Raw genomic sequence first — 57671 nt, forward strand, 5'->3', positions numbered from 1 at the left:
GCGGACAGAGACAGCTCGTAGGCCCGGTAAGGCGCAGCCGCCACCGGGCATTAAGCCGGCAACAGAGCCGGATGCCCATTGCCGGGCGGCGCTGCGCTTGCCCGGCCTACATTGTTACGGAGCGGTGAGAGACAACCCCTAGGCCCGGTAAGGCGCAGCCGCCACCGGGCATGTAAAGGTGTCTCCGGCCACCATCCTTCCTGTTTTATCCCCACACAAGGATAATCACCCACCTATCCCCACCAGGGGATAATCTTGACATTATCCCCTGCAGGGTATAAAACCAAGTTTATCCCGATAGGGGGATAAATGATGGTGAGGAACAAGGCGATGAATTCCCCGCAGATATACAGTCCCGTGCAGCTGGCCAATTATCTGAAGCTGCTGCGCCAGCAGAACCACTGGACCCAGGATGCGCTGGCCAGGCGGATCGGCATTAAGCAGGCCACACTGTCCAATTTTGAAAATCACCCCGACAAAACCACCTTAACCACGCTGTTTAAGATCCTCCAGTCGCTAGGGGTGGTGATGACGCTGAACGCCAAAGCCACAGAGACGGCGCCGGCTCCCGATAACAACACGGACCTTGACTGGTAATGGCGACGCTTACCACCTGGATGAACAATGTGCGCGTGGGCACCTTAACCCGCCAGGCTAACGGGGCGCACAGTTTTCGCTATGACGAAGAGTGGCTGCGCAGCCCGCGCGCCAGACCGCTCTCCCTCTCGCTGCCGCTGCAGTATGGCAATATCACCGCCGACGCGGTGTATCACTATTTTGATAACCTGCTACCCGACAGCCCGCAGGTCCGCGATCGGATCGTCAGGCGCTATCAGGCGCGCTCGAAGCAGCCGTTCGATCTGCTGGCCGAAGTGGGACGGGATAGCGTAGGGGCGGTGACTCTGCTACCGCCGGGGGAAGAGGCGCACCTCGAGGGGTTGCGCTGGCAGACGCTGGACGAGGCGCAGCTCACCGCTTTGCTGACCGCCTACCAGTCGGATATCCCTCTCGGGATGATTACCGGCCAGGATGATTTCCGTATCTCGGTGGCCGGCGCCCAGGAGAAAACGGCGCTGCTGCGGATGGGCGGGCACTGGTGTATTCCGCAGGGCACCACGCCGACCACGCATATCATTAAACTGCCCATCGGCGAGATAAAGCAGCCTAATGCGACGCTGGATCTGCGTGAAAGCGTGGATAACGAGTTTCTGTGCCTGGCGCTGGCCAGGGAACTGGGCCTGGCGGTGCCGGAGGCAGAGATTATCACCACGCCGCGGATCCGCGCGCTGGCGGTGACCCGCTTTGACCGGCGCTGGGCGCAGGAGGGACGGGTGCTGCTGCGTCTGCCGCAGGAGGATCTGTGTCAGGCCTTTGGCATCCCGTCGTCGATGAAATATGAATCTGACGGCGGGCCGGGTATTGCGGCAATCATGGCCTTTCTGCTGGGCTCCAGTGAAGCCCTGAAAGATCGCGCAGACTTTATGAAATTCATGGTCTTTCAGTGGCTGGTTGGGGCAACGGACGGGCATGCGAAGAACTTCTCGCTCTTTTTGCTGCCCGGTGGCAGCTACCGTCTAACGCCGTTCTACGACATCATTTCGGCGTTTCCGGTGCTGGGAGGTACGGGACTGCATCTGCGCGACCTGAAGCTGTCGATGGGGCTCAATGCCACAAAAGGGCGGAAAACAGAGATTAACGCCATCTATCCGCGTCATTTTCTGGCAACCGCCAAAGCGGTGAACTTTCCTGGGGAGCTGATGCTGGCGATCCTCCAGGAGTTTGCCGGGCATGTGCCGCAGGCAATCGAAAGCGCTCGCCGGACGCTGCCGGCGGACTTTTCCACCCACGTCTGGCGGGCCATTACGGAAAATATGCTGAAGCTGCACGCCCGCCTGCAGCAAGGGCTGCAGGCGTTATAGCGAAGCCGGCTGGCGGTTAGCTCTGCGGTTGCCCCCAGCGGCTGCGCAGATAGTTGACCGCCTGCCGGGTTTGCGGCTGATTGAGATTGTTTTCGCGGAACAGGATCGTGCCCTGGATCTGCGGCAGAGTTTCATTGAGGTCGAGCTGCTTTTTCAGCTCCGGCACGCCGCCATCCACCGTCCAGTCAGGCTCATTTTTGGACGGCTCACCCACTTTGTACAGCGCCACGCCGATATACAGCCGGGTATGCGTCGGCTTAACCACCTCGGCCCACCAGTTGGCCAGCACATCATAGCGCGCGGCATCGCGGGCAAACGGCCAGTAGATCTGCGGGGCGATGTAGTCGAGCAGTCCCTGCTGCACCCAGCTGCGGGTATCGGCATAGGACTCATCATAGGCGGCCGCGCCACGGGTATCCGACCCCGCCGGATCGTGCGAGCGGTTGCGCCACACCCCGGCCGGGCTCACGCCAAACTCGACGTTCGGATTGAGCTTTTTGATAGTAGTGGAAACCTGGGCAATGAGCTGCTGGGTGTTATGCCGGCGCCAGTCGCCCTTCGAGGCGTAACCCTGTCCGTAACGGCGGAAGGTTTCATTGTCGTTAAGCGGGGAAGAGGCGGTTTCGGTGTAGAAATAGTCGTCGAACTGCACGCCGTCAATCGGGTAGTTCTGCACCACTTCAGCGACGATGCTGGTGATCCAGTCCCGTGCTTCGGGAATGCCCGGATCGAGGACAAAGCGATCGCTGGCGGTGCGGATCCAGTTACGGTGCAGGACGAACACGCTGGCCGGCACCTGCGTGAGGGTGTTATTCAGCTCGGCAACGGTCGACGGTTTGGTGTTGACCGAGACACGATAGGGGTTAAACCATGCGTGAACCTTCATACCGCGCTTGTGTGCTTCATCCAGCATAAACTGCAGCGGATCGTAGCCGGGGTATTCGCCGATTTTGCCGGTCAGCATATCGGACCACGGCAGAATGTCCGACCGCCAGAGCGCCGTGCCGTCGGGTTTCACCTGGAAAAAGACGGTGTTGATACCCAGGCGCTGCAGGTTATCGAGTTTGGCGATCAGCGCCAGCTTCTGCTGCGTGATGCGGCTTTCCGGCGTGCTGGCGATAATCGACCCGACCGGCGGCCAGTCAAGGCGCGACACGGTGGTGAGCCACACGCCGCGTACCGGCTCCCGGTGCGTCTGGCTGGCTTTGACGGCGGTAGTGTTCGGTGCCGTGACAAGGGATTTAGGGGCCTTACTGGTGCAGCTGAACAGCATGCCCACGGCAATGACGGCCGCACCGGCCAGCGCCACTTTGCTGGCTAAGGGGAATCGACGAGAATGGCTGATGATGAACTCCCGTGTAATCAGATCGTCGCGTGTAGCGGCTATTCTCTTACGATTCGTGGGTCAGAGCAATTCCTTCATCCGTCGGTTCGCCATCGCCTAGTCATAATGTAAGGTATAGGTCGCGACGGCCGACACCTGACCGGCGGTGATCCGGGGACGGGTCTGGTAGTAGCGGGCCGTGAGCGGCAGGATAAACCGGCCCGCACTCGCGCTGCCCAGCGTCATCTCATGATTCAGGGAAACCGGCTGGCGATGGTAAAGCAGTTGCACACCAATACCCTGCGCCCGATCGTCCGTGGCGTCATTGCGCAGAACGCCATGCCCCCGGGCGGTGAGGGGCTCCGCGCCGTCAACACGCAGGGAAATAGTCACAGCGCTGTTGCAATCCAGTTGCAGCGCGAAAGGCGTGTCGCCGGTGGTTTTGCCGACGCCGCCGAAGTGGTCAAGCATCGCGGCGGGCAGCTTAATCAGCGCTGGCGTGGCGTCATTCACGGAACATCCCGCGGTGTTGACCCTGCCGCTTAAGTCTAACGCGGCCAGCGGGGTATGCTCTGCCATTAAAAAGTGCTCGCTGTGATACTCAAGCTCGCCCGGTGTCGCCGCGGGACCGGTTTTAATAAGCTCAATCGTCAGGCGGAAATAGCCCAGTTTCCACACCGCATCAGGCAATATGGCCGGATTGTTCACCCGTTGGCTAAACGGCGAGGGCGTCGGCCGGTCAGGGAAGCCGCCATAACCGCCGATAGCGCGCAGCGATACGCGAACGCCAATGCCGGCGAGGTTGGTTTGATAAACCGTCGGTCGCGTCGCTCCCCCGGACAGCAAACTGTTCAGCTGTAGCGGCGACAGCCCATGCGGGTCGTCCGCGCAGCGGATCCACTGTTCGCCGCCGTCGCTAAGGCGATCCCAGGCGAAACTTTTGTGATACAGCGGGGTGCCCGGTCTGGCGTCAGCCGGCACGGTGAGTTGCCCTACGTTCAGCCGAAGGGTGGTGGCCTGGCCGCGGACAAACACCGGCGTACAGGCCCATCCGCTGGCGGGGGGTAACAGGGCGAGTAACAGCGTCAGGGTGGCCCGACGCAGGAGAGTTAAAAAGGACATGTTAACGTCTGCTGTAAAATGAGTGGATGGGGTGTCTGCGCCAGCGTCGGGGTGAGATCGTAGCGGGCAGTACAGTGCTGCTGAGGGCCTGGCCCCCATTGTGCATACAGGGTGCCTTTCGGCGCCAGGCCGGCGAGGTACACCTGACCCTCGCTGGCAACGATGCTACTGGTGTCTTTGGCGCGCACTTCGCTGCCAAAGGGCAGCGGTTGTCCCTGCGACTGCAGCGTAAACAGCGCCTTATAACCAACGTGGGTGTGAAAACGCGCCAGCACCACCGCGTCCTTAGTGGGAACCCGCGTCACGGTGCTGTTGGCCAGATCCACATTCTCCGGCAGCGAGTGGCTGTCGAGGGCGACGTCGTTGCGGTGATAGGCGGTAGCGAAGGGCAGCACGGCATATCCATCGCGATTGGTGGCGATGGTTCTCTGGTTGGCGAGGGTCACACCGCCGGCGCCACCGGCGTCAATCAGAACGACAGCGCCATTCATTTCCGGCGTAAAGACCACCCCGTGGCGGTGAATCAGGATACCTCCGCTGGCGCCGTAGTTCAGGCGAGTGGCCTGTGAGTCACGGCTGTAGCCGAGATTCAGATCGCCTCTTCCACTGCTGTAGCCGGCCGTCAGGCTGCCGCTGTGCCCGTTTTGCTGATCGAGGGTTTGGCTGACGGCGTAGCTGAGCGCGTGGTTATCCAGCATGGTGCCATTGAGACTGACCATCTGACTGTCGGCGCTGTGGCGGGAGGAGGTCAGGGTATAGCCGGCATAGCTCCCCGGTAGCAGGTGGTTCAGCGCTACTGAAAGTGACAATGTCACCACTTTATCGGAGTGCGGCTCGTCATTCTCCTCGTCACCGTCGCTACTGTGTGCATCGCTGTAGCTGAGCGACCACGCGATACCGTGAACCTGGCTGCTGATCCCCATATTGGCGGTACGCTGCGGGGCGCCCTCTGACCAGTAGCTGTCCTGGTCGAGGCTCAGATAGAGGGTGATATCGTACGGCAGGCTCTGGCTGGCGGTGATTTGCAGGGTCGCTTTTTTGTTGTCGTTATCCCGCGAGTCGGCGTCGGGATCCGGGCTGGAATACGCCTCGCTCAGCGTGGCATAGCGCTGATGCGAATAACGCCAGCCGGTGAAGGTGAATTGCGTGCCAAGACGATCAAAACCTTTGCTGTACTGGAGCTGCCAGGCCCGGCCATCGATCGGATCCTGCTGGTGCTGGTCGCAGGCGTTTAACAGCTGCAGCGAGAGCGCCCCGGCATCACCCAGCCCCTGTCCCGCGCCGAACGAGAGGTTATGATATTGCGCCGCGCTCTGCAGTCCGCCAAACAGCGTCAGGTTGTGGGCGAACCCGCGCATCAGCGACAACTGCATCATCAGCGGACGCTGGCTGGCATCGTCGCTATGATAGCGCCCGGCGACCAGGTTGTATTTCAGGCTGCCTTCGCGTTGCATGCTGGTGACCGATGCATACGGCTGGGTGAAGCGGCGGATTTCGCCATCCGACTCTTTGACGGCAACCTCAAGATTGCCGCTACTGGCGGTGGGATAAAGATCGTCAATCACGAACGCGCCAGGGGTGACGTAGGTTTGATACAGCACGTAGCCATTTTGCCGAACCGTGACCTGGGCGTTAGTTCTGGCTATCCCACGGATGGTCGGGGCAAAACCTTTCTGCGAGTCCGGGAGCATCGCATCACTGGAGGCGAGGGCAATTCCCTGAAACTGTACCGCGTCGAACACATCGCCCGACGTAAAGGTATCCCCGAGCGTCAGTTCACTCCGCCAGCGCGTCAGATCGCGCTCAAGCCAGGCGCCGCTGGTGGTCCAGTGGGGCTTATCGTCGCTGTTGGCGGTCAGGCTGTTGCTGGCGCGCAGGCGCCAGGCGCCGGCGTTCACGCCACTTTTCAACATCAGATAGTTATCGCGCTCAGTGTTGCCCTCGCGGGTTCGCTGGCTGGCGCCTGAATAGCGGTAATTGCTCTGAAAGGCGCTGATACCTTCATCCCACAGCGCAGAAGGAACATTATCCCTCGCCTGGCGCGTCATCAGCGCCTGGGGAAGGGTCATTGCCAGCCGCTGATGGGCAAAATCGAAATTGACCGTACTGCCCGGCAACAGCGTGGCGAGTTCGGGACATGAGCGGGAGGTTGCGCCGGACGCCTGGGATAGCACGGCCGGATTAACACCGGCCTGCAGCAGATCTTCCGGCTTAAGGCAGGGCGTCAGCTGCCCGCGGTCATTCTGGCGAAACGTGATGATCTTACGGGCATCCAGGGTGACGCCGTTGACCTGCCAGCTGACCGGATAGTCGCCAGGCGGCTGGCTCGTTTGCTGATTGAAGCGCTGCAGATCCACCGCCGGCAAATGGTCGTTTTTTTCCAGCAGATCCATATTAAAGGTCGCCTGGGCGTGCAAGGGCGCGCTCTGTCCGCCCAGCAGGATGGAGAGGCTGACGACGGTAACGGTATGAGCCGGGCCGTGGCGCATCGCGACATCAGGCTTTTAGTGCGCCGAAACGGGAGCGCTAAACGTCTGCACAGCGCCAAAATCATCCAAAATGCGCCAGCTCACCTGGCGGGTGCAGGCCTCGCCGGGCAGGGCGTACTCTTCACGGCTGTGAGGGGCAATCACGCTGTGCTCAAGCGGTGTTTTCTGGTTCTGGCCCGCGCAGGTGAGCGTGGTGATAGTCACATAATAGGGGGAGGCATTCTCCGCCTGCAGGTGGTTGCCACTGACGTGCCAGCGCAGGTGCTGCGCCGCGTCGAGCGCCGAGCCCGGGAGTCCTGCCGGGCGATAAATGAGCTTAAGTTGATTCTTAATAGCAAATTGCAGAATGTTCTCGCCAGCCGGCGCGGTATTGGCAGGAATCACTTTGATATTCAGGGTGAACAAACTTTCCCGATCGTTTGGCAGTTGCGCCGAGGTTAATAACACGCGCAGATCGTTGCTGTCTCCAGCATCCAGACGGAACAATGGCGGGGTGACGATAAACGGTGATTTATTATTATCAGCCAGATCGTCTACCCAGCTCTGAATAAGTACCGGATCGTGAGGATTGGTGTTTTTTACCGTGATGTCGGCCTCATGACTTTGTTCATTATAAATGACACGCGTGCCGGCAATGGCAACCCCGGCAGCAGACGCCAGGAGCGGACAAAAGAGAAGGCTCAGGAAAAAAGCCATTTTATAACACTGCATAATTGAGGATCCGGTCACGAGGAATGAAAATAAGGGCAGGGGATGCTGCCCTGGTAAAAGCGGCAATCAGCACATTCTATTCATATACAATATCAATATTGGCCGTGGCATTAATATTGCCGGCGGTGACATCCAGGGAGGAATCGCTCTTCAGATCGGCAATAAAATTAAAGGCAATATCACCGTTTTCGTCGGCTTGCGAAACCGCCGTTTTGCTCTGTTTGTCAAAGGTCAACTGAGTGCCTTCCGTTGAGCCGTCAGGGGAAGAGAAGACTTCAATGCCCACCCCTTTGGCGGTATCCGCGGCATCGGAGAGCGCCAGCACGGCGGCGCTGGTGCCGTTAGCATTGGTGTCCGGGGTACCCTCCAGGCTAATGCTGATATTCTGCGCCAGCGGGCAGCCGGTCAGGTTGATGGTAAACGGTGTTTCTGCGGTTTTCGCTTCATGTGATTTCAGCGCCGACATATCGACGTTGCCAAAATCGACATTCACATCGCCACCGTTGTTGGCGATCTGGCACGACTCGTTAATAATTTTACCGGTGAAATTCAGTGTGCCCGCCGCGCGGGCGGGGGTCACAGTAGCCAGACTGAAGGCCAGCAGTGAACCCACAACCAGCAGGGTGCCTTTTTCTTTCATACTCAAACCTTATTAAATAATCACAAGTTAATTAAATCGTTTAACATTTTTAATGCATGTTTTTTATTTCTGTTCACAAAAAACGGTAAGCATCACTAATGTATACTGCCGTCGGGGGCGGGATTATACGGAGAACGTCGTAAAGGCCCATGGATAAGGTGTGTTAAGCTGTAACAATCTTTATTTTTTGGTGTAAGTATAATCTCATTTAATATTGTAATTGGGTTCTATATACAGAATGTATTATTTCCCGGGAACGCCTGTTTTGGCAAAGTTCTGGCAAAAAGTTGCTGTTATTCCCGGCAGTTGACCGGAGAGGGCAGAATAATCGTTTACGCTGCCGCTATTTTGCCGTAGCGTGAAGATCGCGGCAGGAAGCCGCAGGTTGGATGGCACAGAACGATTCTGTGCCGCGCAGTGTCACTCGCTATCAAGGAAGATTGCTATGTCTCCGCTCCGTCTCGCTCTAATATGTCTGTGTCTGGCACCGCTGGCGTCGTCTGCTGCGCTCTCCGGTCAGGTTCATTTTTCGGGACGTGTCATCAATCCGGCCTGTCTTATCGCGCCGCAGCGCAATCGTATCGATGTTTCGTGCCAGCACCGTTCACCGGAACAGGTCGCCTTGACAGACAACCCCCCTCGCTATGCCATGCCGGATGATCGCGGTGAGGTCAGTCTCCACTGGCGAAATGCACAGCACAGTGAAGCGGATGTCATTATTCGCTATCGCTAAGGTAAGAAAAACGCGGTGAAGGGTAAGCGGATGCAGGACGTAAAGGGTAACGCGGTGGGCGGTTTCAGCGCGCGTCAGCAGTGACTACTGGGGTGACGCGCACGTAGAGTACATTTCATGAAAACAATCCTTGCCGTCGTCCGACAGCAGAGTATCGCCTCAGTCGGGTTCCCAGGCGAGGATATCACCGGGCTGACATTCCAGCGCCTCGCAGATGCGGGACAGGGTATCAAAACGGATGCCTTTGACTTTTCCCGACTTGAGCAGCGACAGGTTCTGTTCGGTAATGCCTACAAAGGCCGCCAGCGCCCTGGACGTCATCTTTTTTTCCACCAGCAGTTTGTCCAGATTCACCACCACAGCCATCGTTAAATAAACTCCTTATTCTCTTCTTCAGCACGGATCCCGTGGAGCATGGCGTGAAATGTCACAAACAGCAAGCTTCCTGTCAGAAGCAGCACCCCGTCGCTGAGCAGAAACACCACCTGATAATAAGGCTGCGGCCACCAGGCGAGCAGCGGGATCAGAAAGCGGCACACCGGCAACAGGATCCCCATGCCCACCATGGCCAGAGCGATGTAACGAACGCTGTGCGCCAGGGAGAGGCTGAGCACGCTGCGCTGGCGGACGCTACGGGTTACCTTCATGCCCTGCCAGATAGCGAACGCGAACAGCCCGGCCGGAAGATACAGCAGGGCCAGCAGCAGCAAACGTCTCGCCATCCCCGGCGCCTGGGCCGGGTTGTCGGTTAACGGCACTTCAGCAAAGTGCAGCAGGGTGGAAAGAAAATATCGTTCGCCGGTAAAGAAAATCCACAGCGGCACGATCAGGGCGAGCATAAAAAAGAGGGGCAGTATGCCGCTAATAATAGCCAGACTCAGCCGGGTTCTGGATTGCTTCACAATTTACCTTCCTGATTGATGAGAATAATTAAAGCACCAGCCGCGCCAAGCATGACATAAGGGCCACGGCGAAGACAACGCTCATCGCCCGGACGCCGCGACGACGGCTGGCAAACCACGGACGGGTCCAGACGCGGTAGAGGCTGAGGGTGATGAACGACGCCTGGATGGTCCAGGTCAGCATCCGAAACAGGTAGCCCATTTTGCCGAGATTCTGCAGGGTCTGGAAAACCTCGGCGAGATAAATACCCCCGGTCGCCAGCAAAACATAATTGAGCAGGCGTATTTTTCGCTGCGCCAGCCAGTCGCCGGAAATAAACAGGATCACCGACAACAGCGTTAACAGCGCCCAGAGGATGTCAATTCCGTTCATTACGCGCCTCCTGTTCATCAGGGGTGGCAGCCAGTAAGAGCTTGATGGCAGGTCCGATCACCGGCCAGGCGGTATCGGAGAGGATCACTACCGCGGTCTGTCGCTGTCGGTCGAAGGCCATCATTGCCGCAAAGCCGCCACTCTGCCCGTCATGCCAGACGATCTCCCGTCCGCGGACGCGGGTAGTGAACCAGGCATAACCCACCCGGGAATCGGGATCATCGGTGGCGAACAGGGAGTGCATACCTTCACTGCCCGCCAGGTTTCCTGCCAGCAGCGCCTGGGCATATTTCGCCATATCGACAATCGTGGCGCGGACGCCGCCGGCGGGGGCGAAGGCGTCCATCACCCATGGCTGCTGAGGGAAACCAGGGGCTGACCAGCCCATGGTAAACGTCGGCGAGGCTGGAGTATTGTGCCGGGCCACTTCCGCGCCCTGCATTCCGGCGGGGGTAAAGACCCGTTGCGCCATCAGTGTGGCAAAATCGCGATGGGACGCCCGCTCCAGCGCCAGTCCGAGCAGGGCAAACCCGGCGTTGGAATAATCAAACCATTTCGTCGGCTGCAGGGTGGCCTGGTTCATCATCGCGATCAGCGCGGGTCGATCGTAGCGCCAGGGATTCTGCCGCCGGGCAATATCGCTCAGAATAGCCAGCCGCTGCCCAACCGACGCGGTGAGCGGTGGCAGTCCTGAACGGTGAGAAACCAGTTGCTCCAGGGTAACATCCCGCACCGGGCTGACAATCTCCGGGACCAGCGCCGACACCGGCGTCTGCGCGGTGACTTCGCCGCGGCGAATAGCCTCCAGCAGCAGGCTGGCGGTCATGGTTTTGCTCAGGCTGGCGATCTCATACTGTGTCGTATACTCGCTCCCCCACAGACCGTAGCGCACCCCCTGAGGCGTAATCAGCGCTGCGGCGACCTGTCCGCGGGCGCCATTAAGCAGGGGCGTTAATATCGAGACCAGCTGTTTATCCCCCGTCGTCCGGGAGCTGGGGGGATGAAAGCCGGGCTGCAGGGCGATCCCCGCCGCCACGATGACGGTAAAAACCAGCACGGCGGCAATGATCTGTCTGTCCCGGCGATAGCGGTTCCAGCGCATGTTTTCTCCTTAACGCGGTACGACATCCAGGTGAGGGAATACCGCTTCTCCCTGGTGTTAAAGTGAGCGCAGGTTAGCCTGGTGTTTATCGTTTTACAATAAATTTTTATCGTTTTATGATTAACATTATGAGGAGTAAAGCAGACACTCCCGGCGCGGTGTGGAGAACGCGGGGGGCAATAGAGGCCAGGGAATAAAGTGCGCTGACGAAGAGAGGTACTCGCCAGCGAGAAATGTCGGCTATGCCGGGAGAAGAAAACTTAGCGGATCCGCGACTGCTCGTCGTCGCGTAGCGTCAGCACCTCAAATCCGTTGGCGGTGACGGCCACGGTGTGCTCCCATTGCGCGGAGAGTTTTTTATCGCGGGTGACGACAGTCCAGCCATCTTTTTTGGTTTTGATGCGGCTGTCGCCCTGGTTCACCATCGGCTCAATGGTGAACACCATTCCTTCGCGCAACACGGCGCCTTCCCCGGGGCGGCCGTAATGCAGCACCTGCGGTTCCTCATGCATTTCCTGGCCGACGCCGTGACCGCAATATTCTCTGACCACGCTGTAGCCATGGTCCTCGACCCAGCGCTGAATAGCGTGACCAATATCGCCCAGCGTCGCGCCAGGTTTCACCACCTCAATGCCTTTCCACATCGCTTCATAGGTGGTCTTTACCAGCCGGCGGGCCAGCGGGGAGACGTCGCCTATCAGGTACATCTTGCTGGAGTCGGCAATCATGCCCGCTTTCTCCAGGGTGATATCGACGTTAACAATCATCCCGGCGCGCAGATGTTCGGTCGCTTTGGGGATCCCGTGGCACACCACATCGTTAATGGAGGTGTTCAACACATAGGGAAAATCGTATTGCCCCTTGCTGGCCGGGCGGGCATGCAGTTGGTTGACGATAAAATCTTCCACTCGATCGTTAATCGCCATCGTCGTTACGCCGGGAACGATAAAGGTATCCAGCATATCAAACACCGACGCCAGCAGCTGGCCGGCATGGCGCTGACGTGCGAGTTCATCGGCGGTTTTAATGATTATTGATGGCATTGATTACCTCCAGCAGACGGTCAGAGCCGGATTTCAGCATCAGCAGTTTGATCTGCTGGTGGTTAAGCTCGGGGTAGAGCTCGCTCATCATGCCCAGACGGATCCAGTATTCCGCCTGGGCATTGACGGAGCGGGACATAGCTTTGCTGGCATCACGAATATCATCGTGCAATAGATCGGAGATTTTGACGATTCCCATAGAGACAGTCCATATATGATTCGTATATGCATCGTATACAGACCGGCACGGGATGTCATGGGCATTTTGTGTCGTGACCGGGGGGGAGGCGAGAGGCCCACGCAAAAAAGCCCGACCAGCGGGCTTATTTTCAGCATTTTTTTCGGGTTAATCATTCGCGCCATTCACCATGGCGAAAATACCCATTAGATTATCGGTATGCAGAATGAAAATAACATGACGGCGGCGAAGCGCGGCGCATCAATATATTTAATGCAGGTGTTAATTTTGCGTATGAATATTCTCCCGTCAGGCCGGGAATCCGGGGGAGTTACAGCGCGTCAGTGAGTTTATCCACCACCACTTTACCCGCATTATCGAACTGCGTAATGCGAAAGCTGTCGCTCCAGGAGCGGCGGGTGGTGAAACGGTCGAACAGGGATACCCGACCTTTACGCTGACCATCTTTACTCAAAATAACCCATTCAGTCACCGCAGAATAATGCTGGCTATTGTCATGACGGCTCTGTTGTTCAACAAGCTGGTCTTCTTTTTCCACTTTTAAATAATCACGCAACATATTTAACCTCCATAGAAAGTATTATTAACATTACTCCTTTTATTTATTCTTTCAATCAAACTTTTTAATCAATAAAAGTAACTATTAGTGGGCGACCTAAGTGCAAAAATCGTCAGATTGTCATTACCCGGCGCAGTGGATTCCACTACGCTTAACAGAGCTGTCTGGCGCGCTATCTGCGGTTGCCAGGGCCAGAAAGGCGGCAACAAAACGTCTTAACCTTGTATTCATCATGGGCGTTGTTCTGCTATATCTAGTGCGTTTTGCCACGACCGAGCCACAGAGAGCGCTGTACCATGAGTAACGATCACCTGACGGATATCGCCTATCGTCACTTTATTGAAAGTGTTAAAGATTATGCAATATACATGCTGAGCACTGACGGTACGGTCATCAGCTGGAACGAAGGTGCCCGCCGGGCAAAAGGGTACCTGAGCGACGAGATCATCGGTTGCTACTTCGGTCTCTTCTATAGCGAAGCTGAGCAACTCTCCGGTGTACCGGCGAAAAACCTGGAAATCGCCCTGCGTAGCGGGCAGTTCGAAGGGGAAGGCTGGCGTTACCGCAAAGACGGCTCCCGATTCTGGGCGCATGTCATGATCGATACCATCCGCGATGAGCAGAACACCCTGCTGGGTTTTGCCAAAATCACCCGCGATATCAGTGAACAAAAAGCGATTAATGACCGCATCGCATGGATGGCGCGCTACGATGCGCTGACTGGTTTACCTAACCGGGTGGAGTTCTTTGAGCGGGTGGAAAAGCTGATCACCGGTAATGATGCCCGCCGCTTTGCCATTTTCACCATCGATTTAGACAAGTTTAAAGAGATTAATGACCTGCAGGGCCATCTGATTGGTGACCAGCTGCTGCAGCGTGTGGCAGGCGCCGTGCTGAAAACGCTGCAGAAGGAGGAGATGGTCGCGCGCTTTGGCGGCGATGAGTTTGTGGCCGTTAAACCTTTTGCCGATGAGGGTGAAGTGGATGCCTTTGCTGCGCGCCTCTGGCACTGCTTCAGCGGTAAGCAGACGTTTGCCGCGACGGAAGTGGTTCTCTCCGCCAGCATTGGCATCTCGGTCTACCCGGAGGATGGTACGGATATTAACACGGTACTGAGCAATTCCGATCTGGCCATGTATCGGGCAAAGAGCAGTCTCGACCACAAGATTTGCTGGTACGAGCGTGAAATGGATGACAAGACGCGGCAGCGCAATATGATGGCCGCCGACATCCGGCGCGGTATTCACGCAGGAGAATTTTCGCTCCACTATCAGGCTATCCGCAACATCAAAGATCGCCGGATCACCGGTTACGAGGCGCTGCTGCGCTGGCAGCATCCGCAGCTGGGGCCGATCCCGCCTGACGTGTTTATTCCCATCGCCGAAGAGAGCGGCGCCATCGTGCCCTTAGGTTACTGGGTGCTCGAGCAGGTGTGTAACGAATCGCTGGAAAAGGGTCTCAACAGAAAAGTTTCGGTCAATATCTCGCCGGTGCAGTTGCGTCACCGCAGCTTTATCGAAAAAGTCCGCGAGATCCTGATGCGTACCGCCTATCCGGTCAGCCTGCTTGAGTTTGAAGTGACGGAGACGGCGTTCATCATCAATAAGCAGCTGGCCTTTAGCGTCCTGCATCATCTGCAAAAAATGGGGATCAGCATCGCGCTCGATGACTTCGGTACCGGCTACTCCTCCCTGAGCATGCTGCGCGATTTCCATTTCGACGTGATTAAACTCGACCGCAGCTTTATGCTTGATGTGGAGAGTAATCCCCAGGTCCGCTCATTCGTGCGGGCCATCATTTCGCTGGGAAATTCAATTAATACGCCGCTTATCGCCGAGGGTGTGGAAACCGCCGGGCAACTGCAGATCCTCGAAGAGGAAGGGTGTGACGAGATGCAAGGCTTTCTGTTCGGCGAGCCGGTGGATATTAAACACCTGCCTCCGTCGTCCTGATACGCCCACCGGCTGCGGGTGGGCGTAGCGTCATTACTGATGCGCCAGCGGAGCCTGCCCGGAAAGATGCAGCAGAGCCGACTGCAGCGAGACGTCAAACATCTGACCGTGCGTCATACCAGGGTAGCGCCAGAAAGCCACCGTCAGGCCTTTGTCGGCCAGCTGCTGCTGGGTTTGTCGCAACACACTCAGGGAAGCCACGTGGCCGGTGGGTTCCCGGGCAGCTTTGCCATCACCTTCCAGCAGATACAGCGATTTCCCGGAGAAGGCGGTAGCGCTTAAGGCTTCGCTGCCCTTCAGCGGAGATTCCTGCGCCTGGCCCAGCGACGGGCTGGCCGAATAATAGAGATGAAACAGCGAGGTCTTCCGCCACGCGTCGAGCACAAACAGCCCGCCGTAGGAGTGGCCCCAGATCGCGCGCTGGTGGGGATCTATTTTCAGGTGAGCTTCCGTTTGCGGCACCATTGTTTCGGTCAGCAACTGACGAAACAGGTCATTACCTCCGGTTTTTCGCGGCGGCAGCGCGGGTTTCCCGACTTGCGGTTTGAAGGCCTTTAGCGGAGGAGTGTAATCCCAGGCCCGGGCGGCGGTATCGAAGGGCAGCGTTGTCTGGTAACCGATAGCGACGATCACCGGCGGGGAGCCGGCGGAGAGCTGCTGCAGAAGGGCGTCGTTAAGCTTATCCATCACCGCGTTACCATCCAGCATATACAGCACAGGATAGCCGGCGGCGGGCGGGGCTTTGTCCGGCACGGCAGTCCACACCCGGTAGTGGCGTTCGCCATCGGCGGAGTCATACTGACGTTGCGTAAAATGATAGTACGCTGACCCTTTATCGGCGATGTTTGGCCCCAGCGGCTGAAGATCCGGTCGGGCGGTGCTACCGCTACTGTAGAAGAGCACGCCAACCGCCAGCGTCAGCAGCCCGCGCGCCCGGATGCTCCCTGAATTCCGCTTCACCTTGTCTAACCCCCTGTATTCTTTGAGCTGTCATTTTGTTGGGCTGACACGGTAACACAGCTTGTTTGATAATGGTTCTCATTTCTTTTGTGCGCTTTGGATCTGCGTGGGATACCGGACGGGGCTGGTGGGGGGGGGGCGAAGCGAAAACGCAGGATACATGGCCGCCTGTCGGCGGCCATCAGGACAGGGTCAGGGATCGCCGTTGATGCTACGCAACAGCCTTTTTACCAGCGGGATGAGCGCAATAAGCACCAGCGCAATGACCACGATCAGTAACAGCGTCAGCCCTTTATGATGACTGATAAGCACCCACAGCATCGCCAGCGTCATGAGATGATCCTTGCATTAACAGCGTTAACCACCGCCAAGGTGAATGAAATTTAACAGAATGGTGATGACCACCCAGGCCAGCAGCAGAAAGCGTCGTTTATCGCGTCGAGCTTCCAGCGCAGCGAAATAATTAGCGCTGTACCAGGTTGATATAATAATAGCCAGCGTGATGATGACCTGCCAGACCACTTCGCTAAAGCCCGTCACGATGCTTATCGCGCGAAAGCAAAGCACAATCGCGATGCCGTTAAGCGCGTTACACATCAACCATCCCCACAGGCTTGAGGGACGGCTAAAGAAATATCCAAGTCGTAAAACCAATGTCGTATACACCTTGCCAAAATAATCGCGCTGTAAAATGCAGTTTAATGCCCGACGAGGTATTGATATAAATCAAAATTAATGGAATAGCGCAGTAATCACTGGCATGCAGCGATCGCAGCATGGCAATGGAAAGGCGTAGAGAATGGTGGGTAAAAAACGAAATCACTTGTTTTTATTGGTGTTTTTTAAAATTTATTGAGGCAGCGAAATATTCTCCATGGCCCATTTAACAATATGACGGTAATTTCCATTGTTATTATTTTATGTAGCTCTATCACCAGCTAAATTAAAACCTATTCACTATTCACCGCTGGCCGCTTGCGGGAGTGGTCTGAAACAGCCGGAGCCAAGGCTCCGGCTGGCGTCATACCTAATGAGGCAAGGCATTATGTTGCAGAATTTTCAGGAAGTCATTTTTGTCTGAAATTAATGACAGCGCGTTAGCGATCAGTTCATCGCTAAATATCGAGGCAATTTCTTTGAGCACATCAATATGCTCTTTTTCTTTCGCGATGACGCCGATGGCAATAAACATCACGTTGCTGCGATCCCAGATAACGCCATCAGGGAACTGAAAGATCTCAATGCCGGTTTTGAGAATGATATCCGTCGCGGATTTCGGCAAATGTGGCAAGGTGATGCCATTCCCCAAAAAAGTGGAAACCTGATGTTCACGCTCCAGCAGAAAGTGAACGCACTCCTGATTCACATATCCTTTGGCTTTACACTCCGCGCCAATCATAGCGATCACTTCCGCTTTATTACTGGCCTTGCAGCCGATATGCAGATTATCCAGCGTGATGTTATCGATCATAGCCAACCTCCCTGGTGAGACGCGTAGATTTTTTACCCTCATGATTCGCTGACAGCTCTTCTTCTAACTGCTCGAGCGATTTATTGGAGGTCTCCGGTAGGGCGAAGACCACGAACAGAATCGCTAAGTAGTTGATGGCTGCGAAGATGAAGAAGACCGGCCCAAGGCCCAGTTTCGCCTGCAGCAGCGGGAACAGGTAGCTGACCACCGCGTTCATGATCCACATGAAAAATACCGAGATCCCCATCGACAGCCCGCGGAATTTCAACGGGAACAGCTCAGCTAATACCACCCAGGTAATAAAGCCCATGGAACCCTGCATCACACCGACGAACAGCGCGCCCAGCAGCCAGATGGCGGTGGCTTTCAGATCGCCCACCAGGGTGTAATCGACAGCGGCGATAATCAGGTGCAGCGTGGCCATAATGGCAAAGCCGTAGATAATGATCGTCTTACGTTTGAAACGGTCGACAAGGAACAGCACGCCAAAGAGCATACCGCCGACGGAGAAGACACCGTTCAGCACGTTACAGATCAGCGAGGTACGTTCTGAGAAGCCGGCGGCACTCAGAATTTCCGTGCCGTAGTACATAATGACGTTAACCCCAGTAGTTTGCTGCAACGCGGCCCAGGTAATACCGACCAGCAAAATTTTGAGGATCCATGGCGTTTTGAGGATAGTCGTGAAGGTGCCCTGAGCGCTGTACTTATTGCCGGCTTCAATTTTGATCAGGGTGGAGATGTCGTCATACTCCTTCTGCGCGCGTTCCGCCGGGCGGATCTGTTTGAGAATATGCAGCGCTTCCTCGTGGCGATTTTTGCTGATCAGCCAGCGCGGGCTTTCCGGCGCGCGCCACATGCCAACAAACAGGCAGACAGCGGGAATGGCCTGTACCAGCAGCATATAGCGCCAGACGTCCGGCAGATGGCCCCAGATGATGCCAATGATCGCGTTGATGGCAAACGCCGCCAACTGGCCAATGACGATGGCGACTTCATTCAGGCCGGTCAGCTTACCGCGCATCTCGGTAGGCGCCACTTCCGAAATAAAAGTGGGGGCAGTGACCGACGCGCCGCCGACGGCGTAGCCCAGCAGGGCGCGGGCAATCAGCAGGGTGGTGATATCGGGGGCTGCGGCGGAAAGCAGGGCGCCGATAAGAAAAATAAAGGAGAGGAAGAGTAAATATTTTCGCCGGCCGAAGAAGTCGGCAAACTTGCCGCCAAACACGCTGCCCAGCGCGGCGCCGATCAGCAGGACGCTCATCACCAGCCCTTCGGTAGTCGGGGTCAGCGCCATATACTGCTTCAGTGAGGAAAAGGCGCCGTTGATAACGCCGGTGTCGTAACCGAAAAGCAGGCCGCCGAAGGTGGCCACTAAGGTGATCTGATGAAGTCGTTTTCTCTGTTGCTGGTTCAGGTTTGTTATAAATGACATGGTAGTCCCTTTATTTTATTGAACGACACAAGATAAAAATACATCTCCCCAGTCAGGATTTATTACGCCTGTGTTGTCGTATCTAACTGAACTAAATGATTTTTCTTCTTTGTGTAATTGCTCAGCACATGGCAGGGTACGCTCAGCAATGGCGGTCAAAGAGGTTTACGGCTTGGTGTTGACATGGATGTAGTCGATATCCGTTCTCCTTTTCGGGTTAGCGGTCTTCAGTGCGTCGGCAGCGCCGACGTCTGCCGGTGGACAGCGCCCTGGTGTGGCACGTTGCTGTCGTTGCGGCGATTTATCGTGATAAGAATATGGCACAAAGAAATGGAATGAGAATGCTACAAGATCACATTATGAAAATTTAATTTCAAATTGGTGTTGCAGAATGGTAAATGCATGAAGCCAATCACAAAGGATGGAGGGAGCATATCCCCATGAAAACCAGGTTAAATTTACAGGCCGGTAATAATGATGTTGTTTTCAGTAGGTTAATGTAAATCAAAGAATACAACGCAGATCACATTTTTACGCCATAATATCCTGGAATAGAATTTATATTTCATTACTTTGATCAGGGTAAAACGAGGATGGCGGCCTTCTGGCAACGGTCTGGAGGGGAAGAAAGCCCGTGGGGGAGGTTATAGGATGAATGTGTGGCCGGCGGGAACGCTGGGTAAAAATGCAGAGAAGGGGGATCCTCTGCATTTTACCCATCACGAAAAAGATCAGTGCAGTGCGGGCCAGTAGCCTTCGTTGGCGACGATCAGTTCATCGAGGATGGCTTTCGCCACCGCGGCGCTGGGCACCGTTTTCGATAGCGTAATGGCCTGCCACAGTTTCTGGTAACTACCCTCAACCCAGGCGTCAACCACCAGCTTTTCGACCGCCACCTGCTGCTCCATCAACCCTTTCTGGAACGACGGGATTTTCCCCATCGCCAGCGGCTCCGGGCCATTGACGCCCACCAGGCAGGGGACTTCCACCATCGCCGTCTCATCAAAGTTGGCGATCGCCCCGTTGTTCTCAACGATCAACAGCATCCGCTCCTGGGTGTTAAAAGCGATGGCGCAGGCGAGGTCGACGATAAAGGTGGCATGGGCCCCGGCATGAAAATGCGCGCCTTCCGCCGTGCCCCGACGGGTAATCTCCCGGGCCATATCGAAGACCTCTTTTTCACGTCCGGCCATCACCTCGTTCGCCCGCGTAAAGTCTGGATCGGCGTGCGCCACCTCATAGTCAGGATAGAGGTAGTATTTCAGATAGGTGTTAGGCAGTGTCGACGGATCGAGGGCAAACACATCCTTCACCTTTTTAAAGGTTTCGATCCAGCTTGGCGCTTTATGCTGAAAATCTTCTTTTGGACTGCTGTATCCCTGTTCCGCCACGTGACGCTTCAGCGCCGGCATCAGATCGTTACCGGCTTTATCGGTGATACGGGTCCACCAGCCGAAATGGTTCAGGCCATAGTAGCGGACGTTCAGCGCCTTGCGCGACGGCAGGCCGAGGATGTCGGCAAACAGCCCCTCGATAGCCACCGGCATATCGCAGATGTTGATGATGCGCGCGTCGGGTCGCAGGCGACGGGTGGCTTCCGCGACGATGGCCGCCGGATTGGAATAGTTGAGCATCCAGGCGTTCGGAGCGTATTGCTGCATATAATCGACCAGCTCCAGCACCCCGGCAATGGAGCGCATGCCGTAGGCAATCCCACCCGGACCGCAGGTCTCCTGTCCCGGCACGCCATATTTTAATGGGATCTTTTCATCCTTTTCCCGCATTTCATACAGACCGACGCGAATATGCGCCATCACAAAATCGACGTCAGTGAAGGCCGCCTGCGGATCGGTGGTATAGCTGAACTTCACCTGCGGGAAGCGTTCTGCCACCAAAATAGCGCAGGCGTCGCCGATCGTTTTCTGACGCTGGTGATGGTTGTCGTACAGACGGATCTCCCGCAGGGGAAAGCGCGACATATTTTCCAGCAACATCATCACAATCCCAGGGGTATAAGTACTGCCGCCGCCGGCAATCGTGACCACAAAGTTATCTTTCATTTACCACCTCGTTATTCAGTAACACCCAGACTGGCGTTGACCGCCGTTCGAATTTTGTTAACCCCCAGGCCATAGATCACCTGGACATGGTTGCCTTTAATCAGCACGCTGCTCCCGCCGCTCTCTTTCAACAGCGACTGCTGGATGAGGGCGGGGTCGCGCACATCGACCCGCAGACGGGTAAAACAGTTTTCCACTACGCAGACATTCTCTTTTCCGCCCAGTCCCGCAATCACCAGCGTACCTTTATCGGCAATCTCGCTTGCCTGGCCCGTCTGCTCGGAAGGCTCCGCATCGGCAGCCGCTTCACGGCCAGGGGTGAGCATCCGCAGACGGGTAATACAGAAGGTGCCGACCAGGTACATGGTGGCGGTCTCCAGCAGGCCGAGGGCGACAAATACCGGCCAGCGCGTCACGCTGGCGCCAGCAGGGAGGTTATAGACGACAAAATCGATAAGACCGTTGGTGGCGCAGACCCGCACGTGAAGCAGCCAGGCCAGCATCTGGAACAAACCGTCCAGCAGGGAGTAGATAAGCCACAGCAGCGGGGCGGTGAAGATAAAGAGAAACTCAAAAGGTTCGGTGATCCCCACCAGAACGGAGGTCACAATTAAGGGGATCAGCGTGACTTTAAGCCGCTGCTTATTCTCCGGTTTCGCCGTACGGTAGAAGGCGAGCGCCATGCCGGCGGTGCCGAAGATCTTCACCATCCCGTAGGTTAAAAACCGGGCGGAATCACTCAGCGCCCCGATGGGATGACGGGCGATTTCGGCAAGGAAAATAGGCTTGGCGCCAATAACCGTTTGACCATCAATCAGCAGCTGTCCGCCGATGGAGGTAAAGACAAACGGCGACCAGATCAGATGATGCAGCCCGGTGGGGATCAGGAACCGGTTGAGAAAACCGTACAGGAAGACCCCGATGGCGCCAAAGGATTTCATAAAGCCGGTCAGCGCCGAAATGCCCAGCTCAACCACCGGCCAGAGATAGACGGTGGCGATAGCAAACAGGCCAACCAGCGGTAGCATCACGATCAGCACCAGCTTACTGTTGCCGTAGATCGACAGCGCGCCGCGAAACTCAATGCCGACCACGCGGTTGTGGACAAAGGCGACGGCGCAGCCAAGGATAATCCCAAGGAACACGCCCATATCAATGACCTGAAAACCAAAGATAAAGGTTTGTCCACTGCCGTACAGTTGCGCGTTGGTGGCACCGGACGCCAGGCGATGGGTCAGGGTCAGCCAGCTATTGTTCGCCGCCAGATACACCAGCCAGGTCATCGCCGCCACGAAGGCCGCTTCGGCTTTGCGGGTTTTCGCCAGGCCGCTGGCCAGCCCAAGGCAGAACAGAAACCCGAGATGGTTCATCAGCGCCCAGAGCATGCTGGAGACGAATTTCCCCAACAGGTAGAGCGCGCTGCTTTCATCCACCCACAGCCGGTTGGTGGTCATGCTGAACAGGGCGATCAACAGGCCGATAGCCGGCAGATATAGCACCGGCCCGATCATTGCTTTGGAAAAGTCCTGAAGCTTTTTCACGCCAATCATGGTTGTCCTCTCGTCTTCGCAGACCTGATGAATAGGCTTTTCAGACTAGGAGCAGACCACCGGGATCCCGAGCAGGAAAAGGGCCATCTGTGATGAAAGTCATATATATTGTTGCTGGACAGATATATAAATATGGCGAGATTTATAGATGAGTTAGTGTTGAAATTTTCGCTGCAATGTAAAAATAATCTTTTATTTACATTAAATTATCCGATTATCTGTTTGACGAGCGCCACCTTAGCGAGACATCTAAAAGTGATTTATAAAAAGATTGCCACTGAACTGAAGGCCCGCATCAACAGCGACGACTATGCCGTGGGCGATATGCTGCCCAGCGAAAAAGCGCTCGCTGCGGAGCTGCAGGTCTCGGTGATGACGCTGCGCAAAGCGCTGGCGCTACTGGAGGAGGAAAAGCTGATCGCGCGGCGGCACGGCAGCGGAACCTGCATTGTGCGTAAAAGTAACTATCACGGCGGAGAACTGGAGGGCTTTAACTACCAGATGCAGGTGGTAGGCGTCACCAACTACCGTAACAAAGTCATTGAATTCACGCTGCTTGATGCTCCTCCGGCCATCGCCCAGCAGTTAAAGATCCAGCCGGGGGAAAAAGTTTACTACGTCAGGCGGCTGCGGCTGATTGATGAGGTCCCGATCCTCGTGGAAAACAGCTATATTCCATTCGCCACCTTTCCCTGGCTCAGCGTGGGTAACCTCGAGCAGTCTAAATTCAACTATTTCAAAAAAGAGTGTCATATCACCATCATCGAGAGCCACCGCAGCTATACGCCGGTGCTGGCGACCCGCGAGCAGGCCGAGCTGCTGCAGGTGGCGCCAAACAGCCTCCTGCTGCGGGTGCAGTCGGTGAGTTATGCGCAAAACCGGGCGATCGTCGATTTCTCAGAGATCTACCAGAACACCAGTAAGTACAACGTGAAGCACATTACCCGCCGCTAGCGGATTCAGGTCAGCCATCCCCTGGCGATCAGCTCCATTCCCAGCGCCAGCAGGAACAGCAGAAAGCCCTGACGAAAGCGTCGCGGGCTGAGACGCGAGCGGATCCACTGTCCCAGCCACATGCCGAGTAGCGCGGGCAACAGCGCCAGCCCCGACAGCAGCAGCGAATCAGCATGCCAGCCATCGTGCAGGGAGAGGCCGGCCGCCATCGCCAGGGTGGAGAGGGTAAACGACAACCCCAGAGCCTGCACCAGTTCGTCTCGACGAAAGCCCAGCGTCTGCAGCCAGGGAACGGCCGGAATAACAAATACCCCGGTCGCCCCGGTGATAACGCCGGTCAGACCGCCCATGAGCGGCGACAGCCACTTCTCCACGCGGGCGGAAACCTGCAACGCCGGGCCACAGAGCGCATACCCGGCATAGGCTATCAACACGGTGCCAAGCGCCAGCGCTGAGCACCGAGGATTGAGGCTGATCAGCAGTGACGACCCCGCCAGCGTTCCCATAATAATCCCGGTCATCATAAGCCAGAGGCGGCGCACAATCTGCGCCAGCGCGGGGCCAGCCAGCAACTGCCAGAGATTGGTTAACAGCGAGGGAAGTACCAGCAGCGCCGCTGCGGCCTGCGGCGGCATCAGCAGACCAAGCAGGCCCATCGCCACGGTGGGTAATCCCATGCCGGTCACCCCTTTGACCAGTCCGGCGGCGATAAAGATCAGCAGTAAATAAAAGATGTGGAGATCGAACATCATGGCTCACTTTTCAGGATAGAAAGGGACATTGAAACCACTGGTCGCTAAAGCCACAATGCGGTATGTTGCCCTAAGACTACGGGAAAACCGAAGGGTGGGGAGGGTGTGATGCGGATGGATCTGGCCGATCTGCGACTGTTTATCGCCATCGTGGATAGCGGCAGTATTACCGGTGGGGCCGCCATGGCCCATCTCGCCCTGGCCTCCGCCAGCGAAAGAGTGCGCAAGCTGGAGGCAGAGGTCGGTGTTCCCCTGTTGCAGCGTCATGCTCGCGGCGTGACGCTGACTGAGGCCGGGGAGGTACTGGCGCGCCATGCACGCCCGCTTCTTGCGCAGCAGCAGCGTCTGCGCCAGGCGATGAGCGCCTTCGCCCGCGGTCAGCAGGGGACGCTGCGGCTGTTCGCCAACACCTCGGCGATGTCGGCTTTTCTGCCGGGCAAGCTCGCCGCCTGGATGGCAGCGCATCCGGCGGTGCAAATCGACACCGAAGAGCGCACCAGCGCGGATATCGTCAGCAGCATTCTGGCGGGTGTGGCGCAGGCTGGAGTGGTGTCCGATGCGGTCGACCCAGGGCCGCTGCATCTGGATCCTGTCGCCGATGATCCCCTGGTGCTGATTGTGCCGCCGACTCACCCTCTGGCCGGCGCGAATGAAGTGGCGTTTGCGGCGGTCATCAACGAGCCGCTGGTCGCCCTCTACCAGACCAGCGCACTGCAGCAGCATATTGAACAACATGCCGCCGGGCTCGGCCAGGGGCTAAACGTCCGGGTCCGGATGAGCCATTTTGAAGGGCTTTGCGAGATGGTGGCTCACGGCGCCGGCGGGGCGATCCTGCCCCGCGTCATTGCCGAACGCTACCAGCAGCGCTACCGGTTTGCCGTCATCGCGCTGCAGGATCGCTGGGCACAGCGCCGCCTGTGTCTGTGTTATCAGGATGATGCCCGGCTGATGCCAGCGATGCGCCGTTTGCTGGCGTGGCTCCGACAGCCGTGAGACCATGAGTGACAGCGTCACTTTTTATGGCGGTTATTGCTACTGACATCCGTGTCAGAGATGCGATAGTAGACGTCCGACATTTATTAACACGCGAATCAGGACAGACAAGATGAGTACATTACCAAAGGTCGCGGTGCTGGGACTCGGCGCCATGGGACATGCTTTTGCCAGCAATCTGCTGAAGAAAGGCTTTACCGTCGCTGGCTGGAACCGTTCGCCAGCACGCGGCGAAGATTTACAGGCGCAGGGATTATCCCTGCATACCACGCCGCAGCAGGCGGTCGCTGATGCCGAGGTGATCATCAGTATGCTCGCCGACGGTCAGGCTACCCTCGAGGTACTGGCGCAAATAGCGCCTGCCTGTCAGCCGCAGGCGATCTATTGCCAGATGGGCACCATCGGCCTGCCGGAGACGCAGGAGGCTATCGCCTTGCTGCGGGCGCTTCAGCCGGCGATGACCTTCGTCGATGCCCCGGTTTCAGGGACCAAAGCCCCGGCGGAGAAGGCGCAGATCCTGGTGCTCGCCAGCGGAGATCGTGAAAAGTGTGCCGCTGCCGAACAGGTGTTTGCGGCTATCTCCCGCGGGACGCAGTGGTTTGGCGAGGCCGGCAACAGCCAGAAAATGAAGCTGGTCCTCAATGCCTGGCTGATTTCGATGATGCAGGGCATCGCGGAAAGCGCCCGGCTGGCGAAGACGCTGGGCTTTACCCCCGACCAGCTCTGGAGCGCTCTGGAAGGCGGCCCGCTGGCCGCACCGTATGTCAAAGTCAAACTGGACGCCATCGCCAGCGAGCAATTCGCGCCGCAGATGCAACTGGCGCATGCGCTGAAAGATGCCCGGCTGGCGCTATCCCTGGCCGAGCCGCACACCATGCCGGGGCTGGATAACATTGCCGAACTGTGGCAGCAGGCGGCGGACGCGGGATATGCCGGAGAGGATTTGTCAGCGGTATATCAGTGGCTGTCGACGTCGGCGAAAGCGTAGTACCGCATCCTCAGGAAAAAGTGGCCGTGGTGGCCACTTATCCAGAGAAGAGTTATTTCCCGGAGAGAGCCGGGCGAGTGTCGATCCCTTCGTCAATGCGCTTGATCATATAGGGAAAGAACGGATTGGAAGACTGACGCATCAGCGAGTCCAGACCCACAACCAGCACCGAACGCTCGCCGCGAGCAGCAAACGTGCCGAGGCTGATCCCATATTGATTCAGCGGATGGGGATAGCGCCCGTACAGCGAATCGCTTAACGGGAAGGGGAGCGCGACATGAGAAAGGGAGTATACGTCCGGCAGGTAGCGCATTCCCTGCAGCTTTTCCACTGTGGTGTCTGTTTTCCCGGCAGGTGTTGTGCGGATTTCCATATCGGTACTGGCTGAATTCGCGTTAGTGATGATCGTGGTCTGATAAGCGCGTGGCGGCGCGGGCAGCAACCGCGCCAGCGCGGTGTAAGACGTCCGGCGTAATAATGAATTAAACCTGACGGCATGATTCAAATCGAAGAGGACAATTTCACTGCCATTTTCCGGCAAACGGTTATACAGCGCCGTCACGATCGCCCGCGTACTGACCGTTGAATCCACAACGGACTGAAAGGTCAATACCGGCGGTAAGCTGTTAAGTCTGTGATTTCTCGAGTCAGTCACTATCTGCTTTTGCAGCGCTTTGGTCAGCAGGAAGGACTGCCGGGCGGCGTTCGTCGGGAACGAGTTATATTTGAACGGATTAAACTCGGGCATGATGTTTAACCATGCGGCTTTCGAGAAGGCGGGAAGAAACGCGGGCCAGCCAGCGAGGCCGGAAAAACGCGCGAAGCTGGTAATACCGATCATCGGAGAAATCAGGATCACCCGCTGGGGTTTTGCCAGTTCGGCATTATCCAGCGCGTCCAGCGAATATTTCATTGCCAGCGCGCCGCCGTTGGAAAATCCGACGATATGCAGGGGCACATCATTACCCGTCAGTCGTTTCGCTTCTCTCACCGCAAGGCGCGTGGCGGCAAGCCAGTCCTGCCAGTCCACATCGGTCAGCCCGGCGGGAACCGTCCCATGGCCCGGTAATCTGATACCGATGGCGACATAACCCTGTTGCCGGTAATTTTCTGCAATATGCCGCAGGCTGTAGGGGGTATCTGTCAGACCATGTAGCAACACCACGGCGCCTTTCGGTTTGCCATCCGGCATCATGATATATGACCGATTCCAGTTGGTTGGAAACGAGTCCGGATAGATGGGGCTGTGACTATAGTAACGATTCAGTTCGGTTTGCTGCTCAGCGTCCAGCTTATCGGTAACCTGGCGTTTTACCTCACTGAAGAGCGCATTCTCTTTGTTGATGTAATCGTTCCAGTCAGCATTGTCGATTTCATCCGCGTCCATCTCATGCGGAACCCAGGTATGCCAGAGCTGCAGCTCGGGTCCGCGCTGAATGTCATAAAGGCGTAGTCCCAGAGCGCCAACGATCAACAGCAGCAGGGACAACACGATACGTTTTAACCAGGTTACCCATTTCAACGCGTAGCTTCCTTTCTTAATGACATGTTTTCTGAGTATAAATAAACATGGTCAGGGAGATTTACTTTTTTACGCAGGACGGGGCGTGAAGCGCGCTGAGCGGTTCTATGGCATTGGGTTTAGCGATGCAAGACCAGTGGAGGGATCCATCAATGGCCAAAGGCGCTTACTGGCTGACGGCTTCAGCGGGACAGCGTCGAACATTCGCCCTTTATGTCATCTCTTAATAAACAAAAATTCCAGCGCCGTCCGTCACTGCGCAACTCGGTGATGCTGAGCGGGTGAACGTCGATACGTGCAAATGAGTGAAGTGGGGCGCCGAGAACGTTGAGGAGCATGGCACGGATAGTGGAGGCCGACGCAATTACACCGTGTCGGCCTGGAATATCGACGTGTTTTGCCAGCCAACGGCCACAGCGCGCCAGCAACTGAGCACGTGACTCTCCGCCCGGCGGCGGATCGCCCTCCAGCCAGGCCAGGAAAGCGTCGGCGTCTTGCGTCATCACCTCACGTACTGGCCGACCGGCCCAGATGCCGTAGTCGGGTTCCGCCAGCTCCATCACCGGGGTACCCTGTAAAGAGAGCGCTGCGGCAGTTTGTCGGGCGGCGGTCTCCGGGGAGATCCAGACGCGGTGACAACGGGCGACACGGCTTTGTAACTGACGCGCCCGCTGCCATTCCCGCGCCTCCAGAGGGTCATCACAGGGGAAATGTGAACCTCGGGACGCTGCCGTTTCTCCCTGACAAATCAACGTTAGCGACGCTCTCATGATGTTAACCGCGGCGGAAGGCTGGGCGCTGCACACCTGTCGCCGGCGTGCGTTCGGCTAAGGCACCGAACGCCACACCGATGACGCTCCAGAGCACCAGGTGCGTGCCGAAGGAGCTGATACGGAAACGCCATAGCAGGTCCGCCGGGAAGTGTTCGGGCACTTCGTTCACTGTCGGCATCAGGGCACAAACCACGAGCATCAGCGCCACCGCGAACAGCGTTGCCCACATCATCGCATTTCCTCTACCGAGGCGCGGTATTAGCTGATGTGATAACCACGCGGCCGCGATGACGATGCCGATGGAAAGCAACATCATGACGAAGTACAGTTCGGTACGATAGCCGATGGTCTCCGGGTTACCGACCGCGGGCGGATTGGGTGGGTATTTCAGACCAGGCATCAGGCTCATGACCAGAAAGCCGACCAGCGCCAGGCCTAACGCTAACAGACGCGGGTTCGATGGTCCGAAGCGCTGATAGCTAAAGGCCCAACTCAGCGCCAGACCGCCGCCCAGCGCTGCGCCGAACAGCACCATGCCGGCCATTAGCCCGATCCCGGACTGGGTTTGACGGCTAAACACCTCTTCTTCACCGCCGTCAGCCGACGCGCTGTGTTGGTGTGAATGAGCGGCCAGACTTTCTTCAATCCCGATAGCGCGATCGACCTGCGGCTCGCCGAAATGGTGTGCAAAGGCAAATGCCACCAGTCCAGCCAGAATGCCTGCTATCATCCCCTTGAATAATAGTTTCCCAATCATGTCCGCCTCCTCAGTGGCAGGGAAAACCCAGTAGATGGCGTGCGTCGTGGAAGAATTCATGCACCTGGGTGCCGGAAAACATCGACGTCGCACCTTGTTCCGCACCGACGAAATAGATCGCTAACAGTGCCAGCAGGGTGGTAAACAGTGCCCAGGGCAACAGCGCCGCGACCGGTATCGGAGTGGCCGGGGTGTTGGTGGTAAGGGTGATATCGCTCATGATGTGACTCCGTTGTTAATTTGGCTGATGGAAGATTGTGCCGGGCTCACCGTGACCGGAACGCCGAGTGGAAGCGAGTGGTGGTTATGCGCCGGCGGACAGCTGGCATTGGCCAGGACGATCGGCTGACCATGCGGCGTGTTGATATACGCCAGTCGCCATTCCTGGGCCCGTCGGGCAATGTCATCCGGTGCTGTCAGGTGGAGGGCGGTGATCATGTTCTCCATTGCTGTCGCCCACTGGCGATAGTAGGCATCGTTCACACTTTCGCCGGGTTGCGCCGGAGCCGCCTTGATCGCTTCGCTGAACGTCCGTACCCATTCTGCCCACGGGAACAGCCCCGCCCGGTGCAGATGGACGATCAGGGAGAAGGCTTTCGCCTGCCAGGGCTTATCAAAAACCGGCCCCTCCTCGTCGCGGGGTAACCCGACGGCGGCGTAATCATGCTGTGTCGCAATGCTCATGCTTCCTCCAGATAGTCGTCCCACAGATCGATGTACACGTTGTCCGGGCGCGGCGTGCCCCACAGTTCCAGCGCGGTGAAGCTGACGCTGTAGACGTGCTGAGGATGTTCGCCCAGACCGTGCGCCGCGGTGTCCGGCGTGATGAACACGCCATGATCGGTCTCAATACGGCCGATTTTCCCGCGCACGTAACGCGGCAGGCGGGTGTGGGTGGTTGGGTTGATGTTTTTTGCCCGAACCCGGTCTCCGGCCTTAAAGCGGGGAGCAATATCGTGACTGACGCGCGCGGAGGCGCCGGTACTGACAACCATCGCCACGATGTCCTGCGTCAGCACCGGCGTGCCCGGAGCGCAGGGGGCAGGGGTCGAGCCACCCCAGAGTTCATCGGCGGTGATCACCCCTTTTTCCAGCAGCAGCGTTTCAAATGCGTGCAACCAGTGCTCGTAGTAGCTCGCCTCCAGGTAGTGGGCTGGATCCATGCGTTCAATGGCGTGGCGGAATTCATCCACATTGAAATGTCCGCCGACGAACAGCGAGGCGAACAGCGGAAATACCCGGCGCTCCCATTCATGATGGAAATACGGCTCATTTTCCTCGTTGAGGATCGGCCCGAGGCCGTGCATACCGCCCAGATCATGTATCCCGTTCATGGTTTTCTCCTCTTATTATGGCGCGGCGACCAGGCCGGTGCCGATCATGGAATCGCGGGTGACCAGTTCGATCAGCTGCGCTTCGCTCCAGCCGTCGGTACCCGCCGGACGTTCTGGCAGGACCAGATAGCGCAGTTCCGCGCTGCTGTCCCAGACGCGCACCTCTTTACTTTCTGGAATGTTTACCCCGAATTCGGCCAGAACGCCGCGCGGGTCGATAACGATACGCGAACGATAGGGGGCCGATTTGTACCACACCGGTGGCAGACCCAGCACCGGCCAGGGGTAGCAGGAACATAATGTACAGACGGTCACGTTGTGCACGTCCGGCGTGTTCTCCACTACCTGCATGTCTTCACCCTGCACGCCGGAGAAACCCAGCTCGGCGATGGCGGCTGTGGCGTCCGCCAGCAGCCGACGTTTATACTCCGGATCACTCCACGCTTTAGCGACCACCTGCGCGCCGTTACGGGGGCCGACCTTGTGCTCATAAGTGTCAATCAGTTCATCCAGTGCCGCCGGGTCAATCAGTCCTTTCTCCTGTAGCAGGGATTCCAGCGCCCGGACGCGTAGCTCGATGTCCGCCGGCGGTTCAGTATGGTCGTGGTCGTGTTGATGGCTCATTTTATGGTTCCCGATGGTTAAGGGTTAAAACATCCGCCAGTCGCCGGAAGCTTCAAATGCGGCGGCGGCCTGATAAAGGGTGCTTTCGGCGAAGTGGCGTCCTACCAACATCATTCCTACCGGTAAGCCGTCGACCAGCCCACAAGGGAGAGTCATTGCCGGATGGCCGGTAATATCCTGCGGCGCGGTATTGCCGATCATTTCAAATGCGCGGGAGATGTATTCGGTAATGGAGCAGTCAGGTTCCGGTAATGGCTGAGCGACAAGCGGTACAGTGGGCATCACCAGCAGGTCGAAGTCCGCCAGCGCCCGGTCATAGCCCGCACGCGCGCGACGCGCGATATTCTGCGCCTTGGCATAGTAGCGGCCATGGTAGCGTTCCAGCCCGTACTGGCCGACGAACATGCATATCTTCAGCGATGGGGAAAGCGCATCGGCGTTGTCACGCCACTGGGCGTGCTTGTCCAGCAGCGCTACGTCATATTGTCCTTTCCAGTTAAAGCCCATGCCGTTGCCATGCATCATCTGCGCGGTCAGCCCCTCGCAGCCGATAGGGGACCAGAGCGCCCCCGCCAGGCTATGCTCCGGTACCGAAATCTCGCCGACCGTCGCGCCCAATTCCTGCAGACGGGCGACGGCAGCGCGAACTTTCTCCGCGACTCGCGCATCCAGGTTCGGCAACTGAAAACCTTCGGCCATAATGCCGATCTTTAAGCCACGGACTCCCTTACCGAGCGCCTCGGTATAGGCTTCCACTTTGGGAGCATACTGACGTGGGTCCAATCCGTCCGCGCCGGCAATGACCTCAAGGACTAAGGCATTGTCTTTTACGCTGCGGGTCATCGGCCCGGTATGGTCGAAAGTGGCTTCGATCGGCATGATGCCGGTATAAGGCACCAGACCGTGGGTCGGTTTCAGGCCATAGAGGCCACACCATGCGGCGGGAATACGCGCAGAGCCCCCTTGATCGCCACCCATGGCCAAATCGACTTCCCCGGAAGCGACCAAAGCGGCGCTGCCAGAAGATGAGCCACCGGCCGAGTAGCCGTGGCGCAACGGGTTATGCACGGGCGCCGGATCGGAGGTATGGCTGCCTCCCGACAAGCAGAAGTGCTCGCAGGTGGCTTTGCCGAGAATAGTCGCGCCGGCATCCAGCAGTCGGGTGGCAACGGTGGCGTCGTAGAGGGGGACGAAGCCTTCCAGCGTCGAGGCGCCGTTCATCATTGGTACGCCAGCCAGCGCGATGTTGTCCTTGAGCACCACGGTGCGGCCGGCCAGTTTACCGGTTGCTGCACCTGTCACCTCGGTCTTGTAATACCAGGCATTAAGCGGGTTTTCGTCGCCTTCAGGACGATAGCCGGCGGCGCGTGGGTAGTGCACCGCGGGGATCTCGTCGGGCAGGGCGTCGATGAGATCATAGGCGTCGAAATTGGCCTGCATCAGCGCCAGATATTCTTCGGCTTGCGCAGGCGTCAATCGTATGTTTAGCCGACTGGCGAGCGCTTGCAGTTGTTCAATGGTAGGACGTTCAATAGCCATGGAGTTCCCTTTGTATGGTGTTTGCCAATGCAACCTGCCTTCAACATAAGCCCGAAATGTCATCACTACATGGTTGTGCAGGTCAGTCATTTGGCTGAGACGGACACCCGCCTGTTGCGCGGATGTCCGTCCTCGGTTAAGACGGTTTATCTGTTTTCGGCCAGTGAATGCCGACGCTTTTCATCCCTTTGGTGACGTCCATGTCAGGATGCGCGAGTACCACATCCCGGTATGAAGGGCTGCCGATGACGGCGGGTTTGAACTGGGTCAGGAATGCGGTAACCTCTTCACGGATATCCTGCGGAACGTTGAAGTTCTCGTAGCATTCATCAATTGCCTCGAATACGGCTTTCCAGTGCACTTCGGTCAGACCCATTCCGCGGTGCGCGGTTACCATATCTCGTCCCCGGTAGACCGTGTTGCCGCCCCAGTGCTTGCACAGAAAATCGACAAAGTTGATATGCTCTTTCTGGAACGACGATTCGGATACGTGCGCCCAGATATGGCCGATATCGGGATGCTTCATACAGGTCTTCAACACTTCTCCTGCGAAAGCGTAAACGGCGTCATAACCACCGAGACGTTCATAAAGTGTGGGTTTTTGCTGCTGATCGGTCATGATGGATTTCTCCGTTGCGGGTGAGTAGTGAGTCTGGGGATGTCTCTGTGCCGATTCGCATCAGAACAGTTTCATCACGCGCAGGGTGGTATGTAGATCTTCCTTAAAACCGCCATCGACGTTGAGGTCGCGCTGGAGCAGACCCTGTACCTGCACCGTGGGGGTGACGAATTTCGATAATTCCAGCCTGACCTGATCGACGCGCGTCGCCTGTCCGTTCTCGATACCGTCAAGCTGCTGTTTGCCGCCCCAGTATTGGGAATAACCGGCGGCCAGGGTCCAGCTCTTATCGGCGGGCGGCGTCCAGGTCACCCAGCCCTGAAACTGATAGGTGTTGTCCTGCTTGAGTCGACCGGTGCCGATGCCCGAGGCGTCGTCGTTGACGCCATACCACATCACGTCCGTGGAAAGTTGGGTGGCGAAACCGTTACCCAGCTGCTGCACGCCGCCGAGCTGAAGGTCGAACTTCCAGCGATTTTCACCGACGTTTAGCGTGCGTCCGGCGTCGTAGGAGCCCGCGGGGAGGTACAGGTAAGGCACAATGGCAAAGGTTGTGCTGGGGTTGTTGACCAGCCAGACCGGCGCGGCAAGGATGGGATCGCCCAGGCCGCTGGCTGAATCAAGTCGAACGCCGTTTAGTGAGCCATTGTAAAGGCGTCCGTAAGGCAGCAGCACTTGCGGCGCAACCGTAAAGCCACCGACGTCCATGTAGTGAACGTAACGAAAGATGCTGACGAAGGAGTCGAGCCCGGTCTCTTGCTTAAGTTCACCGCCCCCGGTGGGGGTGAAGCTATCTCTCGTCGCGTAGGTGAAATATCCCAGAACGGCATCGGTGCCGGCGGGGGCGGGAATGAGGTCCTGCGAATTGAGATCGACCGCATGGGCCGGGCCGGTTGCCAGCCACAGTGTGCAGGCGGCCAGGCTGGTGCGAAACGTAGCGTTACTGAAAGTCATGACGTTCCCCCTCTTGTCTGATGTCGTGTTATGTCCGGAGCACGGTGTGGCCGGAAGACCTTACGCTTACTGATACTAGGGAGAAATTTGCGGCGTACTTGCTTCAGCAGGACAGTCGTTTGGCTGGAAGGGACATTCGGTTGCGGGCCTGCCCCTCGTCGTGTGATGGTCCGCCATAGTGCAGACGCCGCACGTTTAGGGTGCGGTTCCACGTTTTGTCGTTCCGCTATTCGACGCCCTATATGCCAGCAGAAAAGGGGGGGGCGCGGATTTTCAGTGATAGCTCCCGGTAACTTAGCGCCGATCGGCGTAACTGAAAGAGGGTGTATTAGCTCGTTGGCATGATAGTTGCTGTCTGCGGAAACGTTTCTGTCGTTTTGGCGGAATACCCGGCGCGAGGTGAATGATGATGAATAGCATGCAGTCTGCGGGCAGTCTCCACTATTCAACCGTTGGCGTTACCGAGTCGCGCCGCTTCGAGTACTGGAACGACGTAGTGTTACGCCACTGTATTCCAGCCGCCAGCGCCCCTCTGGCTGGGGTCGACTTTGATGCACGGCTGACGGTACGTGGAGTGGGTCTGGTGGATATGTGTTCACTGTCCGCGCCGCTACACAGCTGGGATCGCACGGCACGTTATTTGCGCCAGGGCCCCGACGACGATCTGTGGTTGGGGTATATGCAGGATGGATACGGTCAGCTTGAACAGGGGGGACGCAAGGCGACGCTGGCAGCGGACAGTCTGGTGCTCTACGATGCCGCCCAGACATTCCGCTTCAGTCTTGGCGGGCGCGATAATCATCTGGTGCGGATCCCCCGCCATTTGCTGAGCTGTCATTTACCTGGGGTCGAACACCTCACCGCGATGGTGCTCGACGACCGCCGCCCGGGCGTGATCCCATTGCGCGAAATGCTGCGTCAGGCGGCAGCGATGCCCGCCTGTCTGAACACAGCGGATATCTCTGGCCGCTTCTCCCAGACGTTGCTGGATCTACTGGTACTGAGCCTGGAGCTACAGGACCTGAACAACGTTGGTGTTGAGCGCGATCTGTATTCCCGGATGATGAACTACATCCGGCGGCAACTTGTCGATCCCGATTTGAACATCGAAAGCCTGGCACGGGCGCACCACGTTTCCGTTCGCACCGTCACGCGTGCTTTCGCCCGCCATAAAAAAACGCCGATGGCAGTGATTTGGCAGGAGAGGCTGCAGGCGAGCCGAGAGGCTATCGAACGCGGACGAGTCAGTAGCGTGTCCCAGGCGGCGCTGGATTTCGGCTTCTCTGATTTCTCTCATTTCAGCCATGCCTTCCGCAAAGCCTTCGGCATTTCTCCTCGTTCTCTGCTGCCGAAGAAGCAGTAAACTCGCCTGAGGACGTCATTCTCAGGTGTAACAACAGGCTAAACGATGCCGGTAAAACGGTCAGTGTAACCAGCGTGGCAACCAGTAGTCCCCCGATAATCGCATAGGCCATCGGTCCCCAGAATACCTGATGAGAGATGGGGATCATTCCCAGAATGGCGGCACAGGCAGTCAGGCAGATGGGGCGCGCACGATGCTCTGCGGCCGCAATAATAGCGGCATCGCTTGCCATTCCCTGAGCAAGATTGCTGTCAACCTCGCTAATCAGTATGACGGCGTTACGAATGATCATGCCAGCGAGCGCAATCACGCCAAGAAGAGCGACAAATCCCATTGGTGTTCCGCCAGGCAACATAGCCAGCACGATACCCGGTAAACCAAACGGGGCCATCAGTATAGCCAACGCCATACGGGAATAGTTGCGCAACTGGAGCATCAACAGCAAGAGCATGATGACCAGTGTCACCGGCAGAATCGCATAGACCGAACTATTACCTTTTTCAGACTCAGCAACCGCGCCCCCTTCTTCAATGCTGTAGCCTTCAGGCAGTTCCGCGCGCAACCTGTCTACCGCAGGTCGCAACGCTGCGGATACTGCTTCGGCGCGAAGTCCCGGGGCGAGGTCAGTTTGCACGGTGATGAAAGGCAAACGCTGTCGACGCCAGATAACCGGATCATCCACGCCCCAGACTGGCGTGGCAAAGGCGCTGAGGGGGATTTGTTTACCGTCATTCCCCTGAATAGTCAGCGAAGAGAAGGTGGCAAGGTTAAGACGCTCATTGTCCCTGGCCCGGAGCACCACATCGACAAGGCGGTCATTATCGCGAACCGACGTGACTATACTGCCGGACCAGACGGTATTGAGCATCCGGGCCAGACTTTCTGACGACACGCCCGCAGCCCGGGCTGCGGTCTGATTGACCTTGAGGGTAATGACTCTCTCCGGTTCGCCTGCCGTCTGATTAACCTCGCGAGAGGAGGGGGACCGGCCAATGACATCGCTCAGGCGGTTCGCGATCGACCTGACTTTCAGATAATCTGGCCCACTCACCCGGTATTTCACTGGCCAGCCGACGGGGGGCCCAAGTTCCAGGGGTGATACGCGCGTGATGATGTCGCTAAAGCCCGTAGCCAGTATCCTGTTTAACTGTCGATGAAGACGATCCCGCGCTTTAAGATCTTTAGCCACCACCACTATCTGGGCGATATTTTCATTTGCCAGAAGCACATCCATAGGCAGGTAAAAACGGATCGCTCCCGACCCAACGTATGTCGAAAAGCGCTCAACGTTGCGGTTGCCTGCCAGGGCCTTCTCCAGCTTTTCAGCCGTATTTTGTGTTTCCGACTGCGAGGCATTTGCCGGTAGCGTCAGGCTTACCAGCAATTCTGGCCTGTCGGAGGCGGGGAAAAACTCCCCCTGCATAAAGGTTGTTCCGTAAACGGACAGACCAAGCGCAATGAGAGCAAGACACACGGTGGCGAAGCGGTGACGCAACGCCTTGCGCAGTAGCCACTGGTATCCGCGGGCCATCCGTCCAGGACCTTTCGCCTTCTGTCTGATGTTGTCAGATAACAGCCACGTCCCGGTTAACGGTGAAAACAGGATCGCGACAACCCATGAGCACAGCAGGGCGATGAGCACCACGGCAAACAGGGAAAAGCAATATTCACCGGCGCTGGACGCAGCAAATCCCACGGGAATAAACCCGGCAATCATCACAAGGGTGCCCGTCAGCATCGGAAATGCGGTCGTTTTAAAAGCCCGGGTCGCCGCCTGCCGGCGGGAATCCCCGGCTTCCAGACCAGAGACCATGGTTTCCACGGTGATCATGGCGTCATCGACCAGCAGACCCAGCGCGATAATCAATGCGCCGAGAGAAATACGCTGCAGACCTATTCCTGCCAGCATCATTCCCGTAAAGGTCATGGCCAGAACCAGTGGGATGGCCGCAGCCACTACCAGTCCGGCTCGTAAACCCAGAGAGACAAACGAAACGGCCAGGACGATCGCCACGGCTTCGATAAGCACCCGGATAAACCCGCTTACGGCGTCGCTGACCACCGCTGATTGATCGGCAACCTTGACCATCTCAATACCGTGCGGCAGCGTGACGCTGATGGCCTGCATTTTTGCATTCAGCGCGGCGCCGAAACGCAGCATATTACCGGTCGGCGCCATCGAGATAGCCAGCCCGATGGCGGGTTTGCCGTTGACCCGGTAAACCGGCTGGGGAGGCTCGGCGTTTTCCCGACTAACGGTGGCAATATCCGTCAGAGGAAGGTAACGATCGTTAATATGCAGCGTGACGGCACGTAAGCTCGCTTCAGAAGTCAGTTCCCCGCTGACCTTTATCGCCATATTTTCCTGTCCGGTGCGGATCATACCTGCCGGGACAACCGCATTTTGTGCTCTGAGGGCATCCGCTACCTGCTGGATGTTCAACCCCATACCTGCCAGACGCGCTGGAGAAAAAGAGAGGACTATCTGTTCCTGCTGCTCACCCAGCAGGCTGGTTTTTCCGATATCCGGTAACGACATGAGCTCCCGGCGGATTGTCTCAACACGGTCCCGGACCTCCCGCAGGGTATAGCCCTCAGGTATAAAGCCATAGATCGTACCGTACGTGTCATCAAACTCGTCGTCGACGGCGGGGCCCTGAACGCCTTCTGGCAAAGAGGGGGCAATATCCTGCATTTTCTTACGTACCTGATACCAGATATCCGGCACCTTTTGCGGCGGGGTATCGTCACGAAGATTGACATGAATAACGGAGCTCCCGGCGCGGGTCTCACTTTCGAGATAATCAAGCCAGGGGGTTTCCTGCAGCTTTTTTTCCAGCGTATCGGTCAGCAGTCGGGTGGTATCCGTTACGGATGCCCCGGGCCATTGCGCAGAAACAACGGCCGTTTTAATCGTAAACGCCGGATCTTCGTTACGTGGCAGGTTCTCATAACAGAACGCGCCCATAGCAATGATCAGCAGCATGAAGAAACTGACCATCTGCTGATGATTTAGCGCCCAGGAGGACAGGTTAAATTTCTCATGCAATACGGGTTTCATGATTCGCACTCCCCGGCAATCACCGGCTCGCCGGAGCGTAATTTACTCACGCCGGCGGTAATCACCCGGTCGCCTGGGTCAAGGCCGCCGGAGATAATGACCGAGGTGGCGGTATAGTATGCTGGCACCACCACGCGAAGCTGCGCTTGCGACTGTGGGTTAATCACATAAACCGCCGGTTTGTCGTCGACGCGGCTCAGCGCTGAAGCGGGAAGGGCGTATCCATGCGGACCCGTTGCGGGTAACGTGACGGTGACGCTGGCGCCCAGCGCCATTGCCAGCGGTGGGTTTTGCAGGGTAGCCCTGACGCGCCATGTGCGGGTCTGAGGATCGGCCTGCGGGCTAATATCTCTTACCGCGGCGGACGCTTGCACCGACGGGTCGCTGAGGAGGGAAACTCGCAAGCCAGCCTGTTCCTGTGGCGGGATCGCCTCGGGTTTAGCGATATCAAACACCACATCGCGGGCTTCACCGGTCGCCAGCGTCAATACCGACTGACCACCATTGACCACCTGACCCGCAGAGGCGCTTACTTCGGTGATCACGCCGCTTCGCGGCGCAATCAGACGCGTCCAGCCAAGGCTTTCCCGGGCATTACGCAACGCGGACTCGCTGTTTTTTAAACGCGCGCGGGCGACAAGCCAGTCTGCGCGGGCGGTATCGAGCTGCGTGCGGGCAATCGCGCCTGTTGGCATAAGCTTTTGCATTCGGTTGACGTTAAGTGCAGCAACCTGAGCAGAGGCTTTGGCTCCTTCATAATCAGCCTGTGCGCCATCGAGCTGATTCTGACTGGTTGTATTTTCAAGCGTGGCCAGCAGTTGCCCTGCATTGACCCGATCGCCAATATCGACGCTACGCGTCACTATCCGGCCGCCGGTACGAAAGCTCAGAATCGTTTCATCGTGCGCATGGATCTCTCCGGTTCTTTCCAGCGCGGGAAGGGTTTGCGCTGAGCCAACAACAACGTAGCGCACCGTTCGCACAGGATCAGTCGTATTACCCTGGTTGTCCCCGCATCCGGGCAGCAGAAAAATCACTACCGAAAGAATGGTCAGGGGGAGAAAGTGCAGCCAGGAAAGGGTGCGCGCCACGTCGTACAAATGGTGCAGACTGTGGCGGAGGGAGAGTAAAAATTCATCTGACATAACGCCGCTCCATAAAGGTGATGGCGTTATTAAATGCGCGCTTAGTCGAGAAAGATTCGACGTTTCGTCAAGGTATTATCAAGAGCCGCTATTTTCCATCTCAGACGACGTCCAGGGTAACAAAAGGGTGACTGCGACTCCGCCGGTTTCAGGTAACGACGCGCTGATACTGCCACCATGGGCCTGACAAATCGCGCGAGCGATCGACAAACCGAGACCGCTGCCGCCGGAGTGGCGGGCACGCGACTGCTCCTCCCGGCTAAAACGGTTGAACATTTCCGGCAGGAACTGGGAGGATACCCCCGGACCGTCATCGCGAAATTCGAGGCAATATTGCCCGCTGGCGTAGTGCAGCGTGACATCAAGATAACCGCCATCACGCCCGTAACGGAGGGCATTTTCCATAAGAATGGTGAAAACCTGGCCCATACGGAACGTATCGCCTTTGAAGGGACACGCCTGAGAATGATGAAGCCTGATTGTAAAACGATGTGCATCAGCCTGGGGCATGATCCATGTCGCCCGTTCTTTAAGCAGCTCATCCAGACGAAAGGGTTCGTTTTCCAGCACCAAATTCCCGGCATCAGACAGCGAGAGCAGATGAAGTTCATCGGTCAGGCGATTCAGGTGCTGAAGCTGTTTCATTACCATTGCCAGTTGTTCCGGGCTGGCATCAAACACACCATCCAGCATGCCCTGCAAACGTCCGATAGCGGCAGTCAGGGGGGAGCGAAGCTCATGCGCCATGGCCACATGAGAGGTACGTAACTCTTTTTCATAGCGGGCCAGTTTTCCCGTCATGGCATTAAAGTCACTGGCAAAGCTGACCATTTCAGCCGGCGCATTCCTGATGAGCTCAGCCTGGCGGCCAAATTGCCCTTCGGCGACGTCCTTTGCCGCATCACGCAGTCGGCTGAATTGCAGCGCCAGTGGCCTGGCGTATCGCAATCCCATCACCACAATAAAAGGGATCATGACCAGGACCAGTAACGCCACGGTGACCCAGTCCGCCGAGGCGATGGATGGGGTTGAATAACTCAACCCCCACCAGGTATCGACGATTTGATGGAAGCGCGCCGGGTTCGCCTGCGGGTTCTGGCTGAGCGCAAGAAACTCTTGTCGGACCGATGCCGGCATTCTGCCTATGTTCCAGTAATTCTGCACCGCATAACGTAGCCACATACAGGTCGCAATGACAATTACGCTTCCGATGGCCAGCGCTAATATACGTGCGCAAATCCAGCGCCACAGGGAGGAGTAGCGGGTTTTTGTCATGGTTGTCTGAACCTGTAGCCTACGCCGCGAACGTTAACCAGCACGCCGGAAATACCCGCCGCCTCGAGTTTTTTACGCAGGTTATAAATATGGGTATCCACCACGCGCTCCAGGGCTTCACTTTCCGGCAAACAGTGCTCAAGTAAATGCTGGCGGGAAAAAGGACGTGAAGGAGAGCGCATAAGCGTGGTCAGTAGTGAAAATTCGGTTGGGGTCAGATCCAACGTGCGCGGTGTGGTGTCCCCGTCGACAATGCTCGCCACGATGGCCGTAACATTCACTTCAAGCGATTGCCAGCGAAGGATCTCTTCCTTTGTTTCTGTTTGATTGCTGCGGCGCAGTACCGCCTGCACCCGAGCCACAACTTCTCCCGGATGGTAAGGCTTAACAACATAATCATCAGCGCCATAGCGCAAGGCGCCAATACGATCGGGTGTATCTCCCATGGCGGTGACCATGATCACCGGAACATCATTTTTACGGCGCAGGCCAGCCAGGACTTCGGTGCCGTTAAGCCCCGGAAGCATCACATCCAGCAGGATCAGATCGGGTTTCCACCGGTGCGCCATATCCAGCCCGGAAAGACCGTCTCCGGTAATGACGACATCGTAATTTTCACGGCGTAAATAGGCTTCGAGCACGCCAGCCGCATCGGCGTCATCTTCAATAATCAGCACTCTTCTGGACAACATCCATTCACCTTGACCGTTTCTTAACACTATCCCGACGATTCATTGATTTTGCCAAATCATACTGCGCCAACATTTTGTGGCGGCTCCTGCCTCAGGAGAAGCCGGCGTCTGTGAGGAGAACAGTATGATAGCGATAAAAAAAGCCCTGTATATGACCGTACCGCTTTTGACGGCCATGACATCCTGCGTACAAGCAAATGATGACACTTCCTCCGGCACCTTCACCATTGGGCTGGGAGGCCACTACACTCCGCGATATTCAGGTTCAGACAAGCAGGTATGGCAGGTGGTTCCTGTACTTCAGGGGCGTAACGGCGCATTTTTTATTGATACGCAGAAAGGGGTGGGATATGACCTGCAGAACGCCAGCGGCTGGTACTTCGAACATACGCTGGGATACGATCTGGGAAGGGCGGATAAAAACGCCAGCTGGCGGGCAGGGGCAAATAATCTGAAAGGGATGGGAGACATTGACGCCTCCCTGAACACGGCCCTTGCCGTCGGCTGGCAGGCGCTTTCGTGGCTCAGTGTTGAAGGTAAAGCGACGCTGCCTTTAACGGACAGCCAGGGGGTAAGCTACCAGGCATCCTTGACGTTGCTCCCTGTACAAACTGACCATGACACGGTCGCCTTTCAGACGGCGGCCCTGTTTGGCGACAACCGTTACCTGAATACCTGGTATGGGGTGGATCCGCAGCAGAGCCAGCGCTCAGGTTATAGCCGCTATTCAGCACCGGGGGGATTTTATGGCATAGACAACAGTCTGACCTGGAGTCACCAGTTTGATGCCCACTGGGGCACGCTCCTGAGCGCTGACTATACCTGGCTTGGGGAGCATGCAAATGAGAGCCCGATCGTGTTACGACGTAACGAGGCGGCACTGACAGCAGCTGTCATCTGGACATTTTAGGGCGGAGAAAGCGCGGCGTGCGGTTTGCCGGGAAAGGTTAACATTGAGTGAGTCGGCATTGTTTGGCAGATACGGAACCAGAAGCAAGACATGATGTTAACGGCGCCGGAAGGCCGGGTGCGGTCCGCGTGTCCTTGTTGGTGGCTTAACCGCAACATGTTAATGTAACTTTTATATTCACAGAGGATATGAAGTTTTTTACCAGACAGAGTAGGAATGCACTGTCGGGACAAATAGCATTTCTGGGAGCAATCTTGCTTAAAACTGCATCTGAATTTGAAGAGTCCAAACGCTTGCCGGCCCGGCATGGTGCGCCCTGGGAGTACCAAGAGTTTCTTGAACTTGTCAACGGAATTAAATGTGGGCTCACTACGACTCAACTTGCAACGTTCCATCAGCGCACCCCTGGTAGCATCACCGCAGCAGCAATGCGTTTGATCCCATCACCTGACAAACCGGAAAACCATATTCACGCGGTTGACGTACTTTTCCGCTACATGCGTGAGAAGGAAGACGTCGATCCTCATTCACTGGTTCTAGCCATTTGTCCGGCACCTGCTATCCGTAAGAATGCAATTTCTGCCCGAAACTTAACATTGCAACCAGCACCTGATGGCCAGCAATTTGTAAATGTAGCCGGCAACTTACAAGTGCCAAATAAAGAGCGTGGGCTTAATGTTTACACAGAGTTTCTGGCCGATAACGCCACTGATGCTGATGTACTGATGCTCGTCAGTGCAGCCGTGGCAAATATACCCAAAGAGCGTGATCGATACGCACTTGAAATGCGCCTAGGTGTAGATGATCAGCCACACACACTGGCTGAAATTGGAGAGGAAATGGGCGTTTCCCGGGAGAGAGTACGTCAAATTCAGGAACGTGGATTTAGGCGTTTAGCTGCTCGCGCACGTTATGAGGGCACATATGGCTCAGCACTGAAAAAACTGATCGAGCCAGCTTCTGCCTCCTCCGATGAACTGGCACTATGGCTGTTTAATACAGTTCGTTTTGACTTCGTCATTCCACTTAGGCTGGCTGCGAAGTTCATTCTTCGTACCGCCGGCTTTACCGTTCAGAAAGTAACTGAAGTAGTGGCATTATTGCCCGCTATAGAGCGGTCATACAAGGCGCAATTGCGTAAGCAGAACCGCAACCGTGCAGTGATGGAAAGAACCGAATCTGTCATTACCGGTTGGTTGAATGACAGTGAATGGCCAGAGACCATCGCTCCGCCACCGTCCATTGGGCAGCTTTCAAACCAGCGTCTGGTCAACGATTCAGACATCGCCGGTGATTTCTACTCTGAGAAACTCGATCGTATGGTGCAATACGAATCCGGACTCGAGCTTGAAGTATTGACGTTACTGGAACGTAGTGAGCTGATCACCTATTACCAAGAACAGCCAGCTGTAATTCCCTATACCTTCAGGGGCAGAAACCGCCTTTACTACCCGGATCTGTTTGTTGCTACGGCAGACGGCCGTGGATTGCTTATAGAGATAAAACCGACAGACAGAATGGCTTTAAGCATCAACCGGGTCAAATCAAATGCAGGGCGAGCATGGGCGCACGCCCGTGGATGGGGTTGGTTAGTCATGAGCCTTCGACATACGTTTCGCCAGGTCGAGGATTATCAAATTCCTGCCTCTATTGTTGCGTTGCTTAATAAAGAACTAAAAGAGCATGGTGTTATTACCTGGAGCAATCTTATCGATTTACGCACACGGTACGGTCTGAGGCGATTCGATATTACTGCCTATGTAATTCAATCAGAAGCCGAATTTGACGAGACTTATAGTATGAAGCCAAAAAGCTAATCTTGTGCTACCACATCTCTAGCTAAGGGGATACAGCAGCGGCATAGAGGTTTCCGTGTCCATCAGGATCCATTGCCGTTTGCAGCCAGATATAACCAACTAGTTTACTGAATTCACGACATTTACCACTCAATTACCATGGACATGAATAGAATGTACTCTGTACCTAATGCAAGATCTCAAATCAATCCAAGATCACTTCATGAACTGCTTAATTTGGGCAATGCCGGATGGTGCCAGACATCTTGAAAAGCCCCCTTTAAGGAGGCTAAGCGACGATTCATACAGGTACTGTTCTTAGCTTTGAGGTCCACAGAGTCAATATCGCTGAGAAAATAAGTATTCCTGCACTCAACGCAAATGTACTTTGAAAACCAAACTGATCAAACAAAATCCCGCCCACTGTAGACCCCAGTGCGATTGAAAACTGAACTGTTGCTACCATAAGACCGCCCCCTGATTCTGTATCTGACGCAGTGGCACTGGCAACCCAGCTCCACCATCCTACCGGTGCAGCTGTTGATAACACGCCCCAAAGTCCCAACAAAACACAGACGGTAGGAATATTGTTACCCATAGGGATCAGGATGACAGCGACTGAAGCCATGACAAGTGGTATCCCAACCAGTGTCTGATAAAGGCGATTTTTGATCACAAAACCAATCGCTGTCGTTCCGGCAAGTCCAGCTACCCCAATCAGTAACAATATTAGCGTTACTGCATCAGAATTAACTTTCGTGACATTCTCCAGAAACGGTCGGATGTAGGTAAACAGAGTAAACTGCCCCATGAAAAAGATACCGGCGGCACACATACCAACCGCGACATTCTTTTTTCGTAAAAGCGAGGTAACAGATGACCCGGTTTTACCAGATTTGCCGGGCTCCATAGAAGGAAGGCTTATCCATTGCCATACAAACGTAATTATTGCGACAGGTACTAAACACAGAAAAGCTCCACGCCAGCTTATGGCAGCCGTAAGATAACTTCCAAGTGGGGCTGCCACTACGGTTGCCAGGGCGTTTCCTCCATTGAACACGGCCAGGGCACGCGGTACCTTACTAATGTGCACCAGTCTTACTGCTGTAGCGACTGACATTGACCAGAATCCTCGAATGACAACACCAATCATAGCTCTCCCCAGCATATAGATAAGATAATTAGGGGCGAGTGCGACTAACACGGCAGATAATCCCATCAGAGCTGTCAACGCCAGTAAAAGAAACTTTCTGTTCAGTGTTCCGGCTAGTCTGCGTATGCTAAGACTTGTAAATACGGCAAAAACACCTGAGATTGTCATTCCCTGACCAGCTGTACCTTCCGTTATCCCTAAATCATGGGCAAGTGGAGTTAACAGACTGACAGGCATGAACTCTGAAGCGATCAGAGCAAACACGCAGAGTGAAATAGCGAATACACCATTCCAGTTAGAATTATCTGAAGTATCATTCAAAGATGTTTGTTCTATTTTTGAATGCTTTTTTGTCATCGTCAGTACCTTTAAAACGGGCATTGGAAAAAACGGGGCCACCGGCCCCAAAAAGAGGGTTAAAATTAAAAAGAGAGGATTAATATGAACATCACAACGTCAGTGGACTTATGAATCTGGAAAGTGTTACATATTCCTGATATCACATCGTCGACGCATCTATAACATAGCGATATCGGGCTTTCTTATTAAACACGTTATCCCATGCTTCATTAATTTGCTCTGCCTTGATTATCTGGATGGTGGGTAATATTTTATTTTCAGAACAGTAATTTACAACTTCCTGAGTTTCTTTCATGCCGCCAATCATTGACGCATTGAAATTAACTCTTGATGCTGCAAGACCAAGCGCATTGAGTGTAATCTGAAAACCTTCTGGCATGCCGATCTGTGTGAAAGTTCCGTATGGCTTCACAACTGATGCGTAGGCTGCGACGTCGAACTGATAAGGGATCGTGGAAATCATATAATCCAGACTTCCCTGATAAGCCTTCAATTTGTCAGAACTATCGACCACAATTACTTCTTTGGCCCCGAAGGAAAGAATATCGTCAACTTTCGATGGCGTAGTTGTGAATGCATATACCTCCGCTCCTTTAGACACGGCAAGCTTTATGGCCATATGGCCCAGACCACCAATTCCGGCCACTCCAACTTTCATTCCCTTGACGATACCAGCCTTCATGAGCGGTGAATAAGTGGTAATGCCTGCACAAAGCAGGGGTGCAGCTTCCTGGAAGGTAATGTTTTCAGGAATATGAACAGCAAAATGATCGCGCACCACGATGTTTGTGGAATACCCTCCCTGTGAAATTCCCGTGGGAGAATCGCTTTCAGGGAAACCATAAGTGAAGACAGTAGCTGGACTGTATTGCTCCGTGTTCTCAAGCTGCATCAGCTCTGAGTCTGGAAGAGTGCTGTTGACCATACATCCAACGCCTGCTCGATCACCGATCTTGAACCGGGTGACATTCTTTCCAACCGCCGCCACAATGCCTACGATTTCATGCCCTGGAACCTGAGGATATTTTTGGACCCCCCAGTGTCCTTTCATCTGATGGATATCAGAGTGGCAAATACTTGCATATTTAGTCTCAATCAAAATATCGTTGTCACCAACTGCTCGGCGTTCAAAGGACCAGGGCGAGAGTTTTCCGGAAGTGTCAAACGCTGCATAACCGCGAGTTCTCACTCTGGAACCATTTACATCAGCGGCAAGTGAACCAATTGGACTGCTCAGCAACACACTGGCTCCTATGACAACCCCAGAACGAACAACAAATTCGCGACGAGTCAGATTTTTTTCTTCATCCATCATTACACTCCTGCTCATATTTTTGACCGGGTTTGCTTTCCGCTTCTGAAAGGAAGCCGAATGTATGCTAATAATGGTTAATCCCGGCAAGTTAAATTTTCCTGGAGGCCAGGAAAACGCCAGCGTACTTTCAGATAAATTCATCTGTTAAGTGAGCAGATAACAATTTACAGGCTTGAGGTAACATAAAATACACAAATACTTCAAATTACTTGCCTGATCCTCTGAGGATTGCATTGGTAGATCAAGTCTGTGGTGCGGTGACAATGAAGGTACAGTCTTTCGCTAATACGATGATGAGTCGGGCATCCGACTCTACTTCTTTTCTCAATGCAGATAATAAATTGATTATTATGATATTGCGGTATTCCAGCTCACCACCGTCATAGATTTAGCCTGCGAAAATCGCAGGCTATACTTATTAAAGCGCCATCTTCAATAAGGCCTCAGCCTCTCTGGCCGTAATTTTTCCATGCTCACCCAAGGCAATGTGACCATGTTCTTTTAACTTACGAATAACTTCTGCAATGGCTTCATCCCCTAAATCATAATCAGAGAGTCTGGTTTTAACCCCCAGTTGTTCAAAAAAAGCGACCGTGGCATTGATAGCCTCATCGGCCATTTTTTCGGTATCAGATGCGGGAATATTCCAGACCCGAGCACCGTACTGAGCCAGCTTCTCAGATTTTTCATTTTTGCAGTAGCGCCACAGGGCAGGCATCACAATCGCCAGAGTGCGGGCGTGGTCAATGCCATACAAGGCTGTAATTTCCTGACCAATTAAGTGAGAAGCCCAGTCTGTCGGTACACCGGCACTTAACATCCCATTCAGGGCCATTGTAGCCGCCCACATGATATTCGCTCTGGCGTCGTAGTCTTGAGGATTTTTAAGGGCTGTCGGGCCTTCTTCTTTCAGCGTATTGAGCAATCCTTCCGCCAGGCGGTCCTGCACCTTCGCGTTTACCGGGTAAGTGATATATTGTTCAAGTATATGGACAAAGGCATCCACAACCCCGTTTGCGGTTTGCCGCTCAGGCAGCGTGTAGGTAATTTCCGGTTCAAGCACGGAGAACTGCGGCATAACGCACGGAGATGCAAAAAAGAGTTTATCCTGCGTGGTGGCACGATTAATCACAGCCGTGTTATTCATCTCGGACCCCGTCGCTGCAAGCGTCAGTACGCATCCAAAAGGCAAAGCCTGTTTCACTACGCTGCCATAGCTGGTGATAATTTCCCACGGATCATTTTCATAAAGAGCGGCCGCGGCGATGAATTTTGTACCATCGATGACTGAACCACCGCCAACGGCCAGGAGAAAATCAATTTTTTCCGCTTTGACAATCTCGACCGCTTTCATCAGGGTTTCGTAATGTGGATTGGGTTCAACCCCACCAAATTCAAAAACAAGGGTGTTTTTAAGGGATCCTTTTACGCGTTGCAGAATGCCGTGTTTTATTACGCTGCCTCCGCCATAGACGATCATGACCTTTTTATCCTGCGGGACTTCCTGCGCAAGTGCAGGGATTTGGTCATGCCCAAACAGAATTTTTACCGGGTTGTGATAGATGAAATCTTGCATAACTGTTACCTCAGGATCAGAGCCACAAACGCGTTATCAGTGTGATGACACGCTCACTATTGATGATGTGAAGGTAACATTTGATATAAAATTTATTAATCAGCATTTATTTCACTTACTTGTGAAAAATATTTGATAATTAATCATTGGCTGGTACGCTGGCTTCTCCCTTGGAGGAGGTGAGTGTGGATGAACTGAAAGTTTTTTTAAGCGTGGCCAGACTCAAGAGCTTTACTAAAGCGGCAGCAGAGATCGGTGTGACGCCCTCAGCTGTCAGCCATACAGTAAAATCCCTGGAAGAAAGGCTTGGGATCAGGTTGCTGGCCAGAACCACCCGCAGTATCTCCACCACAGAAGCGGGTGAAAGGCTGATCAACGAAATTGGCCCCTTGATGGAGCAGGTTGATGACGCAATAAGTCGGCTGAGTGAGCTTCGTGAAAAGCCCACTGGCATCATTCGCCTTACGGGTTCAGATGATGTTATCCAGTACCTGATCCGCCCGGTGCTGCCTGACTTCCTGAGCCGCTACCCTGACATTCAGATTGAAATCGGAATTGATTATGGATTTACCGACATCGTTGATCAGCGTTTTGATGCGGGGATCCGCCCCGGAGATGCGCTGAATAATGATATGATTGCCGTTAAAATCAGCCAGGACTGGCGGCAATTGATTGTTGCAGCACCGGATTATTTTCAACGTTATGGCAAGCCTAAAAAACCGCAGGATCTTTTGAACCACAACTGCATCAACGTCCGGTATTCCGACACGAGTGGTTTGTATGCCTGGGAATTCGAGAAGGAAGACCAGAAGTTCAGCCTGAAGGTGAAGGGGCAATATATTGCGAACAGCACGGTACATCAGCTTGATGCCGCTCTTGATGGCCTGGGCGTAGCCTGCCTTCCAGAATATGTTGCGGATGAATATATCAGAAACGGCAGGTTGATGGCGGTCCTGACCGAGTGGTGCCCCTGGTTTGAGGGCTACCACATCTTTTATCCTCACCGCCGACAGGATTCTCCCGCCTTTATGGCTTTCCTGCAAGTTTTGCGCAACCGGTACAATAACAGGATAAGGTAAAATACATGACGATAATACTAAAGCTTACCAGCTGACTTTCTCAGCACGGTTATATCCCTCTTGGGTGATTCCCCGAACATCCGCGTATATTCCCTGCTGAAATGGGACAGGCTTTCGTAACCGACAGCATAGGCTGCTGTGGTGACATCGTAATGTTCATTCAGCATCAGTCGCCTGGCTTCATTGAGGCGCAGCCATTTCTGATACCGTAGCGGGCTCATTCCCGCAAGCTGCCTGAAGTGTTGGTGGAAAGAGGGTGTGCTCATTTGCACCCGACTTGCCAGTTCTTCTACGCGTAAAGGTGATGCAATATTGGTCTTTAACCAGTCAATAGCTTTACCGATACGGTAGCCATGGCCGTCTACTGCTGCAATCTGTCTGAGATGATCGGACTGATCGCTCATCAAAAGCCGGTAATGTATCTCCCTTTGAATCAGCGGCCCGAGAACAGGAATGGCTTCAGGCTCGTCAAGCAAAGAAAGCAGACGGCAGAAAGGCTCCAGCAAAACATCAGTAATAGTTCCTATACCGACACCCGTTCCCGCGTCTCGTTTTTTAACCGGCGGCAGGCTTCCCTGTGCAATTAATTCCATCAGTACGCGCTGGTCAAGTTTATAGGCTACGCCCACGCAGGGACGGGATGTCGAAGCCTGTAATACTTCCGAGCTGGCAGGCAGGTCAAGAGAGGTGATCAGGAATTTTTCCGCATTGTATTCGTAAGGTTCACCACCAACCCACATGATCTTCGCGCCATCGGCCACCAGAACGATACTGGGAGGGACCAGGCAGCTTACCGGAGGAGCGGGTTCGTTTCGGCGGAACAATTCGAGACCTTCTACGGCTGTAGGGAAATCACCGGTGCCGGGTGTGCGCTGAGCTATATCGACCGAAAGTTCACCCAGTAGTTTTTCAACCGACTTGTCAGAAATCATTCTGTAATGCCTCACATTTGTTACGTTTTTTGACGTTAACAACTTAGCAGCTATGAAAATTGAAATACACGCTTTGAGATCAGGTTCAGAGGATCAGGCAAATAATGCAGAGTATTTTAATAACACCTTTCATTAAAGACACTCAAAATAACAACACTGAAATGAGGCAGTGTCCTGTAAGTCAGGGTTCACCGCGAGCAAATTTAAACCGTTCAGGTTAAAGCCATTTTTAACTGCCAGACAGGTTATCCGGAGGAGAAATACGTGAAAGAGTTTACTTTCTACAACCCAACCCGAATCGAATTCGGTTCCGGAAAAGAGAATACTATCGGTGCACACATTGCCAGTGCTGGCGCACGTAAAGTCCTGCTGTGCTACGGAAGCGAACGTATTAAACGAGAAGGCCTGTTCGCTACGGTCAGTCAGAATCTTGCCGATAACAGCATCGAGTATATAGAACTTGGCGGTATCGTAAGTAACCCGGTGATATCCAAAGTCCGTGAAGGGGTGGAACTGGCGAAACACCATAACGTGGACGCTATCCTGAGCGTTGGCGGCGGCTCCGTACTTGACAGTGCTAAGGCTATTGCGGCCGGTGCACATTATAAAGGTGACGTCTGGGATTTATTCGCTGGTAAAGGCGAGCTTTCCTCTGCTTTACCTTTGTTTGCCATTCTGACCCTGGCCGCAACGGGAAGCGAAATGAACCCGTATGCCGTTGTCACCAATGAAGAAACACATGAAAAATTATCGATCGGTAACGACTACACGCGTCCGGTGGTATCCGTACTGAGTCCGGCACTGATGGCGGGCGTCTCCCGCGATTACCTGGTCTATTCTGCCGCTGATATCATTTCACACCTTATCGAAGTGTACTTCACCGCAACCGTTCAGCCTGCAATTCAGTCGCGTCTGGTTGAAGCACTCCTAAATACGGTAATTGAAACCACACAAACGCTCATCGCCAGTCCGGATGATGAAGCTGCGCGTGGGGAATTTGCCTGGGCTGCAACCCTTGCTCAAAACGGTTTGATCCTGTCAGGCTGTGCCGGATTCAGTTATCCGAATCATGCAATCGAGCACTCTTTATCCGCACTTTTCAACGTTCCGCATGGGGCAGGGTTGTCCGTTGTTATGCCCGCCTGGATGAAATGGTACAAAAACCGAAATACACCGCAGTTTGAGCGTTTCGCAAAATATGTGTTCGGACTCAGTTCGGCAGATGACGGCATCGCAGCACTTGAGAAGTGGTTCGAAGAAATTGGTACGCCAACACGTCTTGAACAGCTGAACATCAGGGAAGCAGATCTGCCCGCTATCGTTGAGAACGTCCAGATCAATGTCAAAGCGTTTGGTATTGCCAGTGATTACCCGCCGGAAGTTGTAACTGAAATACTCATGCATGCTGTCTGAAACATATCCCTCAATATCCAATGAAAGGTTTTAATATCATGACGCTAAAATCTTCAACGCGCTTTTTTAATGGCGCACTCCTTGCCGGGGCGATGGCTCTGATTTCAACAGAAGCTGCGGTCGCCCAGCCTGCACCAGGCACAGCAGATTCTTCAGTCCGTCTGGTTCAGACGTGGGATAAAACTTTCCCAAGGAGCGAAAAAGTGGATCATCAAAAAGTTACTTTTAAGAACCGTTACGGCATTACGCTGGCCGCTGATGTATATCTTCCTAAAGATCGCGGGAACAAGAAGCTTGCTGCGCTTGTGATTTCCGGGCCATTTGGCGCGGTAAAAGAGCAGGCTTCAGGTCTTTATGCTCAGACCCTGGCAGAGCGCGGATTCGTGACGCTGGCATTTGATCCGTCTTATACCGGTGAAAGCAGTGGTGAACCCCGCAATATTGCTTCACCTGATATCAATACCGAAGACTTTATGGCCGCAGTCGATTTCATTGGACTGCAACCTTATGTGGATCGTGAACGTATCGGTGTCATCGGTATCTGCGGCATGGGTGGGATTGCCCTGAACGCTGTCGCCGTGGATAAACGCGTAAAAGCGGTCGTTGCCAGCACCATGTATGATATGAGCCGCGTGATGTCGAAAGGATACAATGACAGCGTAACGCCGGAGCAACGCGAGCAGGCGCTGGAGAAGATGAGCCTCCAGCGCTGGGAAGATGCGGCAAACGGTAAACCTGCATACCAGCCAGCCTATAATAAACTGAAGGGCGGTGAAGCACAGTTCCTCGTGGACTATGCGGACTATTACATGACCAAACGCGGCTATCATCCCCGAGCCGTCAACTCTGGTAACTCATGGTCTGTGACAACGCCGATGGCCTTCATGAATTTCCCGCTCATGACCTATATTAAGGAAATTTCTCCGCGCCCGATCCTGTTCATCCATGGTGAAAAAGCGCATTCGCTTTACTTCTCCAAAACGGCTTATGAAGCTGCAAATCAACCAAAAGAGCTTCTGATTGTTAAAGATGCCACACATGTCGATTTATATGATCGTATGGATAAGATCCCATTCGATAACATCACTGCATTTTTCAACAAAAATCTTAATAAGTAAGCCATAGCATCGTCCGGTGTTTTCAGATGCAGTGTCTGTGCGACAAACGACAGACACTGCTCTCTTAGCATGGGGTGTTGGGTATTCCCCCTATAGAGCGTGCCGAATGGATACTAAACAAACGTTTTCACTTAGCTATGATGACCTGACCGGCGAATGCGTGAAGATGATAAAAGAACTTCAGACAAACGCAGACAGTCTTGATGGTATTGGATTTGCGCTCGAACAGGCAAAAATACAGGCAGTGCTGGTACTCTGGAGTCGACTGGCAACCGCAGGAAAGGCATGCCAACTCAGTTTTATTATGGACCGCCAATATATTATTCAGTTGATAGCCGGTAATACCGTCGCTGAGATGCATTAATCCTAATTCAAATAACAGCCACTCTGCTGTTACTGGTGAAGCAGGCTCTAATTTCTCATGCAACATTAATTTATCGAGTTAATGGTGCAAGAGAAAAAAACAGCCGATATGAAAAAGGAGAGGTTTATGTTCTGGAACTCTGAAGTATTAACAAGAATAGATGCGGCCGATGACCTTAAAATCGCTCCGTATCATCCCGATATGAATACGACCGGTACGCCGACATGGATTTGGGAAGTGAAGGTGGATAACCGACTTTTCGTCCGAGCCTATAGTGGTACCCGTTCAAAATGGTATCAGGCTGCATTGTCCCAGCAGGCGGGTAAGATACTGGCTATTGGACAGGAGTTCGACGTCCTGTTCGCAAAACCATCAGACCCTGAGCTTGAAAGTAAAATAGATCAGGCTTACCAGAAAAAGTACTCCGGCAGCAGCTATGTTTCCGCAATGACAGGGACACGCGCCAGAGCGGCCACGATTGAGATTTTACCTTCGTGATTTCCTGTCAAAGTGATACTGCGTGTTCTGTGAGGCAAGATCTGCCTGTTTAACTTTAATTTCCCTGAAACTGGAGGCAAGTATGAAACCACTCTTTCCAGGCCTGCCTGTTAAAATGCTGGCGCTTTTTCTGCTGGTCTTAGTGATCCCCTTAAAAGCTGCCATCAGTAAAGAGAAAAGCCATATAAGGACGCTTGTAATCGTTTCTCATCCGTATCCGGAGCGGTCCGTTATGATTAAAGGGCTACAGCAGGCGGCTGAGAGCGTAGATGGAGTCACTGTTCGTAACCTTGAAACGCTCTATGGTTTCGATACGCGCAAGATAAACGGTGATGAGGAGAGGCGTATCACACGCCAGAATGACAGGATAGTGTTTATCTTTCCCACTCACTGGTTCAATATCACCGCAATGATGAAAGCGTATATGAATGACACATGGGGTAGCGTTGGCCCGGATTTATGGAAGGGTAAGGAAATGCTTATTGTTACTACTGCTGCCGGTGATGACTCAACATACGGAAAAAATGGCAGAACAGGTACCGAGCTTGCCGATGTTTTCACCCCCATGAAAGCCAGTGCATTACATGCGGGAATGACATGGCTCCCGCCACTTGTTTTTCAGGGGGTGAGAACCAGCCAGCTGCCTGAATACCAGCGCCAGCTGATTGAACGCCTGACAAAGTAGAAATCCGCCTTCACAGAAGGCGGCTCTTATACTGGCGACTGGTATAGTGGCTGTCTTTGACGCTATGGAGCAACACTCCTGTTGGCTTACCCCGAAGCTCCCAGGCCATCTGCAACGCTTTGACAGTGAGTGCTGAGCCCGGCGACGTCGACATGGCCCAGCACACAGGTTTACGGGCGAACTATGTGAATCATTTGTAGGGGAGGGCATATGTACTCCCGATGCAAAGCGCCCATGCTCGCTCAGCGGAGAACTGAACCTCTATAAGGAAATGAGCGTGTTGAACAAGAAAGTCCTTTCCCTGATACAGGATGTGGCCGGTTGCAACCATATGTCTCCTGCAGAGGCGGTAGAGTGGCTCGACACGCATTTACTGATCAGATAGTTAATAAAACGGCAGACCGCATGTACATGATTTATATTCGTATTGCGCTTGCTAATTACTGCAAATCCGAGTTTAGCCAACACAAGCAATGTCCAAAGTCACCGGTTAGGAGCAACGCTCAAAACATGATTTAACATAATATACATTATGCGCACTCATATTGTAATGGCTCAATAGTAATGTCCGCCTGTGGCTCAATTCAGATGTCCGCGCTATGGTAAGCTTCACTGGTCCGTTTAAACTACCGGGAGGCATATCATGAGCGCAGAAAGCTCAGGAGTGTTTACTTTGAAAGAGATCAACCGGATCAAGATTATACAGGACGTCATTGAACGTCGCATCACAACGCGCCGTGCGGCCGAGCACCTCGGTATCAGCGACAGGCAATGCCGCAGACTTCTTGCCCGTTACCGTGAAGGCGGACCGCTTGGTATGGCCAGCAGACGATGTGGCATGCGTGGTAACCGCCAGTTGCCACCCGGGCTCGCAGATCAGGCTCTGGAACTGATCAAGACGCGTTATGCTGATTTCGGTCCGACTCTGGCGCGTGAAAAGCTCGAAGAACTCCACGGACTGTTTCTTGGCAAAGAAACTGTCCGGCGCATCATGGTGCGGGCTGGCTTATGGGTTCCCCGTAAACAACGTGCCGCAAGGATCCCTCAACCACGGTACCGGCGTCCGTGTACTGGTGAGCTGATACAAATAGATGGCTGTGATCACGACTGGTTTGAAGGCCGTGGCCCGGCCTGCACCGCGCTGGTCTATGTTGATGATGCAACCAGCAAACTGATGGAACTGTTGTTTGTTAAATCGGAGTCCACGTTTTCTTACTTCGAAGCCACGCGGCGCTATATCGATAAGCATGGTAAACCGCTGGCACTGTACAGCGATAAAGCCGGTGTTTTTCGTGTTAACAATAAACACGCCACAGGCGGAGACGGGCATACTCAGTTTGGGCGAGCCATGCATGAACTGAACATCCAGACTATCTGTGCAGAAACCAGTCCCGCCAAAGGGCGTGTAGAACGAGCTCACCTCACTTTACAGGATCGTCTGGTCAAAGAGCTGCGGTTACAGGGCATTTGTTCAATGGAGGCTGCAAATGACTTCGCTGAGGCCTATATGGCTGACTATAACCGCCGTTTTGGCAAAGTACCGCGACATGATTTTGACGTACACCGTGCTGTAGAACATGATGAGGACCTGGGGCTTATTTTCACTGTTCGTGAAAAACGTAAAGTCTCAAAATCGTTGACGATACAATATGATAAAATGTTGTACCTGATTGAAGACAGCGAACTGAGTCGCCGTGCAATAGGTAAATATATCGATGTGTATCACTATCCTGATGGCAGAAAAGAGCTGCGCCTGAACGGTACGCTACTTCCCTACTCTACCTACGACCGACTGTCAGAAATCGACCAGGGCGCGATTGTCGATAACAAGCGTCTTGGCCGAACCCTGGAGTTTATCAGTCTGGTGCAGAGCAAGCGGGATAACACGCGCTCTCAGTCAATTCCCGCTGGAGATGGCCCTTCCCGACGACGGCCAAAGCAGGAAGGGAAGAAATCCCAGCGCTCACTGGATAATGATGACATGCTCGAAGCACTCAAACAGCTTCAGTCACGTTCAGAGGACATTTTTGGTAAAAGAGCCCGCTGATGGTACTCACTGGCCGGACAGTGGTTGCTCACCAGTTGATATTGTCCGGCCAGACCCATGATGTATTATTCATTTCGTTCAGCATCTTTATGTCCTGCTTTTCACGGGCATACTTACCCCATAATGAATGAAAAGAACGAACAATACTGATTAACTGCTTTTTTCTTTGCTCCGGAGATAGGCTGATAAAATAGCAGCACCTGCTGTCAATATTATCCTCAATGAAATTAAAATCAGAGTCTGATGCATATTTTACTGTTAGCATAATATCATTCGACGTTGTTCTCTCAGACTCTGTTAATGCTGATTCTATCAGGTATTCAAAGGCATACATGACAGACAGCTGGTTTTTGTCTGTCTGAATATAACCCATTGAGTTTCTGAGTATTGAGGACTGTACCAGGACCAGAGGCCATAAAAGCTCAACACCATAAAGCTTATATGTATCATGTTGATCATACTGATGTTGCTCAACACGACGATTACCTTCCCGTGCTTTACGAATATCATAGGCAAGGGATAACATAAATCCGTCT

55 protein-coding genes and 3 pseudogenes (1 of these 58 running past the window's edge) are annotated in these 57671 nt (G+C 54.7%); 17 read left to right on the top strand and 41 right to left on the bottom strand.

Annotated features, from left to right (window positions below):
• Positions 1-330: 330 nt before the first annotated feature.
• Both hipB and A1WC_RS13165 read left to right on the top strand, forming a co-directional pair.
• Positions 331-597: a type II toxin-antitoxin system antitoxin HipB gene (hipB, locus tag A1WC_RS13170; protein ID WP_008804920.1), complete on the top strand. Its 267-nt coding sequence runs from the start codon at positions 331-333 to the stop codon at positions 595-597.
• On the top strand, positions 597-1919 hold the full coding sequence (locus A1WC_RS13165; RefSeq protein ID WP_012968244.1) for a type II toxin-antitoxin system HipA family toxin: 1323 nt from the start codon (positions 597-599) through the stop codon (positions 1917-1919). The genes hipB and A1WC_RS13165 overlap by 1 nt, the downstream gene beginning before the upstream one ends.
• 16 nt (positions 1920-1935) lie before the next feature.
• Here the strand turns inward: A1WC_RS13165 and A1WC_RS13160 are convergent, their stop codons facing one another.
• From A1WC_RS13160 to A1WC_RS13140, 5 genes are all read right to left on the bottom strand, one after another.
• Positions 1936-3228 carry a glycoside hydrolase family 10 protein gene (locus tag A1WC_RS13160; protein WP_016161010.1) on the bottom strand — a complete coding sequence of 431 codons (1293 nt, stop codon included), beginning with the start codon at positions 3226-3228 and terminating at the stop codon, positions 1936-1938.
• 132 nt (positions 3229-3360) lie between these two features.
• Positions 3361-4365: a fimbrial protein gene (locus A1WC_RS13155; protein ID WP_016161011.1), complete on the bottom strand. Its 1005-nt coding sequence runs from the start codon at positions 4363-4365 to the stop codon at positions 3361-3363.
• On the bottom strand, positions 4353-6854 hold the full coding sequence (locus tag A1WC_RS13150; protein WP_016161012.1) for a fimbria/pilus outer membrane usher protein: 2502 nt from the start codon (positions 6852-6854) through the stop codon (positions 4353-4355). Before A1WC_RS13150 ends, A1WC_RS13155 begins: the two co-directional genes overlap by 13 nt.
• Positions 6855-6869: 15 nt before the next feature.
• On the bottom strand, positions 6870-7565 hold the full coding sequence (locus A1WC_RS13145) for a molecular chaperone (RefSeq protein WP_008804915.1): 696 nt from the start codon (positions 7563-7565) through the stop codon (positions 6870-6872).
• A 76-nt stretch (positions 7566-7641) separates the two neighbouring features.
• Positions 7642-8205 carry a fimbrial protein gene (locus tag A1WC_RS13140; RefSeq protein WP_012968240.1) on the bottom strand — a complete coding sequence of 188 codons (564 nt, stop codon included), beginning with the start codon at positions 8203-8205 and terminating at the stop codon, positions 7642-7644.
• 445 nt (positions 8206-8650) lie between these two features.
• Here A1WC_RS13140 and A1WC_RS13135 point away from each other — a divergent pair, with 445 nt between their 5' ends.
• Positions 8651-8938: a type 1 fimbrial protein gene (locus tag A1WC_RS13135; RefSeq protein ID WP_008804913.1), complete on the top strand. Its 288-nt coding sequence runs from the start codon at positions 8651-8653 to the stop codon at positions 8936-8938.
• Positions 8939-9097: 159 nt separating this feature from the next.
• On the opposite strand, the gene A1WC_RS13130 is transcribed toward A1WC_RS13135, so the two are convergent.
• The 7 genes from A1WC_RS13130 to A1WC_RS13100 form a co-directional block, all read right to left on the bottom strand.
• Positions 9098-9304, bottom strand: coding sequence for a helix-turn-helix domain-containing protein (locus A1WC_RS13130; protein ID WP_004205917.1), 207 nt, complete (start codon positions 9302-9304; stop codon positions 9098-9100).
• 2 nt (positions 9305-9306) lie between these two features.
• Positions 9307-9840: a DUF2975 domain-containing protein gene (locus tag A1WC_RS13125; protein ID WP_004205916.1), complete on the bottom strand. Its 534-nt coding sequence runs from the start codon at positions 9838-9840 to the stop codon at positions 9307-9309.
• A 28-nt stretch (positions 9841-9868) separates the two neighbouring features.
• Positions 9869-10213 carry a hypothetical protein gene (locus A1WC_RS13120; protein ID WP_016161013.1) on the bottom strand — a complete coding sequence of 115 codons (345 nt, stop codon included), beginning with the start codon at positions 10211-10213 and terminating at the stop codon, positions 9869-9871.
• Entirely contained in the window at positions 10200-11315 is a 1116-nt protein-coding gene (locus A1WC_RS13115; protein ID WP_016161014.1) for a serine hydrolase domain-containing protein, read from the bottom strand. The genes A1WC_RS13120 and A1WC_RS13115 overlap by 14 nt, the downstream gene beginning before the upstream one ends.
• 260 nt (positions 11316-11575) lie before the next feature.
• On the bottom strand, positions 11576-12358 hold the full coding sequence (map, locus tag A1WC_RS13110; RefSeq protein ID WP_008804909.1) for a type I methionyl aminopeptidase: 783 nt from the start codon (positions 12356-12358) through the stop codon (positions 11576-11578).
• Positions 12339-12557: a ParD-like family protein gene (locus A1WC_RS13105; RefSeq protein WP_002904808.1), complete on the bottom strand. Its 219-nt coding sequence runs from the start codon at positions 12555-12557 to the stop codon at positions 12339-12341. The genes map and A1WC_RS13105 overlap by 20 nt, the downstream gene beginning before the upstream one ends.
• Positions 12558-12867: 310 nt before the next feature.
• Positions 12868-13116 carry a hypothetical protein gene (locus A1WC_RS13100; protein ID WP_008804908.1) on the bottom strand — a complete coding sequence of 83 codons (249 nt, stop codon included), beginning with the start codon at positions 13114-13116 and terminating at the stop codon, positions 12868-12870.
• 296 nt (positions 13117-13412) lie between these two features.
• On the opposite strand from A1WC_RS13100, the gene A1WC_RS13095 reads away from it, so the two are divergent.
• On the top strand, positions 13413-15068 hold the full coding sequence (locus tag A1WC_RS13095) for a putative bifunctional diguanylate cyclase/phosphodiesterase (protein WP_008804907.1): 1656 nt from the start codon (positions 13413-13415) through the stop codon (positions 15066-15068).
• Between the two features lie 33 nt (positions 15069-15101).
• On the opposite strand, the gene A1WC_RS13090 is transcribed toward A1WC_RS13095, so the two are convergent.
• From A1WC_RS13090 to A1WC_RS13065, 7 genes are all read right to left on the bottom strand, one after another.
• The gene (locus tag A1WC_RS13090; protein WP_016161015.1) at positions 15102-16028 is read right to left on the bottom strand and encodes an alpha/beta hydrolase; all 927 of its coding nucleotides are present in this window, start codon (positions 16026-16028) and stop codon (positions 15102-15104) included.
• Positions 16029-16220: 192 nt separating this feature from the next.
• Positions 16221-16361, bottom strand: coding sequence for a hypothetical protein (locus tag A1WC_RS27930; RefSeq protein ID WP_012541739.1), 141 nt, complete (start codon positions 16359-16361; stop codon positions 16221-16223).
• A 24-nt stretch (positions 16362-16385) separates the two neighbouring features.
• Entirely contained in the window at positions 16386-16625 is a 240-nt protein-coding gene (locus tag A1WC_RS13085; RefSeq protein ID WP_008804905.1) for a hypothetical protein, read from the bottom strand.
• A 430-nt stretch (positions 16626-17055) separates the two neighbouring features.
• Positions 17056-17499 carry a PTS sugar transporter subunit IIA gene (locus A1WC_RS13080; protein WP_008804904.1) on the bottom strand — a complete coding sequence of 148 codons (444 nt, stop codon included), beginning with the start codon at positions 17497-17499 and terminating at the stop codon, positions 17056-17058.
• Positions 17489-18934, bottom strand: a complete 1446-nt coding sequence (locus tag A1WC_RS13075; protein ID WP_016161016.1) for a sugar porter family MFS transporter — start codon at positions 18932-18934, stop codon at positions 17489-17491. The genes A1WC_RS13080 and A1WC_RS13075 overlap by 11 nt, the downstream gene beginning before the upstream one ends.
• 731 nt (positions 18935-19665) lie before the next feature.
• Positions 19666-20994 (bottom strand): 6-phospho-alpha-glucosidase, encoded by a 1329-nt coding sequence (locus A1WC_RS13070; RefSeq protein ID WP_008804902.1) that lies wholly within the window; start codon positions 20992-20994, stop codon positions 19666-19668.
• 11 nt (positions 20995-21005) lie between these two features.
• Positions 21006-22544 carry a PTS transporter subunit EIIC gene (locus tag A1WC_RS13065; RefSeq protein WP_016161017.1) on the bottom strand — a complete coding sequence of 513 codons (1539 nt, stop codon included), beginning with the start codon at positions 22542-22544 and terminating at the stop codon, positions 21006-21008.
• A 255-nt stretch (positions 22545-22799) separates the two neighbouring features.
• On the opposite strand from A1WC_RS13065, the gene A1WC_RS13060 reads away from it, so the two are divergent.
• Positions 22800-23498, top strand: coding sequence for a GntR family transcriptional regulator (locus tag A1WC_RS13060; RefSeq protein WP_012541735.1), 699 nt, complete (start codon positions 22800-22802; stop codon positions 23496-23498).
• Between the two features lie 5 nt (positions 23499-23503).
• Here the strand turns inward: A1WC_RS13060 and A1WC_RS13055 are convergent, their stop codons facing one another.
• Positions 23504-24247, bottom strand: a complete 744-nt coding sequence (locus tag A1WC_RS13055; RefSeq protein WP_012541734.1) for a sulfite exporter TauE/SafE family protein — start codon at positions 24245-24247, stop codon at positions 23504-23506.
• 111 nt (positions 24248-24358) lie between these two features.
• On the opposite strand from A1WC_RS13055, the gene A1WC_RS13050 reads away from it, so the two are divergent.
• Positions 24359-25243, top strand: a complete 885-nt coding sequence (locus A1WC_RS13050) for a LysR family transcriptional regulator (RefSeq protein WP_016161019.1) — start codon at positions 24359-24361, stop codon at positions 25241-25243.
• Positions 25244-25355: 112 nt separating this feature from the next.
• Complete coding sequence (locus A1WC_RS13045) at positions 25356-26231, top strand: NAD(P)-dependent oxidoreductase (protein WP_016161020.1); 876 nt, start codon at positions 25356-25358, stop codon at positions 26229-26231.
• A 52-nt stretch (positions 26232-26283) separates the two neighbouring features.
• On the opposite strand, the gene A1WC_RS13040 is transcribed toward A1WC_RS13045, so the two are convergent.
• From A1WC_RS13040 to A1WC_RS12995, 10 genes are all read right to left on the bottom strand, one after another.
• Positions 26284-27753 carry an alpha/beta hydrolase gene (locus A1WC_RS13040; RefSeq protein WP_012968232.1) on the bottom strand — a complete coding sequence of 490 codons (1470 nt, stop codon included), beginning with the start codon at positions 27751-27753 and terminating at the stop codon, positions 26284-26286.
• Between the two features lie 182 nt (positions 27754-27935).
• On the bottom strand, positions 27936-28523 hold the full coding sequence (locus A1WC_RS13035) for a histidine phosphatase family protein (protein WP_012968231.1): 588 nt from the start codon (positions 28521-28523) through the stop codon (positions 27936-27938).
• A 4-nt stretch (positions 28524-28527) separates the two neighbouring features.
• Positions 28528-29283: a CbtA family protein gene (locus A1WC_RS13030; protein WP_016161021.1), complete on the bottom strand. Its 756-nt coding sequence runs from the start codon at positions 29281-29283 to the stop codon at positions 28528-28530.
• A 10-nt stretch (positions 29284-29293) separates the two neighbouring features.
• The gene (locus A1WC_RS13025; RefSeq protein WP_008804893.1) at positions 29294-29503 is read right to left on the bottom strand and encodes a CbtB domain-containing protein; all 210 of its coding nucleotides are present in this window, start codon (positions 29501-29503) and stop codon (positions 29294-29296) included.
• Positions 29500-29967 carry a nitrile hydratase accessory protein gene (locus A1WC_RS13020; protein WP_016161022.1) on the bottom strand — a complete coding sequence of 156 codons (468 nt, stop codon included), beginning with the start codon at positions 29965-29967 and terminating at the stop codon, positions 29500-29502. The genes A1WC_RS13025 and A1WC_RS13020 overlap by 4 nt, the downstream gene beginning before the upstream one ends.
• Positions 29964-30617 carry a nitrile hydratase subunit beta gene (gene nthB, locus A1WC_RS13015; RefSeq protein WP_012541728.1) on the bottom strand — a complete coding sequence of 218 codons (654 nt, stop codon included), beginning with the start codon at positions 30615-30617 and terminating at the stop codon, positions 29964-29966. The genes A1WC_RS13020 and nthB overlap by 4 nt, the downstream gene beginning before the upstream one ends.
• A 15-nt stretch (positions 30618-30632) precedes the next feature.
• Entirely contained in the window at positions 30633-31241 is a 609-nt protein-coding gene (nthA, locus tag A1WC_RS13010) for a nitrile hydratase subunit alpha (RefSeq protein WP_008804890.1), read from the bottom strand.
• A gap of 24 nt (positions 31242-31265) precedes the next feature.
• Complete coding sequence (locus A1WC_RS13005) at positions 31266-32780, bottom strand: amidase (RefSeq protein WP_016161023.1); 1515 nt, start codon at positions 32778-32780, stop codon at positions 31266-31268.
• Between the two features lie 136 nt (positions 32781-32916).
• Positions 32917-33399, bottom strand: coding sequence for a group I truncated hemoglobin (locus A1WC_RS13000; RefSeq protein ID WP_008804888.1), 483 nt, complete (start codon positions 33397-33399; stop codon positions 32917-32919).
• Positions 33400-33459: 60 nt separating this feature from the next.
• Entirely contained in the window at positions 33460-34353 is an 894-nt protein-coding gene (locus A1WC_RS12995; protein ID WP_012541726.1) for a transporter, read from the bottom strand.
• A 409-nt stretch (positions 34354-34762) separates the two neighbouring features.
• Here A1WC_RS12995 and A1WC_RS12990 point away from each other — a divergent pair, with 409 nt between their 5' ends.
• Complete coding sequence (locus A1WC_RS12990; protein WP_032730996.1) at positions 34763-35716, top strand: helix-turn-helix domain-containing protein; 954 nt, start codon at positions 34763-34765, stop codon at positions 35714-35716.
• Here A1WC_RS12990 and A1WC_RS12985 read toward each other — a convergent pair.
• From A1WC_RS12985 to A1WC_RS12970, 4 genes are all read right to left on the bottom strand, one after another.
• Entirely contained in the window at positions 35652-38777 is a 3126-nt protein-coding gene (locus tag A1WC_RS12985) for an efflux RND transporter permease subunit (RefSeq protein WP_016161024.1), read from the bottom strand. The genes A1WC_RS12990 and A1WC_RS12985 overlap by 65 nt on opposite strands.
• Complete coding sequence (locus A1WC_RS12980; RefSeq protein WP_016161025.1) at positions 38774-39922, bottom strand: efflux RND transporter periplasmic adaptor subunit; 1149 nt, start codon at positions 39920-39922, stop codon at positions 38774-38776. Before A1WC_RS12980 ends, A1WC_RS12985 begins: the two co-directional genes overlap by 4 nt.
• Positions 39923-40000: 78 nt before the next feature.
• A complete protein-coding gene (locus A1WC_RS12975; protein WP_016161026.1) occupies positions 40001-41197 on the bottom strand; it encodes a sensor histidine kinase in 1197 nt (398 codons plus the stop codon).
• Positions 41194-41889: a response regulator gene (locus A1WC_RS12970; protein ID WP_012968226.1), complete on the bottom strand. Its 696-nt coding sequence runs from the start codon at positions 41887-41889 to the stop codon at positions 41194-41196. Before A1WC_RS12970 ends, A1WC_RS12975 begins: the two co-directional genes overlap by 4 nt.
• Before the next feature lie 124 nt (positions 41890-42013).
• On the opposite strand from A1WC_RS12970, the gene A1WC_RS12965 reads away from it, so the two are divergent.
• On the top strand, positions 42014-42799 hold the full coding sequence (locus A1WC_RS12965) for a MipA/OmpV family protein (RefSeq protein WP_012968225.1): 786 nt from the start codon (positions 42014-42016) through the stop codon (positions 42797-42799).
• A 188-nt stretch (positions 42800-42987) separates the two neighbouring features.
• Entirely contained in the window at positions 42988-44616 is a 1629-nt protein-coding gene (locus tag A1WC_RS12960; protein WP_016161027.1) for a sigma factor-like helix-turn-helix DNA-binding protein, read from the top strand.
• A gap of 280 nt (positions 44617-44896) precedes the next feature.
• Here A1WC_RS12960 and A1WC_RS12955 read toward each other — a convergent pair whose 3' ends face one another.
• From A1WC_RS12955 to A1WC_RS12945, 3 genes are all read right to left on the bottom strand, one after another.
• Positions 44897-46105 (bottom strand): MFS transporter, encoded by a 1209-nt coding sequence (locus tag A1WC_RS12955; protein WP_016161028.1) that lies wholly within the window; start codon positions 46103-46105, stop codon positions 44897-44899.
• Between the two features lie 142 nt (positions 46106-46247).
• Positions 46248-47423 (bottom strand): NAD(P)-dependent alcohol dehydrogenase, encoded by a 1176-nt coding sequence (locus A1WC_RS12950; RefSeq protein ID WP_228691825.1) that lies wholly within the window; start codon positions 47421-47423, stop codon positions 46248-46250.
• 418 nt (positions 47424-47841) lie between these two features.
• Complete coding sequence (locus A1WC_RS12945) at positions 47842-48999, bottom strand: iron-containing alcohol dehydrogenase (RefSeq protein WP_016161030.1); 1158 nt, start codon at positions 48997-48999, stop codon at positions 47842-47844.
• Between the two features lie 185 nt (positions 49000-49184).
• On the opposite strand from A1WC_RS12945, the gene A1WC_RS12940 reads away from it, so the two are divergent.
• Positions 49185-50078 carry a LysR family transcriptional regulator gene (locus A1WC_RS12940; protein WP_016161031.1) on the top strand — a complete coding sequence of 298 codons (894 nt, stop codon included), beginning with the start codon at positions 49185-49187 and terminating at the stop codon, positions 50076-50078.
• Between the two features lie 17 nt (positions 50079-50095).
• Here the strand turns inward: A1WC_RS12940 and A1WC_RS12935 are convergent, their stop codons facing one another.
• A complete protein-coding gene (locus tag A1WC_RS12935; RefSeq protein WP_016161032.1) occupies positions 50096-51010 on the bottom strand; it encodes an AraC family transcriptional regulator in 915 nt (304 codons plus the stop codon).
• Positions 51011-51274: 264 nt separating this feature from the next.
• Here A1WC_RS12935 and A1WC_RS12930 point away from each other — a divergent pair.
• A pseudogene (locus A1WC_RS12930) lies at positions 51275-52282 on the top strand (iron-containing alcohol dehydrogenase); the annotation flags it as partial.
• On the opposite strand, the pseudogene A1WC_RS28285 reads toward A1WC_RS12930, so the two are convergent.
• A pseudogene (locus tag A1WC_RS28285) lies at positions 52232-52414 on the bottom strand (hypothetical protein); the annotation flags it as partial. The pseudogenes A1WC_RS12930 and A1WC_RS28285 overlap by 51 nt on opposite strands.
• A gap of 29 nt (positions 52415-52443) precedes the next feature.
• Here A1WC_RS28285 and A1WC_RS12925 point away from each other — a divergent pair.
• The 4 genes from A1WC_RS12925 (at position 52444) to A1WC_RS12910 (ending at position 55088) form a co-directional block, all read left to right on the top strand.
• Positions 52444-53541 carry an alpha/beta hydrolase gene (locus A1WC_RS12925; protein ID WP_032691186.1) on the top strand — a complete coding sequence of 366 codons (1098 nt, stop codon included), beginning with the start codon at positions 52444-52446 and terminating at the stop codon, positions 53539-53541.
• Between the two features lie 106 nt (positions 53542-53647).
• Positions 53648-53905 (top strand): hypothetical protein, encoded by a 258-nt coding sequence (locus A1WC_RS12920; RefSeq protein WP_016161035.1) that lies wholly within the window; start codon positions 53648-53650, stop codon positions 53903-53905.
• A gap of 126 nt (positions 53906-54031) precedes the next feature.
• On the top strand, positions 54032-54403 hold the full coding sequence (locus tag A1WC_RS12915) for a DUF2255 family protein (RefSeq protein ID WP_016161036.1): 372 nt from the start codon (positions 54032-54034) through the stop codon (positions 54401-54403).
• An 82-nt stretch (positions 54404-54485) separates the two neighbouring features.
• Positions 54486-55088, top strand: a complete 603-nt coding sequence (locus A1WC_RS12910) for an NAD(P)H-dependent oxidoreductase (RefSeq protein ID WP_016161037.1) — start codon at positions 54486-54488, stop codon at positions 55086-55088.
• Positions 55089-55104: 16 nt separating this feature from the next.
• Here the strand turns inward: A1WC_RS12910 and A1WC_RS27485 are convergent.
• A pseudogene (locus A1WC_RS27485) lies at positions 55105-55269 on the bottom strand (IS3 family transposase); the annotation flags it as partial.
• Positions 55270-55731: 462 nt separating this feature from the next.
• On the opposite strand from A1WC_RS27485, the gene A1WC_RS12905 reads away from it, so the two are divergent.
• Complete coding sequence (locus tag A1WC_RS12905; protein ID WP_001567368.1) at positions 55732-57135, top strand: ISNCY-like element ISKpn21 family transposase; 1404 nt, start codon at positions 55732-55734, stop codon at positions 57133-57135.
• A gap of 28 nt (positions 57136-57163) precedes the next feature.
• Here the strand turns inward: A1WC_RS12905 and A1WC_RS12900 are convergent, their stop codons facing one another.
• Positions 57164-57671 carry the 3' portion of a DUF6904 family protein gene (locus A1WC_RS12900; RefSeq protein WP_001567369.1) on the bottom strand. Its footprint extends 125 nt past the window's final position, so the window shows 508 of its 633 coding nt (coding positions 126-633); its start codon lies beyond the right edge, outside the window; the stop codon is at positions 57164-57166.

This window comes from Klebsiella sp. KTE92 (assembly GCF_000398905.1).
In the GTDB taxonomy this organism is placed as follows: Bacteria; Pseudomonadota; Gammaproteobacteria; order Enterobacterales; family Enterobacteriaceae; genus Klebsiella; species Klebsiella variicola.

Bases quoted from the DNA above. Each gene is read 5' to 3' on its own strand.
- hipB (WP_008804920.1), top strand. From the start codon at position 331: ATGAATTCCCCGCAGATATACAGTCCCGTGCAGCTGGCCAATTATCTG.
- A1WC_RS13165 (WP_012968244.1), top strand. From the start codon at position 597: ATGGCGACGCTTACCACCTGGATGAACAATGTGCGCGTGGGCACCTTA.
- A1WC_RS13155 (WP_016161011.1), bottom strand. From the start codon at position 4,365: ATGTCCTTTTTAACTCTCCTGCGTCGGGCCACCCTGACGCTGTTACTC.
- A1WC_RS13150 (WP_016161012.1), bottom strand. From the start codon at position 6,854: ATGCGCCACGGCCCGGCTCATACCGTTACCGTCGTCAGCCTCTCCATC.
- A1WC_RS13145 (WP_008804915.1), bottom strand. From the start codon at position 7,565: ATGCAGTGTTATAAAATGGCTTTTTTCCTGAGCCTTCTCTTTTGTCCG.
- A1WC_RS13140 (WP_012968240.1), bottom strand. From the start codon at position 8,205: ATGAAAGAAAAAGGCACCCTGCTGGTTGTGGGTTCACTGCTGGCCTTC.
- A1WC_RS13135 (WP_008804913.1), top strand. From the start codon at position 8,651: ATGTCTCCGCTCCGTCTCGCTCTAATATGTCTGTGTCTGGCACCGCTG.
- A1WC_RS13130 (WP_004205917.1), bottom strand. From the start codon at position 9,304: ATGGCTGTGGTGGTGAATCTGGACAAACTGCTGGTGGAAAAAAAGATG.
- A1WC_RS13120 (WP_016161013.1), bottom strand. From the start codon at position 10,213: ATGAACGGAATTGACATCCTCTGGGCGCTGTTAACGCTGTTGTCGGTG.
- A1WC_RS13115 (WP_016161014.1), bottom strand. From the start codon at position 11,315: ATGCGCTGGAACCGCTATCGCCGGGACAGACAGATCATTGCCGCCGTG.
- map (WP_008804909.1), bottom strand. From the start codon at position 12,358: ATGCCATCAATAATCATTAAAACCGCCGATGAACTCGCACGTCAGCGC.
- A1WC_RS13105 (WP_002904808.1), bottom strand. From the start codon at position 12,557: ATGGGAATCGTCAAAATCTCCGATCTATTGCACGATGATATTCGTGAT.
- A1WC_RS13100 (WP_008804908.1), bottom strand. From the start codon at position 13,116: ATGTTGCGTGATTATTTAAAAGTGGAAAAAGAAGACCAGCTTGTTGAA.
- A1WC_RS13095 (WP_008804907.1), top strand. From the start codon at position 13,413: ATGAGTAACGATCACCTGACGGATATCGCCTATCGTCACTTTATTGAA.
- A1WC_RS27930 (WP_012541739.1), bottom strand. From the start codon at position 16,361: ATGACGCTGGCGATGCTGTGGGTGCTTATCAGTCATCATAAAGGGCTG.
- A1WC_RS13085 (WP_008804905.1), bottom strand. From the start codon at position 16,625: ATGTGTAACGCGCTTAACGGCATCGCGATTGTGCTTTGCTTTCGCGCG.
- A1WC_RS13080 (WP_008804904.1), bottom strand. From the start codon at position 17,499: ATGATCGATAACATCACGCTGGATAATCTGCATATCGGCTGCAAGGCC.
- A1WC_RS13075 (WP_016161016.1), bottom strand. From the start codon at position 18,934: ATGTCATTTATAACAAACCTGAACCAGCAACAGAGAAAACGACTTCAT.
- A1WC_RS13070 (WP_008804902.1), bottom strand. From the start codon at position 20,994: ATGAAAGATAACTTTGTGGTCACGATTGCCGGCGGCGGCAGTACTTAT.
- A1WC_RS13065 (WP_016161017.1), bottom strand. From the start codon at position 22,544: ATGATTGGCGTGAAAAAGCTTCAGGACTTTTCCAAAGCAATGATCGGG.
- A1WC_RS13055 (WP_012541734.1), bottom strand. From the start codon at position 24,247: ATGTTCGATCTCCACATCTTTTATTTACTGCTGATCTTTATCGCCGCC.
- A1WC_RS13050 (WP_016161019.1), top strand. From the start codon at position 24,359: ATGCGGATGGATCTGGCCGATCTGCGACTGTTTATCGCCATCGTGGAT.
- A1WC_RS13045 (WP_016161020.1), top strand. From the start codon at position 25,356: ATGAGTACATTACCAAAGGTCGCGGTGCTGGGACTCGGCGCCATGGGA.
- A1WC_RS13035 (WP_012968231.1), bottom strand. From the start codon at position 28,523: ATGAGAGCGTCGCTAACGTTGATTTGTCAGGGAGAAACGGCAGCGTCC.
- A1WC_RS13030 (WP_016161021.1), bottom strand. From the start codon at position 29,283: ATGATTGGGAAACTATTATTCAAGGGGATGATAGCAGGCATTCTGGCT.
- A1WC_RS13025 (WP_008804893.1), bottom strand. From the start codon at position 29,503: ATGAGCGATATCACCCTTACCACCAACACCCCGGCCACTCCGATACCG.
- A1WC_RS13020 (WP_016161022.1), bottom strand. From the start codon at position 29,967: ATGAGCATTGCGACACAGCATGATTACGCCGCCGTCGGGTTACCCCGC.
- nthB (WP_012541728.1), bottom strand. From the start codon at position 30,617: ATGAACGGGATACATGATCTGGGCGGTATGCACGGCCTCGGGCCGATC.
- nthA (WP_008804890.1), bottom strand. From the start codon at position 31,241: ATGAGCCATCAACACGACCACGACCATACTGAACCGCCGGCGGACATC.
- A1WC_RS13005 (WP_016161023.1), bottom strand. From the start codon at position 32,780: ATGGCTATTGAACGTCCTACCATTGAACAACTGCAAGCGCTCGCCAGT.
- A1WC_RS13000 (WP_008804888.1), bottom strand. From the start codon at position 33,399: ATGACCGATCAGCAGCAAAAACCCACACTTTATGAACGTCTCGGTGGT.
- A1WC_RS12995 (WP_012541726.1), bottom strand. From the start codon at position 34,353: ATGACTTTCAGTAACGCTACGTTTCGCACCAGCCTGGCCGCCTGCACA.
- A1WC_RS12990 (WP_032730996.1), top strand. From the start codon at position 34,763: ATGAATAGCATGCAGTCTGCGGGCAGTCTCCACTATTCAACCGTTGGC.
- A1WC_RS12985 (WP_016161024.1), bottom strand. From the start codon at position 38,777: ATGAAACCCGTATTGCATGAGAAATTTAACCTGTCCTCCTGGGCGCTA.
- A1WC_RS12980 (WP_016161025.1), bottom strand. From the start codon at position 39,922: ATGTCAGATGAATTTTTACTCTCCCTCCGCCACAGTCTGCACCATTTG.
- A1WC_RS12975 (WP_016161026.1), bottom strand. From the start codon at position 41,197: ATGACAAAAACCCGCTACTCCTCCCTGTGGCGCTGGATTTGCGCACGT.
- A1WC_RS12970 (WP_012968226.1), bottom strand. From the start codon at position 41,889: ATGTTGTCCAGAAGAGTGCTGATTATTGAAGATGACGCCGATGCGGCT.
- A1WC_RS12965 (WP_012968225.1), top strand. From the start codon at position 42,014: ATGATAGCGATAAAAAAAGCCCTGTATATGACCGTACCGCTTTTGACG.
- A1WC_RS12960 (WP_016161027.1), top strand. From the start codon at position 42,988: ATGAAGTTTTTTACCAGACAGAGTAGGAATGCACTGTCGGGACAAATA.
- A1WC_RS12955 (WP_016161028.1), bottom strand. From the start codon at position 46,105: ATGACAAAAAAGCATTCAAAAATAGAACAAACATCTTTGAATGATACT.
- A1WC_RS12950 (WP_228691825.1), bottom strand. From the start codon at position 47,423: ATGATGGATGAAGAAAAAAATCTGACTCGTCGCGAATTTGTTGTTCGT.
- A1WC_RS12945 (WP_016161030.1), bottom strand. From the start codon at position 48,999: ATGCAAGATTTCATCTATCACAACCCGGTAAAAATTCTGTTTGGGCAT.
- A1WC_RS12935 (WP_016161032.1), bottom strand. From the start codon at position 51,010: ATGATTTCTGACAAGTCGGTTGAAAAACTACTGGGTGAACTTTCGGTC.
- A1WC_RS12925 (WP_032691186.1), top strand. From the start codon at position 52,444: ATGAAAGGTTTTAATATCATGACGCTAAAATCTTCAACGCGCTTTTTT.
- A1WC_RS12920 (WP_016161035.1), top strand. From the start codon at position 53,648: ATGGATACTAAACAAACGTTTTCACTTAGCTATGATGACCTGACCGGC.
- A1WC_RS12915 (WP_016161036.1), top strand. From the start codon at position 54,032: ATGTTCTGGAACTCTGAAGTATTAACAAGAATAGATGCGGCCGATGAC.
- A1WC_RS12910 (WP_016161037.1), top strand. From the start codon at position 54,486: ATGAAACCACTCTTTCCAGGCCTGCCTGTTAAAATGCTGGCGCTTTTT.
- A1WC_RS12905 (WP_001567368.1), top strand. From the start codon at position 55,732: ATGAGCGCAGAAAGCTCAGGAGTGTTTACTTTGAAAGAGATCAACCGG.